At 70.5% G+C, this 51,080-nt stretch carries 50 protein-coding genes, 2 tRNA genes, 1 pseudogene and 2 riboswitches; of the genes and pseudogenes, 16 read left to right on the top strand and 37 right to left on the bottom strand.

The features are described 5' to 3' along the window. Positions 1-197 (bottom strand): annotated as a pseudogene (locus tag FF041_RS03805) (peptidoglycan-binding protein); the annotation flags it as partial. A 176-nt stretch (positions 198-373) separates the two neighbouring features. Here FF041_RS03805 and FF041_RS03810 point away from each other — a divergent pair. The 3 genes from FF041_RS03810 (at position 374) to glxA (ending at position 4,823) form a co-directional block, all read left to right on the top strand. After that, positions 374-447, top strand: a tRNA-Lys gene (locus FF041_RS03810). A 450-nt stretch (positions 448-897) separates the two neighbouring features. Continuing rightward, positions 898-2,874: a glycosyltransferase family 2 protein gene (locus tag FF041_RS03815; RefSeq protein WP_153521022.1), complete on the top strand. Its 1,977-nt coding sequence runs from the start codon at positions 898-900 to the stop codon at positions 2,872-2,874. Continuing rightward, entirely contained in the window at positions 2,871-4,823 is a 1,953-nt protein-coding gene (gene glxA, locus FF041_RS03820; RefSeq protein WP_153521023.1) for a radical copper oxidase GlxA, read from the top strand. Before FF041_RS03815 ends, glxA begins: the two co-directional genes overlap by 4 nt. 155 nt (positions 4,824-4,978) lie before the next feature. Here the strand turns inward: glxA and FF041_RS03825 are convergent, their stop codons facing one another. The 6 genes from FF041_RS03825 to FF041_RS03850 form a co-directional block, all read right to left on the bottom strand. Further along, positions 4,979-5,980 carry a glycoside hydrolase family 6 protein gene (locus tag FF041_RS03825; RefSeq protein WP_153521024.1) on the bottom strand — a complete coding sequence of 334 codons (1,002 nt, stop codon included), beginning with the start codon at positions 5,978-5,980 and terminating at the stop codon, positions 4,979-4,981. A 523-nt stretch (positions 5,981-6,503) separates the two neighbouring features. Further along, positions 6,504-7,190, bottom strand: coding sequence for a class F sortase (locus tag FF041_RS03830; protein WP_153521025.1), 687 nt, complete (start codon positions 7,188-7,190; stop codon positions 6,504-6,506). A 1-nt stretch (position 7,191) separates the two neighbouring features. Further along, positions 7,192-7,926 (bottom strand): hypothetical protein, encoded by a 735-nt coding sequence (locus FF041_RS03835; RefSeq protein ID WP_153521026.1) that lies wholly within the window; start codon positions 7,924-7,926, stop codon positions 7,192-7,194. 156 nt (positions 7,927-8,082) lie between these two features. Continuing rightward, a complete protein-coding gene (locus FF041_RS03840) occupies positions 8,083-8,862 on the bottom strand; it encodes an HAD-IIA family hydrolase (RefSeq protein WP_153485085.1) in 780 nt (259 codons plus the stop codon). 226 nt (positions 8,863-9,088) lie between these two features. Then, positions 9,089-10,120, bottom strand: a complete 1,032-nt coding sequence (locus FF041_RS37705) for a hypothetical protein (protein WP_194291925.1) — start codon at positions 10,118-10,120, stop codon at positions 9,089-9,091. A 124-nt stretch (positions 10,121-10,244) separates the two neighbouring features. Then, a complete protein-coding gene (locus FF041_RS03850) occupies positions 10,245-11,336 on the bottom strand; it encodes an ROK family transcriptional regulator (protein ID WP_407698104.1) in 1,092 nt (363 codons plus the stop codon). 51 nt (positions 11,337-11,387) lie between these two features. On the opposite strand from FF041_RS03850, the gene FF041_RS03855 reads away from it, so the two are divergent. Beyond that, positions 11,388-12,470 (top strand): Gfo/Idh/MocA family oxidoreductase, encoded by a 1,083-nt coding sequence (locus FF041_RS03855; RefSeq protein ID WP_153521027.1) that lies wholly within the window; start codon positions 11,388-11,390, stop codon positions 12,468-12,470. 186 nt (positions 12,471-12,656) lie between these two features. Here FF041_RS03855 and FF041_RS03860 read toward each other — a convergent pair whose 3' ends face one another. The 3 genes from FF041_RS03860 to FF041_RS03870 all read right to left on the bottom strand — a co-directional run bounded on the left by FF041_RS03860 (position 12,657) and on the right by FF041_RS03870 (position 14,785). Continuing rightward, the gene (locus FF041_RS03860; RefSeq protein WP_153521028.1) at positions 12,657-13,517 is read right to left on the bottom strand and encodes a fumarylacetoacetate hydrolase family protein; all 861 of its coding nucleotides are present in this window, start codon (positions 13,515-13,517) and stop codon (positions 12,657-12,659) included. 123 nt (positions 13,518-13,640) lie between these two features. After that, positions 13,641-14,378: a YidC/Oxa1 family membrane protein insertase gene (locus FF041_RS03865; RefSeq protein WP_153521029.1), complete on the bottom strand. Its 738-nt coding sequence runs from the start codon at positions 14,376-14,378 to the stop codon at positions 13,641-13,643. A gap of 86 nt (positions 14,379-14,464) precedes the next feature. Beyond that, on the bottom strand, positions 14,465-14,785 hold the full coding sequence (locus FF041_RS03870) for a DUF6412 domain-containing protein (protein ID WP_153521030.1): 321 nt from the start codon (positions 14,783-14,785) through the stop codon (positions 14,465-14,467). A gap of 355 nt (positions 14,786-15,140) precedes the next feature. Between FF041_RS03870 and FF041_RS03875 the strand changes: the two genes are divergently transcribed. From FF041_RS03875 to FF041_RS03890, 4 genes are all read left to right on the top strand, one after another. Then, positions 15,141-16,163, top strand: coding sequence for an SEC-C domain-containing protein (locus FF041_RS03875; RefSeq protein ID WP_153485078.1), 1,023 nt, complete (start codon positions 15,141-15,143; stop codon positions 16,161-16,163). Between the two features lie 357 nt (positions 16,164-16,520). Then, complete coding sequence (locus tag FF041_RS03880) at positions 16,521-17,273, top strand: HNH endonuclease (RefSeq protein ID WP_153521031.1); 753 nt, start codon at positions 16,521-16,523, stop codon at positions 17,271-17,273. A 73-nt stretch (positions 17,274-17,346) separates the two neighbouring features. Beyond that, complete coding sequence (locus FF041_RS03885; protein ID WP_153521032.1) at positions 17,347-17,562, top strand: DUF397 domain-containing protein; 216 nt, start codon at positions 17,347-17,349, stop codon at positions 17,560-17,562. 390 nt (positions 17,563-17,952) lie between these two features. Next, the gene (locus FF041_RS03890; RefSeq protein ID WP_153521033.1) at positions 17,953-18,924 is read left to right on the top strand and encodes a CHRD domain-containing protein; all 972 of its coding nucleotides are present in this window, start codon (positions 17,953-17,955) and stop codon (positions 18,922-18,924) included. A gap of 198 nt (positions 18,925-19,122) precedes the next feature. Here the strand turns inward: FF041_RS03890 and FF041_RS03895 are convergent, their stop codons facing one another. The 5 genes from FF041_RS03895 to FF041_RS03915 all read right to left on the bottom strand — a co-directional run bounded on the left by FF041_RS03895 (position 19,123) and on the right by FF041_RS03915 (position 24,257). Then, positions 19,123-20,499, bottom strand: coding sequence for a DUF445 domain-containing protein (locus FF041_RS03895; protein WP_153521034.1), 1,377 nt, complete (start codon positions 20,497-20,499; stop codon positions 19,123-19,125). A 248-nt stretch (positions 20,500-20,747) separates the two neighbouring features. Continuing rightward, positions 20,748-21,425: a DUF1707 SHOCT-like domain-containing protein gene (locus FF041_RS03900; protein ID WP_153521049.1), complete on the bottom strand. Its 678-nt coding sequence runs from the start codon at positions 21,423-21,425 to the stop codon at positions 20,748-20,750. Positions 21,426-21,536: 111 nt separating this feature from the next. After that, positions 21,537-22,496, bottom strand: coding sequence for an ABC transporter ATP-binding protein (locus FF041_RS03905; protein WP_153521035.1), 960 nt, complete (start codon positions 22,494-22,496; stop codon positions 21,537-21,539). Positions 22,497-22,498: 2 nt separating this feature from the next. Beyond that, on the bottom strand, positions 22,499-23,302 hold the full coding sequence (locus FF041_RS03910; RefSeq protein WP_153521050.1) for an ABC transporter permease: 804 nt from the start codon (positions 23,300-23,302) through the stop codon (positions 22,499-22,501). A gap of 154 nt (positions 23,303-23,456) precedes the next feature. Next, entirely contained in the window at positions 23,457-24,257 is an 801-nt protein-coding gene (locus FF041_RS03915; RefSeq protein WP_323391145.1) for an ABC transporter permease, read from the bottom strand. 120 nt (positions 24,258-24,377) lie between these two features. Here FF041_RS03915 and FF041_RS03920 point away from each other — a divergent pair, with 120 nt between their 5' ends. Next, positions 24,378-26,798, top strand: a complete 2,421-nt coding sequence (locus FF041_RS03920; RefSeq protein WP_153521036.1) for a transglycosylase domain-containing protein — start codon at positions 24,378-24,380, stop codon at positions 26,796-26,798. A gap of 90 nt (positions 26,799-26,888) precedes the next feature. Here FF041_RS03920 and FF041_RS03925 read toward each other — a convergent pair whose 3' ends face one another. The 3 genes from FF041_RS03925 to FF041_RS03935 form a co-directional block, all read right to left on the bottom strand. After that, positions 26,889-27,209: a DMT family transporter gene (locus FF041_RS03925; RefSeq protein WP_153485068.1), complete on the bottom strand. Its 321-nt coding sequence runs from the start codon at positions 27,207-27,209 to the stop codon at positions 26,889-26,891. 32 nt (positions 27,210-27,241) lie between these two features. Further along, positions 27,242-27,306: riboswitch (guanidine-III (ykkC-III) riboswitch) on the bottom strand. Between the two features lie 51 nt (positions 27,307-27,357). Continuing rightward, positions 27,358-27,714, bottom strand: a complete 357-nt coding sequence (locus FF041_RS03930; RefSeq protein WP_323371953.1) for a GroES family chaperonin — start codon at positions 27,712-27,714, stop codon at positions 27,358-27,360. Between the two features lie 109 nt (positions 27,715-27,823). Further along, positions 27,824-28,144, bottom strand: coding sequence for a DUF3618 domain-containing protein (locus FF041_RS03935; protein ID WP_323391148.1), 321 nt, complete (start codon positions 28,142-28,144; stop codon positions 27,824-27,826). 157 nt (positions 28,145-28,301) lie between these two features. Between FF041_RS03935 and bcp the strand changes: the two genes are divergently transcribed. Beyond that, positions 28,302-28,769, top strand: a complete 468-nt coding sequence (gene bcp / locus FF041_RS03940; RefSeq protein WP_153485066.1) for a thioredoxin-dependent thiol peroxidase — start codon at positions 28,302-28,304, stop codon at positions 28,767-28,769. Between the two features lie 109 nt (positions 28,770-28,878). Further along, positions 28,879-28,965, top strand: a tRNA-Leu gene (locus FF041_RS03945). 69 nt (positions 28,966-29,034) lie between these two features. Here the strand turns inward: FF041_RS03945 and rdgB are convergent. The 4 genes from rdgB to FF041_RS03965 all read right to left on the bottom strand — a co-directional run bounded on the left by rdgB (position 29,035) and on the right by FF041_RS03965 (position 31,338). Further along, complete coding sequence (gene rdgB / locus FF041_RS03950; RefSeq protein WP_153521037.1) at positions 29,035-29,637, bottom strand: RdgB/HAM1 family non-canonical purine NTP pyrophosphatase; 603 nt, start codon at positions 29,635-29,637, stop codon at positions 29,035-29,037. Between the two features lie 56 nt (positions 29,638-29,693). Then, a complete protein-coding gene (locus tag FF041_RS03955; RefSeq protein ID WP_153485063.1) occupies positions 29,694-30,077 on the bottom strand; it encodes a hypothetical protein in 384 nt (127 codons plus the stop codon). Positions 30,078-30,170: 93 nt separating this feature from the next. After that, positions 30,171-30,911, bottom strand: a complete 741-nt coding sequence (gene rph / locus FF041_RS03960; RefSeq protein WP_153521038.1) for a ribonuclease PH — start codon at positions 30,909-30,911, stop codon at positions 30,171-30,173. Positions 30,912-31,071: 160 nt separating this feature from the next. Beyond that, complete coding sequence (locus FF041_RS03965; protein WP_323371956.1) at positions 31,072-31,338, bottom strand: PTS glucose/sucrose transporter subunit IIB; 267 nt, start codon at positions 31,336-31,338, stop codon at positions 31,072-31,074. A 196-nt stretch (positions 31,339-31,534) separates the two neighbouring features. On the opposite strand from FF041_RS03965, the gene FF041_RS03970 reads away from it, so the two are divergent. Together FF041_RS03970 and FF041_RS03975 are read left to right on the top strand one after the other, a co-directional pair. Next, positions 31,535-32,830, top strand: coding sequence for a PTS transporter subunit EIIC (locus FF041_RS03970; RefSeq protein WP_153521052.1), 1,296 nt, complete (start codon positions 31,535-31,537; stop codon positions 32,828-32,830). Positions 32,831-33,073: 243 nt separating this feature from the next. Then, the gene (locus FF041_RS03975) at positions 33,074-34,336 is read left to right on the top strand and encodes a PTS transporter subunit EIIC (protein ID WP_153485058.1); all 1,263 of its coding nucleotides are present in this window, start codon (positions 33,074-33,076) and stop codon (positions 34,334-34,336) included. Between the two features lie 70 nt (positions 34,337-34,406). Here FF041_RS03975 and FF041_RS03980 read toward each other — a convergent pair whose 3' ends face one another. The 11 genes from FF041_RS03980 to clpS form a co-directional block, all read right to left on the bottom strand. Beyond that, positions 34,407-35,159 carry an MBL fold metallo-hydrolase gene (locus FF041_RS03980; protein ID WP_153521039.1) on the bottom strand — a complete coding sequence of 251 codons (753 nt, stop codon included), beginning with the start codon at positions 35,157-35,159 and terminating at the stop codon, positions 34,407-34,409. A 409-nt stretch (positions 35,160-35,568) separates the two neighbouring features. Next, a complete protein-coding gene (locus FF041_RS03985) occupies positions 35,569-36,519 on the bottom strand; it encodes a PLP-dependent cysteine synthase family protein (RefSeq protein ID WP_153485055.1) in 951 nt (316 codons plus the stop codon). Between the two features lie 5 nt (positions 36,520-36,524). Beyond that, positions 36,525-36,803, bottom strand: a complete 279-nt coding sequence (locus tag FF041_RS03990) for a MoaD/ThiS family protein (protein WP_153485054.1) — start codon at positions 36,801-36,803, stop codon at positions 36,525-36,527. Positions 36,804-36,921: 118 nt separating this feature from the next. Then, complete coding sequence (locus tag FF041_RS40265) at positions 36,922-37,032, bottom strand: putative leader peptide (RefSeq protein WP_323371951.1); 111 nt, start codon at positions 37,030-37,032, stop codon at positions 36,922-36,924. A 61-nt stretch (positions 37,033-37,093) separates the two neighbouring features. Next, positions 37,094-37,888 carry an ABC transporter ATP-binding protein gene (locus FF041_RS03995; RefSeq protein ID WP_323391153.1) on the bottom strand — a complete coding sequence of 265 codons (795 nt, stop codon included), beginning with the start codon at positions 37,886-37,888 and terminating at the stop codon, positions 37,094-37,096. Between the two features lie 97 nt (positions 37,889-37,985). Then, complete coding sequence (locus FF041_RS04000; protein WP_153485052.1) at positions 37,986-39,002, bottom strand: FecCD family ABC transporter permease; 1,017 nt, start codon at positions 39,000-39,002, stop codon at positions 37,986-37,988. Positions 39,003-39,007: 5 nt separating this feature from the next. Next, positions 39,008-39,988: an ABC transporter substrate-binding protein gene (locus FF041_RS04005; RefSeq protein WP_153521040.1), complete on the bottom strand. Its 981-nt coding sequence runs from the start codon at positions 39,986-39,988 to the stop codon at positions 39,008-39,010. A 44-nt stretch (positions 39,989-40,032) separates the two neighbouring features. After that, positions 40,033-40,179: riboswitch (cobalamin riboswitch) on the bottom strand. Between the two features lie 3 nt (positions 40,180-40,182). Next, on the bottom strand, positions 40,183-40,605 hold the full coding sequence (locus tag FF041_RS04010; RefSeq protein ID WP_153521041.1) for a Mov34/MPN/PAD-1 family protein: 423 nt from the start codon (positions 40,603-40,605) through the stop codon (positions 40,183-40,185). A gap of 185 nt (positions 40,606-40,790) precedes the next feature. Beyond that, complete coding sequence (locus FF041_RS04015; protein WP_153521042.1) at positions 40,791-42,254, bottom strand: amino acid permease; 1,464 nt, start codon at positions 42,252-42,254, stop codon at positions 40,791-40,793. Positions 42,255-42,652: 398 nt separating this feature from the next. Beyond that, positions 42,653-43,243 carry a DUF2017 domain-containing protein gene (locus tag FF041_RS04020; RefSeq protein WP_153521043.1) on the bottom strand — a complete coding sequence of 197 codons (591 nt, stop codon included), beginning with the start codon at positions 43,241-43,243 and terminating at the stop codon, positions 42,653-42,655. Next, the gene (gene clpS / locus FF041_RS04025) at positions 43,243-43,557 is read right to left on the bottom strand and encodes an ATP-dependent Clp protease adapter ClpS (RefSeq protein ID WP_153485045.1); all 315 of its coding nucleotides are present in this window, start codon (positions 43,555-43,557) and stop codon (positions 43,243-43,245) included. The genes FF041_RS04020 and clpS overlap by 1 nt, the downstream gene beginning before the upstream one ends. 137 nt (positions 43,558-43,694) lie before the next feature. On the opposite strand from clpS, the gene FF041_RS04030 reads away from it, so the two are divergent. Then, a complete protein-coding gene (locus FF041_RS04030) occupies positions 43,695-45,017 on the top strand; it encodes a nicotinate phosphoribosyltransferase (RefSeq protein WP_323391156.1) in 1,323 nt (440 codons plus the stop codon). Positions 45,018-45,150: 133 nt separating this feature from the next. Further along, entirely contained in the window at positions 45,151-45,738 is a 588-nt protein-coding gene (locus FF041_RS04035; protein ID WP_153521045.1) for a nicotinamidase, read from the top strand. Between the two features lie 279 nt (positions 45,739-46,017). Here the strand turns inward: FF041_RS04035 and FF041_RS04040 are convergent, their stop codons facing one another. Together FF041_RS04040 and FF041_RS04045 are read right to left on the bottom strand one after the other, a co-directional pair. Beyond that, positions 46,018-46,377 (bottom strand): hypothetical protein, encoded by a 360-nt coding sequence (locus FF041_RS04040; protein WP_153485042.1) that lies wholly within the window; start codon positions 46,375-46,377, stop codon positions 46,018-46,020. A gap of 123 nt (positions 46,378-46,500) precedes the next feature. Then, positions 46,501-48,918 (bottom strand): immune inhibitor A domain-containing protein, encoded by a 2,418-nt coding sequence (locus tag FF041_RS04045; protein WP_323391158.1) that lies wholly within the window; start codon positions 48,916-48,918, stop codon positions 46,501-46,503. Positions 48,919-49,353: 435 nt separating this feature from the next. Here FF041_RS04045 and FF041_RS04050 point away from each other — a divergent pair, with 435 nt between their 5' ends. Continuing rightward, a complete protein-coding gene (locus FF041_RS04050; RefSeq protein WP_153521046.1) occupies positions 49,354-49,662 on the top strand; it encodes a hypothetical protein in 309 nt (102 codons plus the stop codon). Between the two features lie 34 nt (positions 49,663-49,696). On the opposite strand, the gene FF041_RS04055 is transcribed toward FF041_RS04050, so the two are convergent. Together FF041_RS04055 and FF041_RS04060 are read right to left on the bottom strand one after the other, a co-directional pair. After that, entirely contained in the window at positions 49,697-50,485 is a 789-nt protein-coding gene (locus FF041_RS04055) for an RDD family protein (RefSeq protein WP_153521047.1), read from the bottom strand. 91 nt (positions 50,486-50,576) lie between these two features. Continuing rightward, positions 50,577-51,080, bottom strand: a 504-nt coding sequence (locus tag FF041_RS04060; RefSeq protein ID WP_194291926.1) for an RDD family protein, incomplete at its 5' end; no start/stop codon positions are given.

A 51,080-nucleotide genomic window follows, 5' to 3' on the forward strand; every position in this document is an offset into this window, starting at 1 on the left:
CCGGCCGCAGCCGCGCTCACCTGCCCCGCCGCCGCGCCCCCGAGCACCACTCCGGCCGCCGTGACCAGCGCGAGCGCCCGGCGGCAGCGCTGGTCGGGGGCGGCCGAAGGCGCTCCGTCCATCCCTGGCCGGAGGCCGCACCCGGGGCAGCCGCAGTCGGCGGCGGGCTCGTACTCCTGGAAGACCGGCACTGTCATCGTGTCCCCTCTGTGCTCCGCACGTTCTCTCAGACCGTAGAAAATGCACCTATTCGTTACGTCTCGCACCATATTGGGGTAATCAAGCGACAGAACGACCATCCGACAGGCCGGGCGCGGTCGGATAATGGTCAGGAGCACCCTCTGGCGTCCGGTAGAGTTGTCCAGGTCAGCACGCGCCGCTAGCTCAGTTGGTTAGAGCAGCTGACTCTTAATCAGCGGGTCCGGGGTTCGAGTCCCTGGCGGCGCACGCGAAACAGAGGCCCCCTCGCCATCGGCGAGGGGGCCTCTGTCGTGCGCGCTCACCGCACCGCCGGGTTTCGGCCATCGTCATAGGTTTCCGGCATTTTCATAGGATTCCCCTCAATCGAACTCATGGCCGAATGTAGTTCGTTTGACCCGTGTGATCGTCATAAAGGGCACGGAATCTATCCTGAACCCGGCTGCTTCGGAAGGGCTTGCGTCACCACCGGTCGACAGATCGCGGAACTTTTCGTTCCGTCGTCTGCGCCTGGGCGGGGGCCCCCTGTGCGGCGTGATCGGAGAACAGGCATCATGCAATCGGCGGGTGACTGTCCTCAGTCAATGCGGACAGCGGCCCGCCTTTCATCGGTTCAGGTCAGCGGGTCGAGGGGGCCCAGACCGGAACCCGCCACCTCACACACCACACGCGCCAGCACGCGTGTCGGGGGGATGATTCATGACGTCCAGACCCCATGCCTCCGGGGGGCCGTCCGACCCTGCCCGGACGGCTCAGCTCAGAGTCCCCGCGGAGCTCCGGACGGGCGCGCGGCCACCGCGCCCCAAGAAGGAGCTGCCGCGATACGACTATGAGCACTACAGCCGGTTGGCCGGTCCCCTCACCCAACCAGATCCGGCCAAGCCGTATACGGTGCAGTACCGTTCCCTCCTCTCCCAGGAGCCCCATCGAATACGGGCGGCCCTGCTGCTGGGCGCGGCCCCCCTGGTCTCCCTCGGACTCCTGCTCTGGCTGATGCAGCCCGACCACTGGACCGAGCGCGACCCCAATCTCAAGAACGAGACGCTGCTCGTCCTGGACATCGTCATGCTGGTCTCGATCGGTCTGATCGAGCTCTTCCGCACGATGAACGTCCTGTCCAACGCGCATGCCACGCTGGTGGCGCGCGACCCCGTGCCCGTGGTCCCCGAGAGCGGCACCCGGGTCGCCTTCCTCACCTCCTTCGTACCGGGCAAAGAGCCCCTGGAGATGGTGACGAAGACCCTGGAGGCGGCCGTACGCATCCGCCACCGCGGACTGATGCACGTCTGGCTGCTCGACGAGGGCGACGACCCCGCGGTCAAGGAGGTCTGCGCCCGGCTCGGCGTCCACCACTTCTCCCGCAAGGGCGTGGCGAAGTGGAACCAGGCCAAGGGCCCGCACCGCGCCAAGACCAAGCACGGCAACTACAACGCCTGGCTCCAGGCCCATGGCGACGACTACGACTACTTCGCCTCCGTCGACACCGACCACATCCCGCTGCCGAACTATCTGGAGCGGATGCTCGGCTACTTCCGCGACCCGGACGTGGGCTTCGTCATCGGCCCCCAGGTCTACGGAAACTACGACACGTTCGTCACCAAAGCGGCGGAGTCGCAGCAGTTCCTCTTCCACGCCCTGATCCAGCGCGCGGGCAACCGCTACGGCGCACCCATGTTCGTCGGCACCTCCAACGCCGTACGCATCAAGGCGATCAAGCAGATCGGCGGTCTGTACGACTCGATCACCGAGGACATGGCGACCGGCTTCGAGATGCACCGGGCCAAGAACCCCGCCTCCGGCAACCGCTGGCGCTCGGTCTACACCCCGGACGTGCTGGCCGTGGGGGAGGGCCCGAGCGCCTGGACCGACTTCTTCACCCAGCAGCTGCGCTGGTCGCGCGGTACGTACGAGACGATCCTCACCCAGTACTGGAAGGGCTTCGGCACCATGCCGGCCGGCAAGCTCTTCAACTACACGATGATGATCATCTTCTATCCGATGTCCGCGCTGAACTGGATTCTGGCGGCGCTGAGCTGCGCCCTGTTCCTGGGCATGGGCGCATCGGGCGTGCAGATCGACCCGCTGATCTGGATGATGCTCTACGGCAACGCCTCCGCGCTCCAGATCGGCCTCTACATCTGGAACCGCCGCCACAATGTCTCGCCGCACGAGCCCGAGGGCTCCGGCGGTCTGGCGGGCATGGTGATGTCGGCGCTCTCCGCCCCGATCTACGCGCGCTCGCTGATGGACGCCGTACTCCGCCGCAAGAGCAAGTTCGTCGTGACCCCCAAGGGCGACTCGTCCAGCCCGGACACCCTCTTCGGAACCTTCCGGATCCATCTCTTCTTCATCCTGGTCTTCGGCGCGTCGCTCGGGGCGTCCTTCGTGTTCGGCCACGACCATCCGGCGATGATCACCTGGGCCACGCTCGCCCTGCTGATCACGGCCGCGCCGGTCCTCGTGTGGCGGCACTCCATCCACGAGGAGAAGAAGAAGCGCAAGCGCCGCAGAAAGCGCGGCGGCGGACGGCACGACGCCGCCGCTCCTCCGGCGGGCGCCCCGCTGCCGCCGGAGCCGGGCTCCGGCTCCGCCGCCGGCACCGGCACCGCCGCTGGCCGCACACCGGGGGACCCCGAACAGACCATGCAGATCTCCCTGGGGGGACGTAAGAAATGAGCAGGCAGTCCGTCCGCGCCAACCACCGCAAGCGACGTGCCCGCCGGCTGGCGATCGGCACGGCGGTGGTCGTCGCGGTGGCCGGGATGAACGGGCCCGCGCTCTGGCGCTACGGCACGGCGAAGTACCACGAGTACAAGATCGACCAGCCGGAGTACAAGGCGGCCAACGGCAAGTGGGAGTTCCTCGACGTCCCCTCCGAGTACCGCGTCAACACCATTCACGCGGCGCTGCTGCACACCGGCAAGGTGCTGCTGATCGCCGGTTCCGGCAACAACCAGAAGAACTTCGACGCGAAGAAGTTCGAATCGGTGCTCTGGGATCCGAAGACGAACGTCTTCCAGAAGATCCCCACCCCCGCCGATATGTTCTGCGCCGGACACACCCAGCTGCCCGATGGAAAACTGCTGGTCGCGGGCGGCACCAAGCGGTACGAGAAGCTCCAGGGCGATGTCACCAAGGCGGGCGGTCTGATGATCGTCCACAACGAGGACCCGGACAAGCCCAAGACCCTCCCCGCGGGAACCCGGTTCACCGGCAAGGAGAACGGCAAGACCTTCGTCTCCAAGGACCCCGTCCTGGTGGAGAAGGCCAAGAAGGTCTTCGACCCGGAGACCGGGGAATTCCTGCGGACCGAGGCGGGGCTCGGCCGGATCTATGTCGAGGCGGAGAAGACCGGGAAGAAGTACGAGACCGGCACCGAGGACAACTACCGGGTGCACGGGCTGAGCGGCTCCGACACCCGCAATGTGTACGGCATCGCCCAGAAGCTCGCCCTCGACAAGAAGGACTTCCAGGGCATCAAGGACGCCTACGAGTTCGACCCGGTGGCGGAGAAGTACTTTCCGGTGGACCCGATGAACGAGGCCCGCTGGTACCCCACGCTGACCACGCTGGAGGACGGGAAGGTCCTCGCCCTCTCCGGTCTCGACGACATCGGGGCGATCGTGCCCGGCAAGGACGAGGTCTACGACCCGGAGACCAAGAAGTGGGAGTACACCGGGAAGATCCGGAAGTTCCCCACCTACCCGGCGATCTTCCTGCTGGACGACGGCAAGCTCTTCTACTCCGGCTCCAACGCCGGATACGGGCCCGCCGACGTCGGCCGTGACCCGGGCGTCTGGGATCTGGACACCAACCGCTTCGACAAGATCCCCGGGCTGAGCGACCCCGACCAGATGGAGACCTCGGCCACGGTGATGCTGCCGCCCGCCCAGGACCAGCGGTTCATGGTCATCGGGGGCGGCGGGGTCGGCGAGTCCGAGAAGTCCAGTGAGAAGTCCCGGCTGGTCGACCTCACGGAGGACAAGCCCCGCTTCGAGGACGGCGCGTCGCTGGAGAAGGGCACCCGCTATCCGAGTGCCTCGCTGCTGCCGGACGATTCGGTCCTGGTCACCGGGGGGTCCGAGGACTACCGGGGGCGCGGCGGCTCCAATGTGCTCCAGGCGCGCACCTATGACCCCGAGAGCGGCGAGTACCAGCGGGTCGCCGACCCCCGGGTGGGCCGCAACTACCACTCGGGGTCGGTGCTGCTGCCGGACGGACGGGTCATGATCTTCGGTTCGGACTCGCTCTTCGCCGACAAGGCCAACACCCGGCCGGGCGTCTTCGAGCAGCGGATCGAGATCTATGAGCCGCCGTATCTCTACCGGGACGCCCGGCCCGAGGTGGGCGACGGGCCGAGGCGGATCGAGCGCGGCGCGTCGGGGACGTTCGCGGTCGAGAGCGAGAACCCGGTGGCCACGGCGAAGCTGATGCGGCCCAGCGCGGTCACCCATGTCACCGACGTCGACCAGCGCACGATCGCGCTGGACATGAAGAAGACGGCGGACGGCGTCGAGGTCACGGTGCCGGAGAACCGGGCGCTGGTGCCATCGGGCTGGTACATGCTGTTCCTCACGGACGACCAGGGGACGCCGTCCGAGGCGGTGTGGGTCGAGGTGCCGTAGCGCGGATGCGGCGCGGGGCCCCGAGGGGCCCCGTCCGCGTACCCGTACGCCCTGGTTTCGGCAGGCGGGTCCGCCGATCGATCCGTACGCTCCCGGTCCCGGCAGGCGGGTCCATCTGCCGGACCGATCTGCCGGACCGATCTGCCGGACCGGCGCTACTCGCCGTCCCCGGCGGCGAGGCCGAGGGCGTACTCCGGCCACCAGTCGCCCGCCTTGGGCCCGCCCTTGCAGTCGCCGTCCGACTCCCCCGGCCGCTTGATCCACAGATAGGCGTCCACCTGCGGATCGCCGGTCCTGGTGGTCGGGACCTCACCGAGCGCCCGGCCGGGCGGATTGCACCAGTTCTCCTTCGGGTCGCCGTCCGTGTAAGGGCCGTTCCCATTGCGGCTGGTGTCGATGACGAACGGCTTGCCGCCGACCTTCGCGGAGAGCTTCTTGCCGAACTCCTCGCTCGCGGCGGTCGGATAGAAGTTGGACACATTGACGGAGAACCCGTCGGCCTTGTCGATGCCGGCCCGCCGCAGCGGCTCGTGCAGCGCGTCGGGCTGGGACCAGCCCGCGTTCCCCGCGTCCAGGTAGACCTTGACGGCGGGCAGCCGCTTCAGCCGCTCGACCGCCCCCCACAGCAATTGATAGCGCTCCTCGTGGAACTCCTCGGGGGTGCAGCTGTCCACCAGGTGCAGCACCGCGTCCGGCTCCAGGATCACCGTGGCCCGCCGCTCGCCGATGCCCTTGGCGACCTTGTCGATCCAGTCCCGGTAGGCGTCGGCGCCGGCCGCGCCGCCCTTGGAGAACTGCCCGCAGTCGCGGTGCGGGATGTTGTAGAGCACCAGGAGCGCGTCCCGGTCCGCCGCGGCGGCCTGCTCGGTGATCCTCCGGGTCTCGCCCTCGGGGTCCGCCGTGCCGATCCACTCGGCGACCGGCTGGCTCGCGATCCGCTCGATCAGCCCGGCCTTGCGGGTGTCGCCGTCCTCGCGGTACTCGGCGACCTGCCGGGCCGCCTTCCCGTCCGGGTTGACCCAGTAGGGATCGGTCTCCCTGGGCTGCTGGCTCACCTTCGGCTGATCGCCGTCCTCGTCGGACGAGCACCCGGAGAGCAGCAGCACCGCCGCCCCCACAGCCCCCGCCACGGCACGCCGACTACCGCTCCCGTACATCCATTCCCCCTCCGGCCGTACTGCTCCGAGGCCGTTCATGAACTTCCCGCCCGGGCAGGACCGGTCCAATCCATCCTGGCACACCAGGTCAGCGAGGCAGGAGGCCCCTTGGGGAGCGGACGGGCGCGGGTCCGCGGCGGCTGCGCGCACCGGCCGTCGGACGTACGGCGAACGGGCGGCGGACGGACGGCGGACCGGAACTGTGGGCGGACGGCGGACCGGAACTGTGGGCGACGAGTTCACGACAAGGCGTCATACGGCCCCTAGGCCAAGGCCGTTCGCCGTTCTACAGTGGCGGCATCGGCCCCGGCCCCGGTCCCGGACGTGTCCCCGGATTCCCCACGACCACCGCGAGCCCTCCCGTACGGCGCCGGGCTTCTCCCGCAGCCCGTGCCCCGGCGGTCGAGGACCGACCCGGCCGACGGCTCCGGGGGGAGCGTGTCGTCGGCCGGGTCGGGTCGCGCGGTTCATCCTGGCGTGACAGGCGTTGTTCGGGCTCATCCTGGTGAGGCGTTGTTCGGGCTCATCCTGGCGAGACAGGCGTCGCGCGGCTCATCTTGGTGAGATAGGCGGAGACCACGACATTGGCCGTATAGCTGCCGGCGGCCCGGTCGAAGGTGCCGCCGCAGGTGATCAGCCGTAGCTCCGCCCGCCCGGCGCGGCGCGGGCCGTACGCCTTCCGGGCGTCGAACCGGTCCCGGCCGAAGACCTGGACATCGTCGATGGTGAACTCGGCCACCGAGCCGTCCGTCCTGGTCACCCGGACCTTCTCACCGGGTCTTGCGGCGCTCAGCCCGTAGAAGACCGCCGGCCGGGTCTCGGTGTCCACATGGCCGACCAGCAGGGAGGCGCCCCGTGCGCCCGGCTGTGTGCCGCTGCCGTACCAGCCGACCGTACGCGCCATCGAGTACGGCGGCGGATCGATCGCGCCGGCGGCGTCCAGACCGCGCGGGACGACGACCGCGGCGGCGACCCCCAGCGAGGGGATGTCCACCCGGTCGGGCCTGGCCGGTTCGACGGGGGCGTGGGCGGGCGGCAGCGGCACCCCAGGGGGGCGGCCCACCGCGGCGACGTCGCCGGTGGTGGGGGCGGAGCTGGCGCCGGGACCGCCGGCGGTGCCGCGGCCCCAGAGCCAGAGTCCGAGGAGCAGTACCGCCCAGGCCACCCCGGTGACCAGCCTGCCGGAACCCTGCGAGCCTTCGCCGGACATCTCAGTCGGAGCCGGTACGGCGGCGGCGCGAGGAGCGGAAGGCGACGACGGCGGCGGCGACCCCCGCGAGAACCAGTCCGACGACGGTGTGGGGTGTGCTGGGACCCGCGCTCTCGGCGCTCCCGGTGTCCTTGGCATCCTTGCCGTCCTTGGCGTCCTCAGGCTCTCCGCCATGCCTGGCGTCCTCGGCCTCCCCGCCGTGCCCGGCTTGCTTCCCGGTGGAGAGGACGGCCGTGCCGCCGCCGCCCGCGCGGATCGGGGCGACGGGGGTGGCGCGGTCGTCGGGCCGTGGCCGGCTCTCGGCGATCCGGACGGCGCCGGGGGCAGGGTGGTCGTGGCCGCCGCAGGCGACGGTGATGTCATAAACGCCGGGGGTCGCCTCGGGCGCGAGGACGGTGACGCCGGTGAGCGCGCGGGAACCGTGCCCGTGCCCGGTCCTGCCGGAGCCACGGCCGGCGCCGCTGTCCGAGCCGCCGTCAGATTCCTGGACCGAACCGCTCCGTCCCGCAGAGAGCTCGGAGAGCTCGGCGGCCACGGCGAAGGCCCTGGACCTGGCGGCCCCGGCGGTGGCCTCGCACCCCTGTACCCGGATCTCGACCTCGTCGCCGGGCCGGGCGCCGGCCGGATGGACGGTGACGGTCACGGAGTCATGGGCGTACGCCCCGGCCGCCGCGGGCGCGATGACCAGCGCGGCGGCCACGCCGACCGTACGGAGCGCTGTCGAGCGTGAACGCATCGTGAACCTCCCTGATACGGAAAGGTTCACGCGCCGGGCGGGTTCCCGCATCCCCAGCTGCCGCCGTTCACCATGCCCACCGCTCTGACCTGTGCGTACAGCGAAAGACCGGAGGGCTTGAGGAGTGAACGGCGACCGTCGCGGGGTGCCGGGCCGTCAGATCCGTTCGACCAGATCGGCGATCGAGTCCACGACGGTGGACGGACGGAACGGATAGCGGTCGATATCCGTGGGCGTGGTCACCCCGGTCAGCACGAGGAAGGTCTCCATGCCCGCTTCGAGACCGGCCAGCACATCCGTGTCCATCCGGTCGCCGATCATCGCGCTGGTCTCGGAGTGCGCCCCGATGACATTCAGCCCGGTCCGCATCATCAGCGGATTCGGCTTGCCCGCGAAGTACGGGTCCTTGCCGGTGGCCTTGGTGATCAGCGCGGCGACCGATCCGGCCGCGGGCAGCGGCCCCTCGGTGGACGGCCCGGTCTCGTCGGGGTTGGTGCAGATGAACCTGGCGCCGTCGTTGATCAGCCGGATCGCCTTGGTGAGGGCCTCGAAGCTGTAGGTACGGGTCTCGCCGAGCACCACATAATCGGGGGCGTGGTCGGTGAGGACATAGCCGATGTCGTGGAGGGCGGTGGTCAGCCCGGCCTCGCCGATGACATAGGCCGTGCCGCCGGGCCGCTGGTCGTCGAGGAAGCGCGCGGTGGCGAGCGCGGAGGTCCAGATGTTCTCGACCGGAACGTCGAGGCCCATCCGGGCGAGCCGGGCGTGCAGATCCCGCGCGGTGTAGATGGAGTTGTTGGTCAGTACGAGAAACGGCTTGCCGGTCTCCCGGAGCTTCCTGATGAACGCGTCGGCGCCCGGGATCGGCACGCCTTCGTGGATCAGGACACCGTCCATGTCGGTGAGCCAGGACTCGATCGGCTTGCGTTCTGCCATCAACGGGACTCCTGCCGTGCAGTGGCGTATGGGACGCGATGTGCTGGGACGCCGGAGACACGGCACTGTGGCACCCCGGACACCGACAGCCTAATGGCGTCACTCCATCAGCGCCCTGGTGAGCGGGGGCGGGTTCCCGCCCTGGTGGGCGGGGGCGGCCGGCTCCCGGGGCGCCCTTCCGGCGCGGCGGCGCTTACGGCGGACCGCGTGGCGGCGCGTACCGCCATCAGGCTCCCGGCGGCCGGCCTCGCGGGAAGCGGAGCCGCCGGGCGGCCAGCGCCAGGACTCCGCCGAAGAGCAGCACCGTCCCGAGGGCCGCGCCGAGGCGGAGCAGCGAGGAGTTGCCGGTGGTGGCGAGTTCATCGCGGGTGACGGTGGCGCCGTAGCCGTTGTCGTCGAGGACGGCGAAGCGGTAGTCGCCGGACTCGCCGACCCAGTCGCCGTCGTCGCCCCGGCGCTGGACGATCGCGGCGTTGACCGTGACCTGGTTGGGCGGGGTGTCGGCGGTGAGCGCGAGCCGTACGGGCACGGCGACGGCGGCCCGTCCCGGCACGGTGAGTCCGCCGGCGCCGTCCGCGTCGAGGATCGCCACCACCTCGCCCTCGCTGGTGGTCTCCAGCTCGGCCGGCCACCAGCGGGAGGCGGCGGAATCGTAGAACTCCAGCATCAGCCGGGCGGGGGTCAGCCCCCGGTCACGGGCGGTGAAGACGAGCACGGGGTGGATATTGCGGCAGGGCCGGTCGGTGGTGTTGACGAGTTCGACGGACCACTGTCCGAAGCCGCCGCCGGGGTGGTGGACGGTGGGTCCGCCGTGGAGGCGGGTGCCGATGGGGAACCGCCCGGCGGACGCGGCGCCGCAGCGGGGCTGCCGGGTGTCGGCGACGGGGTGCGCGGCTGGGTGCGCGGCTGGCGCCGCGTCCAGGGGGTGGGCCGATGGTGCCGGTGCCGCGCCCAGGGGTCGTACGGCCGACACCTCGCCTGGGGGGTGTGCGGCTGACGCCGCGAGCAGCAGGTATGCCCCCGGTGCCGCGCCCGGAAGGCGTACCGGTGCTGCCGCGCCCAGGCCGCGTACGGTCTGCGTCGCGCCCGGGGGACGTACCGCCCACACTGCCCCCAGGCGGCCCGCCGTCGTGGCCGTCGTGGCCGTCGCGGGCGGTGGGGATCGGACGACCACCGCGCCGGCGGCGGGCGGTGCGACGGCCGGAAGGGCGAGGGCAGCCGCGATGACGCCGACGGCGAGGACAGTGCGCGGTCGCATGGGTGTGGGTGGCCTTTGCTGATCGTGCTGCGCTGGCGGGGTCGCCGGGAGCCTTCCCCGCGGACCGGGGCGGAGCGGGCGCCGGGTCCGGTACGCCCCCGAACAGCCGTGCAATTCCGCTCTATCAGCGTATTTTCGGACTATAGGGATCGCCTCGGCCGAAGAGAGGCGCGAGGATGAGCTGGGCCGCGCCCCCGGCGATGGGGTGCGCCCCGCCGTCCGCGAGGGCGACGGGCACCCCGGCGGCCTCGGCGACCCGCGCCGTGAAGACATCGGGAGCGGCGGCGACGATCCGGCCGCCGAGGACGATACGGCCGATGTCGAGCAGCGCGACGAGATTGGCCGCGCCCGCGCCGAGAATGCGGGCGGCCCGCTCGGGCTCGCCCCGGCGGACGGCGTCCAGACAGAGGGCCTCGATACAGCCCCGCCGCCCGCAGCGGCACTCGGGCCCGTCGAGCTGGACGGTCTGATGCCCGAACTCCCCGGCCCCGGTCCGCGCCCCCCGGTAGAGCCCGCCGCCGAGCACCAGTCCGGCTCCGAGCCCGGTCCCCAGATGCAGATACGCGAACGAGTCGCTCTCCCCGGCCACGCCGCTCAGGGCGAGCCCGAGGGCGGCGGCGTTGGTGTCCTTGTCCAGGACGACGGGGCAGCCGAGCAGCGCCGCGAGGGTGTCGCGGACGGGGAATCCGTCCCAGTGGGGGAAGCCGGTGACCCGGCGGGCGACGCCGGAGGCATGGTCGAGCGGCCCGGGCATGGCGACCCCGGCCCCGAGGAGACCGGGGGGCCGCTCCCCGCGCAGCAGCAGCCCCACCTCGTCCGCGACCCGGGCGAGCACCGCCGGCGGCTCCCCGCCCGGGTCCAGCGGCGCTTCACGGACCCGGACCCGCTCCCCCGCCAGATCCAGCAGCACCGCCGTCAGCGCGTCGCGGTCCAGCCGCACCCCGACCGCACACCCCGCGGACGGCGCCAGCCGCAGGACCGTACGGGGTTTGCCGCCCGTGGAGGCCCGGTGTCCGGCCTCGGACACCAGCCCCGCCGCCCGCAGCCGGGCGGTGATCTTGCTGACCGCCTGGGGGGTGAGCCCGGTACGCTCCGCCAGCTCCAGCCGGCTGATCCCGTCCCGGCCCGCGGCCCGCAGCAGATCCAGCGCCAGCGCGGCGTTGTGACCGCGGAGGGCCGACAGATTCACACCCGTATCACTCCAGCTCACACCCACTATTGTCGGTATTGCTTGCACTATGGCAACAGCGTTGCTTAAGTGGGGCGTATGACTGATACCGGCGACGCGCTCCGCGTCGGACTCATCGGTTACGGCCTCGCGGGCTCGGTCTTCCACGCCCCGCTGATCGCCGCGGCGCCGGGCCTGGCCCTCGACACGGTGGTCACCGCCGACCCGGAGCGCCGGGAGCGGGCCCTCGCCGCGCTCCCCGGCGTACGCCTCGCCGAACGGCCCGAGGAACTGCTGGAACGCCCGGACCGGCTCGATCTCGTGGTGATCGCGTCCCCCAACAAGACCCATGTCCCGCTCGCGACCGCGGCTCTCACGGCGGGCCTCGCGGTGGTCGTGGACAAGCCGATCGCCGCGACGGCGGCCGAGGCCCGTACCCTGGCGGCGCTCGCGGCCGAACGCGGTCTGCTGCTCTCGGTCTTCCAGAACCGCCGCTGGGACAGTGACTTCCTCACCCTCACCCGCATCATCGCGGACGGCGAGCTCGGCGACGTACAGCGGTTTGAATCACGGTTCGAGCGGTGGCGGCCTCAGCTCAAAGGGGGCTGGCGGGAGTCGGGCGACCCCGAGGAGCTCGGCGGGCTGCTGTACGACCTCGGAAGCCATGTCGTCGACCAGGCGCTGACGCTGTTCGGCCCGGCGGTGCGGGTGTACGCGGAGTCGGATGTACGCCGCCCGGGAGCGGGGGCGGACGACGACACCTTCATCGCGCTCACCCATGCGAACGGGGTCCGCTCCCATCTGTATATGAGCGCCACGGCGGCGCAGCTCGGACCGCGTTTCCGGGTGCTGGGCAGCAGTGCGGGCTATGTGAAGTACGGGCTCGATCCGCAGGAGGCGGCCCTGCGCGCGGGCGAGCGCCCGGCGGCCGGGGCGGGGTGGGGCGTGGAGGAGGAGTCCTTCTGGGGCCGTATCGGGGCCGGGGAGTCTCCGCTGACGGGAGGCGGCCGGCCGTTCGAGACGGTCCCGGGGGACTATCCGGCGTACTACGCGGCGATCGCCCGCGCCCTGCGGGAGGGCGCCGCCCCGCCGGTGACGGCGGAGGAGGCGGCGGCGGCCCTGGACGTGCTGGAGGCGGCGCGCAGATCGGCGCGGGACGGGGGGACGGTGTCGCTGGGCTGAGCCCGGCGGCGCTGCGGAGGGGTGCTGCGGAGGAGCCTCACGCACAAGGGCGTCACAGCCGCATGTCCCGCCTTGGTGAGCAGACGTGTGTACGACGTATCGGTCACGGGCCGGCGCGTTGCCTGGTCCTCGGGCACCGGGCCCCGCTCGCCGTTCGCCGTTCGCCGTTCGCCGGGCCGGCGGTGATCACGCGGGCTTGAACTCCTGCCGCTGCCTCCCCAGCCCCTCCACCTCGGCCTCCACCACATCCCCGGCCCGCAGATAGGGCTTGGGCTCCGGCTGCCCGAGCGCGACCCCGGCGGGCGTACCCGTGTTGATCACATCGCCCGGGTAGAGGGTCATGAACCGGCTCACGTACCGCACCACTTCCGCCACGGTGAAGATCTGGTCGGCGGTGGTGCCGTGCTGCTTCAGCTCGCCGTTCACCCAGAGCCGCAGCCCGAGCGTCTGGGGGTCGGGCACCTCGTCCGAGGTCACCAGCCAGGGCCCCAGCGGGTTGAACGTCTCGCAGTTCTTGCCCTTGTCCCAGGTGCCGCCGCGCTCGATCTGGAACTCGCGCTCGGAGACGTCGTGGGCGACCGCGTACCCGGCGACATAGGAGAGCGGGTCCTCGTCGTCGCCCACATATCGGGCCGTACATCCGATGACCACGGCGAGTTCCACCTCCCAGTCGGTCTTCACGCTGTGGCGCGGCACCAGGACGGTGTCATAGGGGCCGACGACCGTGTCGGCGGCCTTGAGGAAGACGACGGGCTCGGCCGGCGGCTCGGCTCCGGTCTCCGCCGCATGGCCGTGGTAGTTGAGCCCGATGCAGACGACCTTGCCGATCCGGGCGACGGGCGGCCCGATCCGCGCCCCGTCGGCGTCCAGTACGGGCAGCTCACCGGCGTCGGCGGCGGCCCTGATCCGGTTCAGCGCGACGCTGTCGGCGAGGAGGCCGCCGTCGATGTCGGCGACCAGACCGGAGAGGTCGCGCAGGGTGATGCCATCCCGGTCGAGCAGGGCCGGGCGCTCCTCGCCCGGCCTGCCGACACGCAGCAGCTTCATGATCCGACTCCCTCGGTAGTGCCCTCTGGGCTTCGGAGGACGGGGACGATCGCCTAGGGGATCGCCCCAGGGATCGTCCAAGAGATCGGACCACTCCGCAAGACCCGGTGAACCGGTGAACGCTCAGAGCGGGTTCGCCAGGGCCCCGGCGGCCGGCATGTCCCGGCAGAGGACGACTCGTTCGACCGCCGACCAGGTGGTGCTGGTGACGATGTAGAGCGCGGCGGCGAGCGGTACGACGGCGACGGTGATCAGGGTGCCGAAGGAGAGCAGCGGAAGGAAGGAGGTCATGGCCCCCATGCCCGGCGCGGACTCCTGGGGCAGCGGATTCGCCGCCATCTGCCGCTTCGTACGGCGGTAGTTGAAGACGGCGACGGCGGTGACGATCGCGAAGAGCACGAGATAGACCAGGCCGGCGTCGCCGAGGACCCCGCCGTCGCCCAGCGCGTCGGTCCAGCGGTCGCCGAGGGGAGCGGCGAACAGGGTGTGGCTGAGCAGTTCGTTCGGCTCGCCGCCGATGCTGCCGCTGGAGAAGAGGTGGTACAGCAGGAAGAAGGCGGGCAGCTGCAACAGGCTGGGCAGACAGCCGGAGAGGGGAGACGCCTTCTCCTCCGCGTACAGCTCCATGAGCGCGCGCTGGAGGCGCTCGGGGTTGTCGCGGTGCTTCTCGCGTATCCGGGCGACCTTGGGCGAGAGCCGGGCGTTGGCCTTCTGGCCGCGCGCGGCGGCGCGGGAGAGCGGGTGGACGGCGAGCCGTACCAGGGCGGTGAAGAGGATGATCGCGGCGGCGGCGGCCGTGCCGAGGAAGATCGGCTGAAGCAGATCGGCGAGCCGCTCGACCAGACTGGCGAAGACGGACATGCGTGAGCCCTCCGGGGGTCTCGTCGTGCCGGGGTAAGGGAGATGTCGGCATGACGGCCCGCGCGGGGAGCCCCTGAAAGGTTCTTTTACGCGGCCGTCGGGAGGGCGTGCCCGGGTGCCCGGGGCCGGGTGCGGCCACGGGCGTCGGGGTCGCGCTGCGGCAGGAACGCGGTGCGCTGCTCGCGGTCGCGGATGGCGGTGCGCACCCGGGTGCGTGGCACGGCGGGGGCGCAGCGGGCGCTGATGACGGCGCAGACGACGAGCGCGGATCCGGCGGCGGCCGTGGCGGTCGCGGCGAGCGCGACGGCGGCGGAGAGGCTGCTTCCGTCGAGGATCAGGAACTCGACGAGAAGGATGAGACCGAGAACGGCGGGCCGGAGCGGGCGCATGAGCGGCTGAAGCCCCATATCCCCTCCCCGTTCCGGTGATCTCGTGCTCTCTCGTTTATACAGGATCGGGGTGTGGTCGGACCGTGGGACGGGGGCGGGACTCGGCGCGGGGGCGCTTCGGCGGGGCGAGCCTGGGGCGGCCCTCGCACTGGACACCTCGCACGGGGCGCCTCGGGGGGCGGCCCTGGGGGCTCCTGGCTCGGGGCGTCTTTGCGGGGCCGTGCCCTCGGGACGGCTGCGACGCCCGGCCTGCGACGGGCCCGCGCGCGGGGAGTGTGAGGTGGCACGGCGCGCACTCGCCTGAGCCGCACGCCCCCGGGCAGGACGCCTACGCCTTCCCTACCGGGCGCGCGACGGCAGTACGGTGTCCACTATGCGCCCCGACACGCCTGCCGATCACATCGCCGAAGCCGAGCGCCTGCTGCGTACCGCGTCGCAGTTCCCTGAGGACCATGAGCCACTGCTCCTCCAATCCGCGGCCCATCTCGAACTGGCCGGCGACCGCAAGGGCGCTTCCGCCCTCTACGACCGCCTGCTCGCCTCGGGCCCCGAGAACCCGCTGCTGGTGAAGGCCCTCCAGGCGGCGAATCTCTGGGAGTACGGCCATGAGGCGGAGGCCCGCGCCCTGATCGCGGGGATCCGGGCGACGGCCCCGCTGGACCCGGCGCCCTGGGAGATCATCGCGGAGACCCTGGAGTCCCATGACGAGCTGGACGCGTCCCACGACTGCTTCAACTCGGCGCTGACGCTGCTGCTCTCCTCGGCCGACGACGAGATCCCCTATGAGACCCAGTCCCTGGTGATCGGCCGCCACCGGGTCCGCCGCATGCTGGGCCGGGCGCATGACGACTGGGATGTGCTGGCCGACCGGATCCACTCCGCCCAGCCCTCCCGTTCCGCCGTCACCCTGGACGAGCTCCATGACCCGAACCGGCTCTGGGCCCTGGGCTCGGACAACCCGGCGGAGCTCCGCGCGGAGATCGCCCGCCTCCGCTCGGAACTGGGCTCCTACCGCTCGGCCCTCTCCCGCCCCTTCCCGGTCGCGGTCCTCCACTGGCCGGAACCGGAGCTGACGGAGCTGCTCGCGGCATACCCCGAGCTCGAATCGGAGTACCCGACCCACGCGGCCCACCTCACCGACATCGAGGCCTCACTCCGCGACCTCTCCTCCACGGGCACGGGCAATCTGGGCATCGTGACATCGACGGTCCCCTCCTACGAGGCCTTCGCCGCCTCCGAACAGTCCTCCCCGTCCAACGCCGACCTCCTCCCCCAGTACGCCACCATCCTGGCGGCCCGCGGCCGCGCGGCGACATGGCCTCCGGCGCGGGGGGCGGTGTGCTGGTGCGGGTCGGGGAGGGTGTATCGGGACTGTCACGGCGGAGAGAGTTTCTGACCTGTGGTGGCACGCTGACCTCGCCCCGGTTCCGCGCCCGCCCGGGACCGGCGGCAGCAGCACCGCCGCGTACTCCGAACAGGATTTCCTGGCGGGTGGCTTGGAGGAGGTCCGCAACCGGGGCGGCCTTCCCTGGTGGTCCACCAGGCGCCTAGCCGGGAGGAAAGCCCTCCATCACAGCACTGCCCATCTCGTCCGCGGGACCGTTCTCGCCATGCAGGCATCTCCCGTGCACAGCTGGGCGGTTCGACCACGCAGTGCGCACCGGATCTGCGTCGAGCACGCCCACGCCGGGTACAAGCAGTTGCATCCACCCAGCGGCACACGGTCAACATGAATACTCATACGATACGACTCATGCGAAGCCCTGCATGGTCTCGAGATGAACTGGTACTCGCCTGCGCTCTAGTGGTTAAGAATGGTTGGCGCGAGCTACGAGAGGGCGATCAGGCGGTCCAAGAGCTGTCGGAACTTCTGCGCTCGCTTCCGCTGCATGACGGCATTGCGCAGGAGCTGCCCCAGTACCGGTCGGTGGGCAGTGTGAGCCACAAGACAACAGATCTGGCCACAAACCACCCCAGCTACACAGGGAAGCCCACCAAAGGCGGCAGCCTCGACAAGGCAGTGATCGCAGACTTCATCGCCCGGGAAGCCGAGATGCTCGCGGCGGCGCAGGCGATCGAGGAAGGCGTCAGCTCTGGGGAGCTGGTCCGGCTCTCCCCTCAGCCGGACGAGGTGGACGAGGACGGAACCACCGCGTCGGAAGGCCGGCTGCTGGCGCGCTGGGCTCTTTCGCGGGAGCGGGATCCCAAGCTGCGGAGACGCAAACTCGCCCAAGTCCGCAAGAGCGGCACGCCCCTTCAGTGCGAGGTGTGCGCATTCCATTTTGAGCGCACCTACGGAGAGCTGGGCCAAGGCTACATTGAGGTACACCACGTACTCCCCCTTCATATCTCCGGTCCCCGCGAGACCAAGTTGGCGGATCTCGCGCTCCTGTGCGCCAACTGTCACCGCATGTGCCACAAGAGCCACCGCGGCGCATCATGGCGCACGCCAGCTGATGTCCGGGAGGAAATGGCGGACGCGGCGCGGCACGGCAGCTCCCACTAGCCAGTCCAGCGGTGCCGCGCATGCGGAACCGGTCAGGCGGCACTGGCCTCGAACGCATCCGTGAGGAGCTGTGATGTCCCATCGCATCCCTGCCGTACCGGGCGACGCCTGGTTCAAGTCTTCCTACAGCGGGGCCGGCACCAGCGAGTGCATCGAGACAGCACGGTGCGATGGCGGCGCAGCCGTGCGGGACAGCAAGAATCCTCTGGGCTCGCGGCTCGTCTTCTCGGCTGGTGCGTGGGCCGGGTTCGTGGCCGCGGTCGCTGACGAGCGGCTGGGAAGACGCTAGCCACCGGCAGTTGGGGCGACGACGGAGACGGCTGCAAGGAGGAGCCTTGCCCCATTCCCGGCACCCCCCGCCAGCGGGGGACTTCGGCGTCGGGCGCCGGGAATGGGTAGGGCCGCAGCGGCCGGGGGGACAGTTCCAGCCGCTGCGGGCTGTTGGGGACCGGGAGGGGCGGTCCGGGGTGGGGGGCTTCTGAGGGGGTTCCTGTCTGGTGTGGTGGCGAACCGCTTCCCCGGGGGGCCGAGTATCGCGGTCTGCCCCTAAGAACGGAGCCAACTGAACCGCGGTTCAAACAAAGAAACGGAAAAGTTCTACTGAACGGTTCGGCACCCGGCCCCGTACTCCTCATCGACCGGCCCAGACCAGTCGGCCTCAAGGGGAGGACCCGGAACCATGCAGAAGCGACTCGTCTCCGTAGCGGCAAGCGCGATGGTGCTCGGCGCCATGGGTGTCGCGCCCGTCGCCGCGCACGGCGGAAGCCATGGCGGAAGCCACGGGGAAAGCCACAGCGGAAGCCATGGCGAGCACCGCGCAGGCGGCGGGCCGACCGTGTTCAGCGCCGGCGGCGGGCAGCGCGCCTCCTTCAAGGTCGAGCTCTCCGGGGCCAATGAGGTCCCCGTCCCCGGCGGGCCCGCCGCGGGCGACCCCGACGGGAAGGCCGTCGGCCTCGTCGAGGTGAAGGACGACCGGATCACCTTCGCCCTCCGGTGGAAGGGCCTCACCCCCAGCCTCGGCCATATCCATCAAGGCGCCGCCGGGCAGAACGGCGCGCTCAAGGCAGCGCTCTTCGGCAGTGCGATGCCCGACTCCGTCCACTCCGCGGCCGGGCGGATCGCCGTCACCGACGCCGGGCTCGCCCAGGCGATCCGTACCGACCCCGCCGGCTTCTACGTCAATCTGCACAGCGCCGAGTTCCCCGGCGGAGCCGTACGCGGCCAGCTCAAGCCGCTCAAGGGCGGCTTCAACCCGCTGGAGATCGTCCGCGGCGGCGCACTGCGGGCGTTCTCCGACGGCGCCCAGGAAGTCCCCAAGGGCGACGCCTCCAAGGTCGGCGACCCGGACGGGCACGCCGTCACGTTCCTCAGCCCCAAGGGCACGGACGTCGGCTACTCGCTCACCTGGCTCGACATCCAGAGCCCGTCCCTCGGCCATATCCACCGGGGCGAGCTGGGCAAGAACGGCGATGTCGTCTTCAACTTCTTCAACCGGCCCGTCCCCGGCGGCGTCTTCGCCGTCTCCGGCAAGCTGACCGGCCAGAACCGCGCGGCCGTCAAGCGCGTCCGCGCCTACCCGGAGGAGTACTACTCCAACATCCACACCGCCGAGTTCCCGGACGGAGCCGTCCGCGGTCAGCTCTTCGACTAGGTCGTCAAGATCCATCAGACAGGCCCTGAGCCCGACTCCGCGGCAGCAGCCCCGGGAACGGGGCCCGCAGACGGGAGGTGCGGTGCGCCCGCACGGGAAGTGGACAGCGGGTTGCTGAGGGGCCGCTGTCCACGGCGGTGTCACCGCGCGGCGCACCGCACCTCCTCCGCCTGGGCGCGTAACCGCCGGTGAGGCCGGTTACGCGCCCAGCGCATGCGCCACGGTGTAGATCAGCAGACCGGCCAGCGCGCCCACGACCGTGCCGTTGATCCTGATGAACTGGAGATCCCGCCCGATATGCGCCTCGATCTTCCGCGAGGTGTGCTCCGCGTCCCAGCTCGCCACCGTCTCCGAGATCAGCGAGGTGATCTCCCCGCGATAGGTCGTCACCACATACACCGCCGCGTCCTCCACCCAGCCGTCCACCTTCGACTGCAGCCGCTCATCGGTCGCCAGCCGCGCCCCCAGCGACAGCAGCGAGGCACGCGCCCGCAGCCTCAGCTCGCTGCGGTCGTCCTCCGCCGCCGAGATGATCATGGCGCGTACGGAGGACCACGCCGAGGCGATCACGTCCTGCACCTCGGGGCGCGAGACCAGATCCGACTTCAGCCGCTCCACGCGGGCCCTGGTCTCCGTGTCCGACTGGAGATCCGAGGCGAAGTCGTTGAGGAACCGGTCGAGCGCCCCCCGCGCCGGATGGCCGGGCATGTCCCGCACCTCGGTCACGAAGCGCAGCAGCTCCCGGTAGACCCGCTCGCCCACCTTCCGGTCCACGAACCTCGGCGTCCAGCCCGGCGCGCCCCCCTCGACCGCGTCCATCACCGACGCCGCATGGGTGACCAGCCAGTCATGCGCCCGTGAGCAGACCAGATCCACCGCGCGGTGGTGCGCACCGTCGGCTACCACCTTCTCCAGGGTCTTGCCGACCCCCGGCGCGATCTCCACGCTGTTCGCCCGCCTGGTGATCGCCTCGCCCACCACCGCCTGCACATCGGAGTCCCGCAGCACCGTCAGCGCGCCCCGCAGCGCCGTCGACAGCTCGGCCGTGACCCGGTCGGCGTGTGCCGGGTCGGAGAGCCAGGCCCCCAGCCGGGCGCCGATGCCCAGCGCCCGCAGCCGGCCCCGCACCACGTCCCCGGAGAGGAAGTTCTCCCCGACGAATGTGCCGAGCGAGGCCCCGAGCTGGTCCTTCTTGCTCGGAATGATCGCGGTGTGCGGAATCGGGATGCCCAGCGGATGGCGGAAGAGCGCGGTCACGGCGAACCAGTCGGCGAGCGCGCCGACCATGCCCGCCTCGGCCGCCGCCGCCACATACCCCGCCCAGGGGCCCGCCCCGGCGTTCTCCGCCCAGGTGGCCAGGGCGAAGATCAGCGCCACGAAGAGCAGCAGGCCCGTCGCGGTCTGTTTCATCCGCCGTACGCCGCGCTGCTTCTCCGCGTCCGCCTCGGTGTACGCGAAGGACGGCAGGCCGGTACGCCGCTCCCCCGGGGCGGCCGTCCCGGAAGCGGCCCCGGGGGCCGCCTCTGAGATGCCGCCGCCGGCAGCCGCCGGTTCTTCCCGCTCTGTGCGATTCATCCGCTCCACCTGTTCACGCGTACCGCGTACGCATCGTCCCTACCTCAGGTACTCCCAGCGTGCACCTTGAGTTCCCGGACGGGAGGTGGAGGGTGTGGGCCGTCAGGGCCGTGACCGGGAAGTTTCCGGGGGAACCCCCACGGGTGCACCCCCGAGGAACCCACAGAACGAAAGGGATGTACGGGATGCATGAGATGTAAGCGATATATACCTGAAACCGGCTCCGAGCGGTCCCTATCGCCGCCCGCTCACCCCAGCTCCTTGCGGCCCCCGCCGCCCTCTCCCCGCTCCAGACGCTCCCGCTCCCGCTCCGCCTTCAGACGCTGCTTCTCCGCCTTCGTACGCTTCCGCTCCACATCCACCCCGCCCATCATCGCGAAGCCCGTGATCCGCACCCGCGGAGCGGACGGATCGGGGACCGAGTCCCCGCCGCTCTCGCCGAAACCGCCCATGAAGCCGATGCCCGTGACGTCCACCCGCAGCTCCGGCGGTACGACGACACTGATTCCGCCCATGAGCGCGAAGCAGCGGATCTCGACCTCGCCGTCCTCGAAATGCGCCTCGCGCAGATCCAGTTCGCCGCCGCCCATCAGCGCGAAGGCGGTGAACCGCCGGGGCACCGTCCAGGTCCCCTTACGCCCGAAGCCGCCCCACAGCGCGAACGCCGTCCGCGAAGTCGCCGCCCCGCCGACACGGCCCCGCCAGCGGCCCCGTCCGGTCGCCGGCACGGCAGCCGCCCCCGGCGAGCCCGACAGGCCCCCGGGCTCCGGAAGATCCCGCACCAGCGGCTCCAACTCGCCATGGGTACGCGCCCGGTAGGCGGCGTCCAGGCGTTCCTCGAACTCCTCCATCGTGAGCCGGCCTTCGGCCACCGCCTCTCGCAGCAGCTCGGCAATACGCTCACGTTCGCTGTCCGAGGCTCGCATCTCAGGGAGTTCACTCATACCGTCAGGATAATCAGCGAGCCCCCCGCCGACCGATCCCCGCCGCCACGCCGAGGGGAACCGCCCCGACCTGTCCCACCACAGCCGAAGACCCTAAGGCTCCGCCCGCTCCGCGTACATCTTCGCGATCACCGCTTCGATGTCCGGCTCCCGCACGGACAGATCCACCACCGGATACCCGTCCGCCACCGCCGCCACCAGCGGAGCCGCCGACTGGGACGCGGGAAACGCCAGCCACTGGCGCGGGCCCTCGACCCGCACCGTGCGGGCCAGCTCCGTGACCACCGGCGGCAGCTCGCGCGCCAGGTCCACCACCAGGGTCCGTTCGCTCTCCCCCACCTCATGGAGCCCCGCCAGCGCGCCGTCGTACATCAGCCTGCCGTGGTCGATCACCATCACCCGCCGGCACAACTGCTCGATGTCCTGGAGATCGTGCGTGGTCAGCAGCACCGTCGTCCCCTGCTCGGCGTTGAGATCGCGCAGAAACCCGCGGACCTTCGCCTTGGAGACCACATCGAGCCCGATCGTCGGCTCGTCCAGATAGAGCACCTCCGGATCGTGCAGCAGCGCCGCCGCGATATCACCGCGCATCCGCTGTCCCAGCGACAGCTGCCGTACCGGGACGTCCAGCAGCTCCCCCAGATCCAGCAGCTCCACACAGCGGTCCAGATTCTCCCGGAATCGCGCGTCCGGGATGCGGTACATCCGGTGCATCAGCCGGTACGAGTCCTTCAGCGGAAGGTCCCACCAGAGCGTCGTCCGCTGGCCGAAGACCACCCCGATCCGCTGGGCCAGCCGGGTGCGCTCCCGTGCCGGGTCGATGCCCGCCACCCGCAGCCGGCCACCGCTGGGGGTGAGAATCCCGGTCAGCATCTTGATGGTGGTCGACTTCCCCGCGCCGTTCGGGCCGATGTAGCCGACCATCTCCCCGCGCGCCACCCGGAAGCTGATCCCGTCCACCGCCCGCACCCGGCGCTTCTCCCGGCGCACCAGCCCGGCCCTGCGCCGTACGTCGAAGACCTTCTCGACCCCGTCCAGTTCGATCAAGTCCATGCTCAACTCCCCGTGCTCCGGTACGAACGAAGACCCGCCCGCCAGGCCAGCCCCGCCAGCCAGCAGCAGCCGGCCGCGACCAGGGGCGGCGTGAAGGCCGTCCACTGCGGCAGATCGAGCGGATAGGGCCGCCCCAGCACATAGAGCGCGGGCAGCCAGCTGACGAAGGCGAGCGGCACGACGAACGTCACCCCGCGCACCAGATCCCTGGCGAAGACCGTCGGCGGATACTGGAGCAGGGTGCTGCCTCCGTATGTGAACGCGTTCTGCACCTCCGCCGCGTCCTGGGCCCAGAACTGGAAGGCCGCGCCCGCGACGAACACCGCCCCGAAGATCACCGCACCGCTCAGCACCATCAGCGGCACCGTCAGCACCTTCAGCGGCGACCAGTCCACCTCGATCGTCAGCAGGCCATAGCCGAGGACCAGCCCGCCCTGGGTGATCCGGCCCAGCCGGCGCAGCGCGAACCGGTCGGCCGCGATCTGGGCCAGCACCGGGGCGGGGCGCACCAGCAGGGTGTCCAGGGTGCCGTCGCGCACCCGCCGGCCGAGGCGGTCGATCGAGCCCATGGCGAGATCGGTGAGACCGAAGGAGGTGCTGACCGCGCCGTAGAGGAAGGCGATCTCGCCGAGGGTGTAGCCGCCGAGCGCGTCGACATGCGAGAACATCAGCAGAATCGCGATGAAGTCGAAGGCGGTCACCGCGAAGGAGGCGAGGGCGGTCATCACGAAGGAGGCGCGGTAGGTCATCGTGGAGCGGATCCACATCGCGGCGATCAGCCCATAGGCGCGCAGACCGTTCGCCATGGCCCCGCCACGGGCCCGTATCCCGCGCCCGAAGGCAGGAGCGGACGCGGAAGCGGAGTCGGAGTCGTACCCCGGCACCGCGCCCACGGCCCCCACCGCACCCACGGTGCCCACCGCGCCCACCGCACCCACCGCCGGAGATCCCTCGACCGGCTCAGCCACCCTGCACCACCACCCGTCGCGTCGCCATCGTCTGGAGCACCCGTCCCGCCCCGAGCAGCACCACCGCCCAGCCGGCCTGGAAGGCGTACGCCCCCGCCAGCCCCCACCCGGTGTGCTTGCCGAGCAGCACATCCGCCGGGACCTGGAGCAGCGCCGACCACGGCAGCGCCCGCGCGACCTCGCCCAGCGCCCCGGGGAAGATATTGAGCGGCAGCAGCATCCCCGAGAAGAACAGCCCGGCCAGCCAGCTGATCTGGGTCACCCCGGCGCCGTCCATCAGCCAGAACGCCAGCAGCGCCACCAGGAACCGCAGCGCGAAGCTGACCAGCAGACCGAGCGTCACCGCCGCCAGAAAGGCGAGCCAGGTCAGCGAGGCCCCCGGCAGCGCCAGATCGAAGGCGAGCGCACCGAGCCCGAGCGGGATCACCCCCCGGCCCAGCAGATGGAAGAACGCCCGGCCCATGTCGCCGGCCAGCCACCACAGCTGGAGGTCGACGGGGCGGCTGAGGTCGACGGCGATGTCGCCGGAGCGGATCCGTTCGACCAGCTCGTCCTCGAAACCGCCGCCCATCATGGCGCAGGCCATCAGCAGCGCCTGGCCCAGCCAGACATAGGTGACGGCCTGGGAGACGTCGTAGCCGCCGAGCTGGGGGCGCTGGTCCCAGAGGGCGGTATAGGTGTACGCCATGATGAAGCCGAAGACGGTGTTGGTGAACACCCCCGCCGCCGTGGCCACCCGGTAGGTCGCGTACCGGCGGAACGAGCCCGCCGCCACGACCCCGTAGAGCCGCACGTCCGTCTCCCCTCCCCAGGTGCCAAAGCGCCCGAGCTTAGTCCGGCGGCGCAGCGGCCCGCGAGGTATTTTCGGGTGAAGGTCCGGTGGATATCGCACCTAAAAGTGCAGTATGTGCGTATGAGTGAGGAGCCACAGGGACAGGGCTGGCCCCCCAGGGACGCGACCGTGTCCGCTCCGGCGGCGGACGCCCCCTCCGGCGGCGCCCGGCCCCCCGGGCAGGGGAGACGCGGATGGCACCGGTTCGTGCCCGGCTGGCGGCTGGTCCTCGGTGCGCTGGTGCTCATCGCGCTCCTGCTGACCGGCGGTTTCCTCGCCGGTTACGCGCTGGTCCACATCCCGCCGGCCAACGCCACGGCCACCGCCCAGTCCAATGTCTATCTGTACGAGGACGGCACCCTGCTCGCCCGTGACGGCGAGGTCAACCGGGAGAGCGTCCCGCTCGCCCAGGTCCCGCTGACGGTCCGGCAGGCGGTACTGGCCGCCGAGGACCGAGACTTCTACTCCCAGCGGGCGGTCGACCCCAAGGCGATGGTCCGCGCCGCCTGGAACACGCTCACCGGCAAGGGCAAGCAGTCCGGCTCCACCATCACCCAGCAGTACGTCAAGAATTACTACCTCGGCCAGGAGCAGACCCTCTCCCGCAAGTGGAAGGAGTTCTTCATCTCCATCAAGCTCAGCCGTGAGCAGAGCAAGGACGAGATCCTCCAGGGCTATCTCAACACCAGCTACTTCGGCCGGAACGCCTACGGCGTCCAGGCGGCGGCGCAGGCGTACTACGGCAAGGACATCGAGGAGATCGACACCGCCGAGGGCGCTTATCTCGCGACCCTGCTGAACGCCCCGAGCACCTTCGACGTCACCACCCACCCGGAGAACCGGAACGCGGCGCTCGCCCGCTGGAACTACACCCTCGGCGGCATGGTGAAGGAGAAGTGGCTGACCCCCTCCGAGCGGGCCGCCATGACCTTTCCCGATCCCCAGCGCGCCAGGTCCGCCACCGGGCTCTCCGGGCAGCGCGGCTATGTGGTCCAGGCCGTCGAGGAGTATCTGACCGGCGATGCGGAGGGCACGGTGATCCTCGACGAGAAAACCCTCGCGGCGGGCGGCTACCGGATCACCACCACCCTGGAGCGCGCCAAGCAGGATGCCTTCACCGAGGCCGTGACCGACCAGGTGACGTCCCGGCTGGACGGCGAGCGCAAGACCGACCGCAATGTGCGGGTGGGCGGCGCGTCCATCGACCCGGCCACGGGGAGGGTCGTCGCGATGTACGGCGGCGTCGACTACACCCGGCAGTACGTCAACAACGCGACCCGCCGGGACTATCAGGTCGGCTCCGCCTTCAAGCCGTTCGTCTTCGCCTCCGCCGTCGAGAACCACTCCCGTACCCAGGACGGCAGACGGATCACCCCCGAAACGCTCTACGACGGCACCGACCGGCGCAGGGTGGAGGGCTGGAGCGGCAGGCCGTACGCGCCCGAGAACGAGGACGGGATCTCCTACGGCCAGATCACCGTCACCGAGGCCACCGACAAATCCGTGAACGCGGTGTACGCGCAGATGGCCATGGACGTGGGGCCCGCCAGGGTCCGGGAGACCGCGATCGGGCTGGGCATCCCCGCGGACACCCCCGATCTGAGCGCCTCGCCCTCCATCGCGCTCGGCCCCGCGACGCCGAGCGTGCTCGATATGACGGAGGCGTACGCGACCCTCGCCGACCACGGCCGGCACCGCGCCTACACGCTCGTCACCAAGGTCACCAAGGACGGGGTGGCGGTCCGGCTGCCGAAGCGCGCCGCCCGGCAGGCGGTGAGCCGGGAGGCGGCCGACACCACCACCGGGATCCTCCAGAGCGTCGTGGACGGCGGCACCGGTACGGCGGCGCAGTCGGCGGGCCGTCCGGCGGCGGGCAAGACGGGGACGGCGGAGGAGGACCGGGCCGCCTGGTTCGCCGGGTACACGCCGGAGCTGGCGACCGTGGTCGCGGTCATGGGGCAGGACCCCGACACCGGGACGCAGAAGTCGCTGTACGGGGCGATGGGGGTGCCCCGGGTCAACGGCGGCGGGGCCCCGGCCCGGATCTGGGGGCAGTTCACGGGGCTGGCGCTGGCGGACCGGGAGATCGTGGAATTCGAACTGCTGCTGGAGCCGGGGGCCTGGCAGGAGAGCTCGCCCACGGCGTCCTCCAGCCCGTCCGAACCGGGCCGGGGCTCCGGCTCCCCGAGCCGCGCGCCGAGCCGGGCGCCGAGCCGCGGCCCGAGCGTGAGCGGCGGGCCGGGAGAGACGAAGGCTCCGGAGCCGCCGCCCCTCCCGGAGGCGCCGCCGACCGTGGGCGAGGCGCCGCAGGAGGCCGAGGGGCCGGTGACGGAGGGGGTGGGCCGGCCGGAGACGGGCGAGGACGCCCCCTTCGGCGGGGGTTCCGACGGCGGCGCGGGGGACGGGGGCGGGCCGGGCGAGGAGGCGGGGCCGGCAGGTCCGGCGGGTCCGGCCGATCCGGCGGGGAGACCGGACCCGGGTGCGATGACCGGACCCCGATGAGCGGGGCGGGGCCTGGGGGGTGTCTTCAAGGCAGACGGACGACGGGCCGGCCCTGGGAAGCCAGGACCGGCCCGGACGCGCCCGTCAGACTCAGTGCCCCGACGTCGCCTTCAGGCCGACGACCGCGACCAGCAGCAGTGAGACGAAGAAGATCCGCGCGGCCGTCACCGGCTCGTTCAGCGCGACCATGCCGACGATCGCGGCACCCGCCGCGCCGATGCCGACCCAGACGCCGTACGCGGTGCCGATCGGCAGCGTCTTGGTCGCCTGCGCCAGCAGGACCATGCTGGCGACGATGCCCGCGCCGGTGAACACACTGGGCCACAGCTTGGTGAACCCATCGGTGAACTTCATTCCGATCGACCAGCCGACTTCCAGCACACCGGCGATGATCAGCAGAACCCAGGCCATGACGGCACCTCCGAGACGCGACACTTCAACGGGGTGCGTCGTCTTTGCAGAGCCCGGTACGGCGCGTCTCGTCGGGGTGTCTCCACCGTAGCAAAAAGCGACGGGAACAGCTGGTGAGCCCGGTCACCAGCCGCCCCCGGAGCGTGCCCTAGAGATAGAGGCCGGTGGAGTCCTCGGAGCCCTGGAAGCGATCGGCGGCGACCGCGTGCAGATCGCGCTCCCGCATCAGTACGTACGCCACGCCCCGCACCTCGACCTCGGCGCGGTCCTCGGGGTCGTACAGCACCCGGTCGCCCGGCTCCACGGTCCGTACGTTCTGGCCCACGGCGACCACCCCGGCCCAGGCCAGCCGGCGGCCCACGGCGGCCGTCGCCGGAATGACGATGCCTCCGCTGGAGCGCCGCTCGCCCTCCGGGATGTCGGTCCTCACCAGCACCCGGTCGTGCAGCATCCGGATGGGGAGCTTGTCGTGCTGGGTGCTGTGTTCATGACTATTGGCGCTCACGCGTCGAACCTACCTGCCACGGGCGGTGCAGAGGTGTGCGGGTGGTCCCCGGTATCCGTACGGTTACCTTCGCCGGGGCCGGGGGGCCGGCCCGCGCGGGCGCCGTGGATCACGGCTTCTGCTTGCGCGAGGAGACGGCGAGCAGCCCCACCAGGCCCACGACCACCAGGGCGACCGGAACCACCCGGTCCAGGCGGGGTGCGCCATCCTCGGTGACAAACCTCCCCCGGACGCCCGAGACCGTGCGGTGCACCGCCGCGAAGGCCCGTCCGGTGGTCCGGTCCACCGTCTCGGCGACCTTCGCCTTCGCATCGCCGATGACCGTCTTCGGGTGCACGCGCACCCCGATCTCGTCGAGCGTCTCGGCCAGCTGCTCGCGCCTGCGGACGATGTCCGCTTCGATCTGCGCAGGGGTCCTCGCGTCCGACACCGCGCTGCCTCCGTGGTCGTATCGGGTGATTCTTCATCGTCAGTCTGTCAGCTCGGCCGGGCACACACCCCACGGCACCCCTATTACGCTCGACGACGTACACCCGCACGGGGTGCCCCCGTGCGGATCGTCCCGGCCCGCCCCGACGAGGAGAACCATGAGCGAGCGACTCCAGCCCGGCGACACCGCCCCCGCCTTCACCCTGCCCGACGCCGACGGCAACGAGGTGTCGCTCGCGTCGTACCGGGGCCGGAAGGTCATCGTGTACTTCTACCCCGCCGCGCTCACCCCCGGCTGCACCAAGCAGGCCTGCGACTTCACGGACAACCTGGAGCTGCTGGCGGACGCGGGCTATGACGTCATCGGCGTCTCCCCGGACAAGCCGGAGAAGCTGGCGAAGTTCCGCGAGCAGGAGAGCCTCAAGGTCACGCTGGTCGGGGACCCGTCGAAGGCGACGCTGGAGAACTACGGCGCGTTCGGCGAGAAGAAGCTGTACGGGAAGACCGTGACGGGCGTGATCCGGTCGACCGTGGTCGTGGACGAGAACGGCACGGTGGAGCGCGCCCTGTACAACGTGAAGGCCACCGGGCATGTCGCCAAGATCATCAAGGATCTGGGCATCTGACGGACCCGGTGCACCGGCCTCCGCGGCCCGTTCCGCTTCGGCCCGAGGCGGGGCGGGCCGTACCGCCGTACCCGGAGCGCCGCGTATCGAGTACCGTGGCTGGCGGCCGGCGGCCGTGTTGTAACTGGCAGCCAAGCGGCGCTTAGAACGCCGTGGGAGAAATCCCGTGTGGGTTCGAGTCCCACCGGCCGCACCATGCGAAGGGCCACTCGGGAGAGTGGCCCTTCGTCGTACGGGAGCACCGGCTGAGCGGCTGGGAGCGGCGTCAGCCCAGCAGCTCCCGGATCACCGGGATCAGCGCCCGGAACGCCTTCCCCCGGTGGCTGATCGCGTTCTTCTCCGCCGCGCTCAGCTCCGCCGCCGTACGGGAGAAGCCCTCCGGCTGAAGGATCGGGTCGTAGCCGAAGCCGTTGGCGCCGGCCGGGGCGTGGCGCAGGGCGCCCGGCATACGGCCCTCGACCACACGTTCCGTGCCGTCGGGGAGGGCCAGCGCCGCCGCGCAGAAGAAGTGGGCGGCGCGGTGCTCGGCGGCGATGTCCGAGAGCTGGGCGAGCAGCAGATCGAGGTTGGCCCGGTCGTTCCCATGGGCACCGGCCCAGCGGGCGGAGAAGATCCCGGGAGCGCCGCCGAGCACGTCCACACAGAGGCCGGAGTCGTCGGCGATGGCGGGCAGACCGGTGGCCTGGGCCAGGGCATGGGCCTTGAGCAGGGCGTTCTCGGCGAAGGTGACGCCGGTTTCCTTGACGTCGGGGACTTCGGGATATGCCTCCGTGCCGACGAGCTCATACGGGAGCTCGGCGGCGGCGAGGATGGCCCGGAGTTCGGTGATCTTCCCGGGATTGCGAGTGGCGAGGACGATACGGGTCATGCCTCGATTATCCGGCGGATGGATCAAGGCGTCGCCGGTGGGCCCCGGTGGGCGGGTCAGGGGCTGCAGACCTTGCCCAGTTCGGCGGCGGCGTCCGTGACCGGCTTGAGGTCCGGCGTGGGGTCGCCGCCCTCGATCGACTCGCGGACATTGCCGATCCCGGCTTCGAGGTCGTCGACGGCCTTGTTCAGATCGGCGTCGTCCGTCGTGTCGCCGAGGTCCTTCAGCTCCTTGTCGATGGAGTCGAGGGCCTCCCGCACCTGGGTCGGGTCCTCGGCCGCGGTGGCCACCGCCTCGGTGAGCTTCCCGACGCTCGTGGTGACCGCCTCGGCTGTCTGGACGCAGTCGAGGGCCTTGTCGATGGCGCCGCAGCCGGCGGTGACCGGCACGATCAGAGCGGCGGTGGCGATGGCGAGGGCGATACGGCGGCGCGGGGCCATGAGACTGTCCTCCCGAAGGCTGGCCGGGTGCACGGTTCGGCCCGTGCACCCGTACCGGTAACGACGCCGGATGCGGCGTTCTTGGTTGCTTCTTTACTCGGCGGACAGGGTCGCCGCCAGGGCGTCCCGCTGGAGGGCGGCGAGGTCGGCGCAGCCGCCGGAGGCCAGGTCGAGCAGGGCGTTGAGCTCCTTGCGGTCGAAGGGCTCGGCCTCGGCGGTGCCCTGGACCTCGACGAAGCGGCCGTCGCCGGTGCAGACCACGTTCATGTCGGTGTCGGCGCGTACGTCTTCCTCATAGCAGAGGTCGAGGAGCGGAGCGCCGTCGACGATGCCGACCGAGACGGCGGCGACGGTGCCGGTGAGCGGCTTGCGTCCGGCGCGTACCAGCTTCTTGTCCTGCGCCCAGCCGATCGCGTCGGCGAGGGCGACATACGCGCCGGTGATGGCGGCGGTGCGGGTGCCGCCGTCGGCCTGGAGGACGTCGCAGTCGAGCACGATGGTGTTCTCGCCGAGCGCCTTGAAGTCGATCACGGCCCGCAGCGAGCGGCCGATGAGACGGCTGATCTCATGGGTGCGTCCGCCGATCTTGCCGCGGACGGACTCGCGGTCGCCGCGGGTGTTGGTGGAGCGCGGCAGCATCGAGTACTCGGCGGTGACCCATCCCTCGCCGCTGCCCTTGCGCCAGCGCGGCACTCCTTCGGTGACGGAGGCGGTGCAGAAGACCTTGGTGTCGCCGAAGGAGATGAGCACGGAGCCCTCGGCGTGCTTGCTCCATCCGCGTTCGATGGTGACCGGGCGGAGCTGTTCGGGGGTGCGGCCGTCGATTCGAGACATGGCCCTGAGCCTATCGGCTGGGCGGAAGGGCCCCGTTCCGGCGGGAACGGGGCCCTTCGGGAAAGCGGTCCTCCGGGAATGGGGACCCTCGGGAACGGGCCCCTCGGGAACGCGGCCCCCGGGAACGGCCCGGACCGGCTGGATCAGATGGATCGGCCGGTCACATCATGTCTTCGATCTCATTGGCGATCGGGTCGGCGTCCGTGCCGATGACGACCTGGATCGCGGTGCCCATCTTGACGACGCCGTGCGCGCCCGCGGCCTTGAGCGCGGCCTCGTCGACCGCCGCGGGGTTCTCGACCTCGGTGCGAAGGCGGGTGATGCAGCCCTCGATCTCCACGATGTTGTCGATTCCGCCGAGCCCGGCGACGATCTTCTCAGCCTTGGTGGCCATGTCTTCTCCCTGAGTTTCGAGCGGCGCCCGCACCGGGCGCTCAGCGCTGCGTCGGCCCACCACCGGTGCGCTTTGTCACGGTAACGCACGGTTGGCCCATCTTCACGGGCGAGTAACCGTCATCTCCCGAATGATGGCCATCACCAGCGTTCCCGGTTGGGCCCATAACTGGTCTACACCAGTCCGCGACATCCGCCCAAACCGGACGGCCGCCCCGGAAAGGATGCCGATGACGTCGGAGAGTGCCGCCGCGGTGCAGCCGTCTCCCTGGAGCAAGATCTTCCAGGGGCTGCAGAAGATGGGGCGCAGCCTTCAGCTCCCCATCGCCGTGCTCCCCGCGGCGGGCATCCTCAACCGGCTCGGCCAGCCGGACGTCTTCGGCGACGAGGGTCTCGGCTGGACCGATGTGGCCAAGGTGATGGCCGGTGCGGGCGGCGCGCTCCTCGACGCGAACATCGGGCTGCCGCTGCTGTTCTGCGTCGGCGTGGCCATCGGCATGGCGAAGAAGTCCGACGGCTCGACGGCGCTGGCGGCGGTCGCGGGATTTCTCGTCTACTACAACGTGCTTCAGCAGTTCCCCGAGGAATGCGTGGGCGGTGCGAAGGCCGCGGCGACGGGCTGTCAGGCTCCGAACGGATCGGTCGAGTCCTTCGTCTATCAGAACCCCGGTGTGTTCGGCGGCATTGTGATGGGTCTGCTCACCGCCTATTTCTGGCAGCGCTACCACCGCACCAGGCTGGTCGACTGGCTGGGCTTCTTCAATGGCCGCCGGCTGGTCCCGATCATCATGTCCTTTGTCGCGATCGCGTTCGCGGTGATCTCCCTCTGGGTCTGGCCGCCCATCGGACGGGGGCTGGAGAGTTTCAGCGACTGGCTGGTGAGCCTGGGCGCATGGGGTTCTGGAATCTTCGGGGTCACCAATCGGGCACTGCTCGTCATCGGTCTGCATCAGTTTCTCAATGTGCCGATCTGGTTCCAGCTCGGCAGTTACACCGAGCCGAGCGGCAAGGTGGTGCACGGCGACATCACGATGTTCCTGGCGGGCGACCCCGATGCGGGGCAGTTCACCACGGGCTTCTTCCCGATCATGATGTTCGCGCTGCCCGCCGTGGCGCTGGCGATCGCCCACAGCGCGAGGCCGCACCGGCGCAAGGAGGTGGGCGGCATGATGCTGTCGGTCGGTCTGACCTCGTTCGTCACCGGGATCACCGAGCCGATCGAGTATTCGTTCCTCTTCGTCGCGCCCGCGCTCTATGCGATTCACGCGGTGCTCACCGGTGTATCCATGGCGGTGACCTGGGCGCTGGGCGTGAAGGACGGTTTCAGCTTCTCGGCCGGACTGATCGACTATGTGATCAACTGGGGGCTGGCGACAAAGCCCTGGCTGATCATTCCGATCGGGCTCTGTTTCGCCGCGGTGTATTACGCGATCTTCCGGTTCGCGATCATCAAGTTCAATCTTCCGGTACCCGGGCGGGAGCCCGAGGAGATCGGCGATCAGCTGGAGCGGGACAACATCAAGTAGGCGGCTGCCGATCGTATGCCGTCCGGCCTGGAATGATGTGCCGGGCCCGGCGCGACGGAATTCACAACACCCCTGCGTATCTCACCCCTATTCGCAGGTTCCTTATCCATCCCTCACATGTTACAAAGGTCTACACCACTTAGTGGTGTAGACCACGCAGCGCTGCCGCGCTCCCCCCTGAGACGCCGCACTCCCCCCTGTTCTTCCCCCCTCGGCGGCGCCTTGCTCTCCTGGAGGATTCCGATGTCCACGGTCAGCGCCGCCCCCGCGGCTCAGAAGAAGGGCGCGCGGGCGATGGCCGTCATGCAGCGCGTCGGCCGCAGTCTGATGCTGCCGGTCGCGGTGCTGCCGGCCGCCGCCCTCCTGGTCCGGCTCGGCAATGACGACATGCTCGGGCGGGAGTCCTTCCCGGACTTCGTCACCTCGATCGCCGGGTATATGCACGCCGGCGGCAACGCCCTGCTGGAGAACATGGCGCTGCTCTTCGCCGTCGGCATCGCGATCGGCTTCGCGAAGAAGTCGGACGGCTCCACCGCGCTCGCGGCGGTCACCGGCTATCTGGTCTTCGAGAACGTGCTGGGCACGTTCACGGACAAGAATCAGCCGAAGGTCGCCGCGGTCGTCGACGGCAAGATCGTCATGCAGGACGCAGCGGTCTCCGCCGGGGTGCTCGGCGGTGTGGTCATGGGCATCGTGGTGGCGCTGCTCTATCAGCGCTTCTACCGCACCAAGCTGCCCGACTGGGCCGGCTTCTTCGGCGGGCGGCGGCTGGTGCCGATCCTCTCCGCCTTCGCGGGACTGGTCATCGGCATCCTCTTCGGTCTCATCTGGCCGGTGCTCGGCGCGGGTCTGCACAACTTCGGCGAGTGGCTCGTCGGCTCCGGCGCGGTGGGCGCGGGCATCTTCGGCGTCGCCAACCGCGCGCTGATCCCGGTGGGCATGCACCATCTGCTGAACTCGTTCCCCTGGTTCCAGGCCGGTTCGTACGACGGCAAGAACGGCGACATCGCCCGCTTCCTGGCGGGCGACCCGACGGCCGGACAGTTCATGACCGGCTTCTTCCCGATCATGATGTTCGCGCTGCCCGCCGCCTGTCTGGCGATCGTGCACTGCGCCCGGCCGGAGCGGCGCAAGGTCGTCGGCGGGATGATGCTGTCGCTCGCGCTGACCTCGTTCGTGACCGGGGTGACCGAGCCGATCGAGTTCACCTTCATGTTCATCGCGCCGGTGCTGTACGCGGTCCACGCGCTGCTGACCGGTGTGTCCATGGCCCTGACCTGGGCGCTCGGCATGAAGGACGGCTTCGGCTTCTCAGCCGGCGCGCTGGACTTCCTGCTGAATCTGGGCGTCGCGTCCAAGCCGTGGGGGCTGGCGCTGGTGGGGCTCTGCTTCGCGGTGGTGTACTACGCGGTCTTCCGGTTCGCGATCACCCGGTTCAATCTGCCGACACCGGGGCGGGAGTCCGATGAAGAGCTCGCCGAGCTGCTGAAGGCGGAGGCCAAGTAGTCCTCCGGACCCGGCGGGGAGACGCCTCGGCCCCGGTCGCACCGTGCACGGTGCGACCGGGGCCGTACTCCTAAACGTCGTAGATCTGGCCCGCCGCGGCGATCCGGGCGGGGCCCCGGTAGACGGCGCGGGCGTCGTCGAGATTGCGCCGTCCGTCCGTCCACGGCGGGATATGGGTCAGCACCAGCCGCCCGACCCCCGCGCGCTCGGCCAGCAGACCGGCCTCCCGGCCGTTGAGATGGAGATCGGGGATGTCCTCCTTGCCATGGGTGAAGGACGCCTCGCACAGAAACAGATCCGCGCCGTCGGCGAGTTCGCGCAACGGCTCGCAGACTCCGGTGTCACCGGAGTACGCCAGGGTCCGGCCGCCGTGCTCCAGCCGGATGCCGTACGCCTCGACGGGATGGGCGACGCGCTCGGTGCGGACGGAGAACGGGCCGATGTCGAAGCTGCCGGCCTTGAGGGTGTGGAAGTCGAAGACCTCGCTCATGGCGGTGGGGGTCGGGGTGTCCGCGTACGCGGTGATCAGTCGCTGCTCGGTGCCCTCGGGCCCGTAGACGGGAATGGCGTCGCAGCGACCGCCCTCATGGCGGTAGTAGCGGGCGACGAAGTACCCGCACATGTCGATGCAGTGATCCGCGTGCAGATGGCTGAGGAAGATGGCGTCGAGGTCGTAGAGACCGATATGGCGCTGCAGCTCTCCGAGGGCGCCGTTGCCCATGTCGAGGAGCAGCCGGAAGCCGTCGGCCTCTACCAGGTAGCTCGAACAGGCCGATTCCGCGGACGGGAACGACCCCGAGCAGCCGACGACGGTGAGCTTCATGGAGCTTGAACCTCCGTTGACGGGGAGGAGGGCTGGGGGTGGGTCTGGGTCGTGCGGTCCGTTGAGCGTAAAGCGCAAAAGGGGGGCCCGCTCCACCGGGGAGGGGGGGTGTGAAGGAACTCACCTGCGCTGTCACTGAATCGGAGGGCGCGCAGGGGGCCTGTACCGGGGAGCGCGCGCCGGGGGGCGGGTTCCGCCGCCTGCGGCCCGGCCGGCAGAGAAGTACGCCGCCCGGGGCCCGCGCGCGAACGGCGACGGGCTTCCCGGGCGGATCAGCGGTCCGCGATCAGCGGTCCGTGATAAGCGGTCCGTGATAAGCGATCAGCGGCCGGCTACGGGCTACCGGCTGTCGCCGATCGGCGGAGAGGGTCCGGCCGGGACGGATCGGGTCAACCGGCCGTGAAGGGCGCTAAGCCCAGAGCTGGCCCTGGAGGGCCTCGATGGCCGCCTCCGTCGTCGGGGCCGTATAGACGCCGGTCGACAGATACTTCCAGCCGCCGTCCGCCACCATGAAGACGATGTCCGCCGTCTCTCCGGCCTTCACCGCCTTCTTCCCCACACCGATCGCCGCGTGCAGCGCCGCTCCCGTCGACACCCCCGCGAAGATGCCCTCCTGCTGGAGCAGTTCCCTGGTCCGGGCCACCGCGTCCGCCGACCCCACCGAGAACCGGGTGGTCAGCACCGAGGCGTCGTACAGCTCCGGCACAAAGCCCTCGTCCAGATTGCGCAGCCCGTACACCAGATCGTCGTAGCGCGGCTCCGCCGCCACGATGCTGATTCCGGGGATGTGCTCGCGGAGATAGCGGCCCACCCCCATCAGCGTGCCCGTGGTGCCGAGGCCCGCCACGAAGTGGGTGATCGACGGGAGGTCGGCCAGGATCTCGGGGCCGGTGGTGGCGTAGTGCGCGCCCGCGTTGTCCGGGTTGCCGTACTGGTAGAGCATCACCCACGCCGGGTTCTCGGCCGCGAGCTCCTTCGCGACCCGCACCGCGGTGTTGGAACCGCCCGCGGCGGGCGAGGAGATGATCTCCGCGCCCCACATCGCGAGCAGTTGCCTGCGCTCCTCGCTGGTGTTCTCCGGCATCACGCAGACGATGCGGTAGCCCTTGAGCTTCGCCGCCATCGCCAGGGAGATGCCGGTGTTCCCGGAGGTCGGCTCCAGGATGGTGCAGCCGGGCGTCAGCCGGCCGTCCTTCTCCGCCTGCTCGATCATATGGAGCGCCGGGCGGTCCTTGACCGAGCCGGTCGGGTTGCGGTCCTCCAGCTTGGCCCAGATACGGACGGAGTCCGAGGGGGAGAGCCGGGGCAGCCGGACCAGCGGGGTGTTGCCGACCGCGGCGAGCGGGGAGTCGTAACGCATCCGGATCAGCGCATTCCGCCGGCGACCGCCGGAAGGATGGTGACGCTGTCGCCGTCGGACAGCTTGGTGGAGATGCCGTCCAGGAAGCGGACGTCCTCGTCGTTGAGGTAGACGTTCACAAAGCGGCGGAGCTCCGCTCCGTCCACGATGCGGTCCTTGATGCCCGGGTACCGGGTCTCCAGGTCGTCGAGGAGCTCGGCGAGCGTGTCCCCGCTGCCCTGCACGGCCTTCTCACCGGCGGTGTGGGGGCGGAGGATGGTCGGAATGCGGACCTCGATGGCCATGGCGTGGACTCCAGTCGTCAGGACGTAGGGGCGCGAGCCCAGGGGCTCGGACGGCTCGGAAAGCGGCGGTCGCGCGGCTCATGCCCCGCGCGACCGGGGTCGTGCACCGGGTGAGCTCTCAGGCTCGGCGACACATCGCGCTGGCGAGGCGGCACAGGTCGACATGGAGCCGCGCGACGAGCAGCACGGCGCCGCCCTGCGTCTTATCGCTCATGTCGTGGAGAACCATGCGGTCATCGTATCGATTCCCGGTCCGGATTCCGGAATACCTTCTCGCATCCCGGACTACATCAGCTCACTATGCGAGAACCGCTGCCGGCCGGGAGATAGGTGATGACGGGAGCTCCGGTCGCCGGATGGACCGCGATCTCGGCGTCGACCCCATAGATCTCCGCGAGCAGTTCGGGGGTCAGCACCTCCTTGGGCGTGCCGGACGCCGCCACCCGTCCCGCCTTCAGCACATAGAGCCGGTCGCAGTAGTAGGCGGCGAGGTTGAGATCGTGCAGCGCGAGCAGTCCGGTGGTGTCGAGGTCGCGGATCAGGCCGAGGATCTCCAGCTGGTACCGGATGTCGAGATGGTTGGTGGGCTCGTCGAGTATCAGCAGCGAGGGCCGCTGCACCAGGGCGCGGGCGACCAGGGCGCGCTGGCGTTCGCCGCCGGAGAGCGAGGGGAAGGCCCGTTCGGCCAGGTCGGCGATGCCGAGCCGGGCGAGCGCCGCGTCGACGGCGGAGGCGTCCTGCGCGGTGTCGGGCTCCCAGAACCGTTTGTGCGGGGCCCGCCCCATGGCGACGATCTCGCGTACGGTCAGCTCGAATTCACCGGGGTTGTCCTGGGGGACGCTCGCCACCCGGCGGGCGCGGGCCTTGGGTCCCAGCGCGAGCAGATCGCCGCCGTCGAGGCGCAGGCTTCCGGCGGTGGGCCGCAGCGCGCCGTAGACGCAGCGCAGCAGGGTGGTCTTGCCGCTGCCGTTGGGGCCGACCAGGCCGACCGTCTCCCCGGGCCGGGCCTCCAGTGCGACGCCGTGCAGGAGGGTCCGGCCGCCGGTCTCGTAGCCGACGCCGTCCAGGGTGAGAAAGGCGCTCACAGCGCGGCTCCTCGTTCGGTGCTCACGGCGGCTCCTCGTTCGGTGCTCACAGCGGCTTCTCCTCCGGCGCTCACGGCGCGGGCGCCTCCATCAGTGCTCACAGCGCGGCTCCTCGTTCGGTGCGGGCGCGCATCAGCCAGAGGAAGAGGGGTCCGCCGATCAGCGCGGTGAGCACGCCGACCGGGATGTCCTGGGGCGCGGCGAGGGTTCGGGCGGCGAGGTCGGCGACGATCAGGGCGAGCGCGCCGCCGAGCGCGGCGACCGGCAGCAGGGCCCGGTGGGTGGCCCCGACCAGCAGCCGGGCGGCGTGCGGCACCATCAGCCCGATGAAGCCGACCGCGCCGCTGGCGGCGACGAGCACGGCGGTGATCAGCGAGACCAGGACGAAGACGGCGGCGCGGAAGCGGGCGACGTCCAGTCCGAGGACGGTGGCGTCCTCCTCGCCGACCAGCAGCAGATCGAGCGGCCGGGCGAGGGCGAAGAGCAGGGGCCCGGCGGCGCAGACGACCGCGGCGGGCAGCCAGACGCTGTCCCAGCGGGCGCTGCCGAGTCCGCCGAGCGACCAGTAGAGGGCTTCGCGGAAGTGCTCGGGCCGGGCGGAGGAGACCAGGACGAGGGTGGTGAGCGCGGTGAGGATGTACGAGACGGTGACCCCCGCGAGCACCAGTCGCGCCCCGGTCATGGCGCCGCCGCGCCGGGCCAGCGCGTAGACGAGGACCAGCGCGCCCAGGGCCCCGGCGAACGCTCCGGCGGGCATGGCGACGGCGGTGGTGGCGCCGATGCCGAGGGTGAGGACGAGGACCGCGCCGGTGGAGGCTCCGGAGGAGATCCCGAGCAGGAAGGGGTCGGCGAGCCGGTTCCGTACCAGGGACTGGAGGACGGCGCCGACGACGGCGAGGCCCGCGCCGACCGCCGCCCCGAGGATCACCCGGGGCAGCCGTACGTCCACGATGATCGTCCGGAAGGGGCTGGGTTCCGCGCCGGGGAGGAGGGCGTCGACCACCTGCCCCGGCGGGATGGCGACGGAGCCGAGGCCCAGCGCCGCGATCACCGCCGCCGCCAGGGCGGCCAGCAGGGCGGTGACCACGGCTCCGTACCGCAGACGTGAGCGCATCAGGGTCACTGGGCGAGCTGCGGGGCGAGCTTCGCGACGGCGTCGGGCGCGCGCACTCCGACGACCATCTCGGAGAGCGGCAGCACCGCGAACCGCTTGTTCTTGATCGCGGGCACATCGCGCAGCACGGGGTCGTTCAGCAGGCGCCGCTTCTTCTGTTCGACGCTGGTGGCGCCGTAGTCGAGGATGACGACGACCTCCGGGTCGCGGGCGACGACCTGTTCCCAGGTGGCGTCGCCGAACGCCTTGTCGACGTCGGCGAAGACATTGCGCCCGCCGGCCCGGGTGATCAGCTCATTGCCGATGCCCCGGCCGCCCACGGTGAACGCGGTCTTGTCGCCGCTGTCGTAGACGAAGACGGACCGGGGCGCGCGGCCCTTCAGCTCGCGCTCGGTCTCCGCGACCCGGGTACGGGCCTTCGCGATCCACTTCTCCGCGCGGTCGCCGACGCCGAAGGTGCGGCCGGTCTCCTCGATCTCGCGGTACACGTCGTCCAGGGTGGTCCGGCCCTTGGTGCAGTTCTCCCTGTTGAGCCGGGTGTCGATGCCCGACTTCTTCAGCTCGGCGCGGGTGCGTCCGTCCTTGGCGTCGAAGGCGGAGGCGTAACCGCCGTAGACGAAGTCGGGGTCAGCCGCGAGGAGCTTCTCCCGGGAGGGGTACTCCTTGGCGACGACGGGGACGGTGTCGTACGCCTTCTGGTAGCGCGGCAGCACCCGGTCATCGAGGTAGGCGGTGCCGACCAGGGACTTCTCCAGGCCGAGCGCCAGCATGATCTCGGTGACGTGCTGGTTCATGGTGACGGCCCGCTCGGGGGGCCTCTGGTAGGTGGTCTTCACCCCGCAGTTGTCGACGGTGTACGGGAAGGACGCGCCGGGGAGGGCGGCGGCCGGCTTCCCGGAGGGGTCGGCGTCCGTGCCGCAGCCGGCGAGCGGAAGGAGCAGGGCGGCGGCTATGAGAGCACGGTGGGTGGAACGGCGCCTGGGCATGGCGGGGTACGGCCTCCTCCGGGGATTTCCACGTCCCCTGGGTGGTGGGAGAAGGGCGGCAGGTCAGTTCCTGGCTGGCGAGCACCGCTGGGCGGAGCTCGGTCACAGTGGCGGGACCGCGCCGGATTCAGCACCGGCTTCCTGAGTCCGCCGCCCCATTTTCAGACAGCGCCGGGCCAGAGCCCGGTCAGGGTTCAGTATGCATCCACGATCTTGACCTCTTCCTCGCTGACCTCGCCGTCCACGATGCGGAAGGAGCGGAACTGGAAGGGGCCCGCGCCGTCCGTGTCCGCGGTGGAGACCAGCACATAGTGCGCGCCGGGCTCGTTGGCGTAGGAGATGTCGGTACGGGAGGGGTATGCCTCGGTCGCGGTGTGCGAGTGGTAGATGATCACCGGCTCTTCGTCGTTGTCGTCCAGTTCGCGGTAGAGCTTGAGCAGATCCCCGGAGTCGAACTCGTAGAACGTGGGCGAGCGGGCGGCGTTCAGCATGGGGATGAAGCGCTCGGGGCGGCCGGTTCCCTCGGGGCCGGCGACCATTCCGCATGCCTCGTCGGGGTGGTCGGCGCGGGCGTGGGCCACGATCTGGTCGAAGAGAGCCTGCGTCAGAGTCAGCATGCCGATCAGCATAAGCAGAGGGCCGAACGGGTGTCCGGCCGGTTCACGGCGGGCCTGCGGGTCCGGGCCGCGCAGGGCCCGTGAGCGGCTTCGCGGCGGTTCGGGCCGTCGCGCGCCCCCGCAGAACGGCGGGCGGGCCCGTACCGCTGTTCGGCACGGGCCCGCCCGGGGCGGAGAAGGGTCGCTCAGCGCCTGCTGAAAGCGGCCCCCTGCGGATTCCGCTTCTTCAGCACGAGATAGGAGACTCCCAGGATCAGCGCCCACACCGGCGCGCAGTACAGCGAGATCCGGGCGTCCTTGTCGATGCCCATCAGCACGACCACCATGCCGATGAAGGCGAGCGCGAACCAGCTGGTGTACGGGGCTCCGGGGGCCTTGAAGCTGGACTGCGGCACCTCGCCGCGGTCGGCCTTGGCCCGGTAGCGGATCTGGCTGACCAGGATCATGACCCAGGCCCACATGCCGGAGATGGTGGCAAAGGAGACGATCTTGTTGAAGGCGTCACCGGGCCACTGGTAGTTGATCCAGACGCCGATCAGCATCAGCCCGGCCGAGAAGGTGGTCCCGATCAGCGGGGTGCCGTTCCTGGTGAGCTTGGTGAAGAACCTCGGCCCCTGGCTGTTGAGCGCGAGGTCGCGCAGCATCCGGCCGGTGGAGTACATGCCCGAGTTGCAGGAGGAGAGCGCGGCGGTGAGGACGACGAAGTTGACGATGGCCGCGCCGACCTGGAGGCCCATCTCGTCGAAGGCGGCGACGAACGGCGAGATCCCGGGCTTGAAGTTGGTCCAGGAGACCACCGACAGGATCATGATCAGCGCGCCGATGTAGAAGACCGCGATCCGGAGCGGCACGGTGTTGATCGCCTTGGGCAGGGTCTTCTCGGGGTCCTTGGACTCGCCCGCCGTGACGCCGACCAGCTCGACCGCGAGGAAGGCGAACATCACGATCTGGAGCGTCATCAGCGTGCCGCCGATGCCCTTGGGGAAGAAGCCGCCGTCGTCCCAGAGCAGGGTGACGGACGCGGTGTCCCCGGCGTCCGAGAAGCCGAGGGTGAGGATGCCGAGACAGATGAGGATCATGCCGACGATCGCGGTGACCTTCACCATCGAGAACCAGAACTCCAGTTCGCCGAAGAGCTTCACGGAGATCAGATTCGCGGCGTAGAGAATGATCGTGAAGACCAGTGCGGAGATCCACTGCGGGGTGTCGAACCAGTACGTCATATAGCTGGCCGCGGCGGTGACCTCGGTCATTCCGGTGACGACCCAGAAGAGCCAGTAGGTCCAGCCGGTGGCGAAGCCCGCGAACGGGCCGACGAACTCGCGTGCGTACTCGGAGAACGAACCCGAGACCGGGCGGTACATGAGCAGCTCGCCCAGGGCCCGCATGATGAAGAAGATGACCACGCCCGCGATGGCGTAGGCGAGGATGAGGCTCGGTCCCGCCTTGGAGATGCCCTTGCCCGCGCCCAGGAAGAGGCCGGTGCCGATCGCTCCGCCTATCGCGATCATCTGGATCTGCCGCGCGCCCAGCGCCCGGTGGTAGCCCTGGTCCTCGCCCGGGGCCCCGGCGGCGCCCGTGGGGGCGTCGGCTCGCGCGGCGCCCTTGCCGCCGTGCCCGTCATCTTTGCCGACCTGCACTGAGGTCATGGTGCTGCGCCCTTTCTCCATGCAGATCCGCGTCCGCTGCGACTGGGCGAGCGGTTGCGGATCAGGTCCTGATCCCCCCGGATACGGATGGAGTGCCGCCGGCGATCCGCCGGCTCAAGCGCCCCCAGGGGCATGGGTGGCGCCCCTGGCGGTCGTGCAGATCTATCACGCTCGTATCTGAGATCGATCAAGAAGAGTGTGGCCCACCGCACAGATAGAACCGGTTAAATGCCGCTCGACATGACAAATCAGCCCGATCCGGTGACGTGATCGTTATTCGGATTTGAGCGTCCGCTGAGCGTTCACAGGGCGCGCAGACGTCCGCTCCGCGGTCAGCTGACGGCGGAGCGGAAGAGGGGGCGCGCACGGGTACGGAGAAGGAAAGCGGCGAGAGGTGCTCAGGGCAGCAGAGTCTCCACCAGGGTCTCCTGGAGCATGCCGAGCCAGAGATAGGCCATCACCATCGGCTTGCGCGGATCCGAGTCCGGCAGCCGGTAGAGCGCGCCGCCCTCGTCCTCGTCGCTGACCTCAAGGCGGGTGCCGATGGTCAGCCGGAGATCGTTGAGGGCGCGCAGCCAGTGCACGCAGTCGTCGGCGGTCAGCTTGAGCACGGCCCCGCCCGCGCCGGCGGCGAGCGAGTCGAGCGCGCGGACGACCGCGACGGCGTCGTCGCGCTTGTGGGCGCGCAGATCGTTCTCCGTGAACCGCCGGAACTCGGCGGACGCCTCGCGCAGCTCATCGTCCGGGTCCTTGGCCCCGGGGGTCGCGTACGCGTCGGGGAAGAGCCTGGCCAGCGCCGGGTCGGAGGGCGGTTCGCTCGGCCCCTGGGCGAAGAGCGCGGCCAGCGGATCCTCGCCCTCCACCGGCTCGTCGCCCGGCCCGATCAGCTCAAGGAGCTGGACGGCCAGCGAGCGCAGGATGGAGATCTCGACCTCGTCCAGCGCGAGAGCGGCCCCGCCGCCGGGGATCGGCTCGAAGTGTCCCGGCATCAGGTGCGGTCCTGGGAGAGGGTCGCCCACAGTCCGTATCCGTGCATCGCCTGCACATCGCGCTCCATCTCCTCGCGGCTGCCGCTGGAGACGACGGCGCGTCCCTTGTGGTGGACGTCGAGCATCAGTTTGCGCGCCTTGTCCTTGGAGTAACCGAAGTACGCCTGGAAGACGTAGGTCACATAGCTCATCAGATTCACGGGATCGTTGTGGACGAGCGTCACCCACGGCACGTCGGGCTCGGGAACGACGAAGGTCTCCTCCGCCGACTCAGGGCGTTCGATCTCAGTGGGAGCAACACTCACCCGGTCCATGCTGCCACTCACCGGGGCCCGGCGCATAAACGGCCACCCCATCTCGTCACTTTGACGAAATAAGCGGTAGCATCCTGGCCATGGCTGGATCGCCCGGCATTTCGGGCGGCCGAGACGAAAACGTGAGGTTGAGTGTCGTGAACACCGCTGATCTGGGGCTGCCGGTGGACGTCCCCTCAACGGCCCTCTTCACCGATCAGTACGAGTACACGATGGTCCAGGCGGCGCTGCGGGCCGGGACGGCCGGCCGCCGGTCCGTCTTCGAGGTCTTCACCCGCAGGCTCCCCGAGGGACGGCGCTACGGCGTCCTCGCGGGCACCGGCCGGGTGCTGGACGCCGTGGAGAACTTCCGCTTCGACGCGGGTGTGCTGGGCTTTCTGCGCGAACGGGGGATCGTCGACGAGCCGACACTCGAATGGCTCTCCTCCTATCGCTTCAGCGGCGACATCTGGGGCTATCCGGAGGGCGAGGTGTACTTCCCCGGCTCCCCCGTGCTCCGGGTCGAGGGCTCCTTCGCCGAGTGCGTCCTGCTGGAGACGGTGATCCTGTCGATCCTCAACCATGACTCGGCCATCGCCGCCGCGGCCTCCCGGATGTCGTCCGCGGCGGGCGGCCGGCGGCTGATCGAGATGGGCGCGCGGCGCACCCATGAGCTCTCCGCGGTGGCCGCCTCGCGCGCCGCGTATGTCGGCGGCTTCGACTCCACCTCCGATCTGGCGGCCGGTTTCCGCTACGGCATCCCCACCGTGGGAACCAGCGCCCATGCCTTCACCCTGCTGCACGACAGCGAGCGCGACGCCTTCCGGGCGCAGATCGACTCGCTGGGGCGCGGCACCACCCTGCTGGTGGACACCTATGACGTGGCCGAGGCCGTCCGTACGGCGGTGGAGATCGCGGGCCCGGGGCTGGGCGCGGTACGGATCGACTCCGGCGATCTGCTGCTGGTCGCCCACCGGGTGCGCCAGCAGCTGGACGAGCTGGGCGCGCGGGACACAAAGATCACCGTCACCTCCGATCTGGACGAGTACGCCATCGCGTCGCTGGCCGCCGCGCCCGTGGACGGGTACGGGGTCGGCACCCAGCTGGTGACCGGCAGCGGGCATCCCACCTGCTCGATGGTGTACAAACTCGTGGCCCGCGCCACCGCCCCGGACGGTCCGCTGGAGCCGGTGGCGAAGAAGTCGCTGGGCGCGAAGACCTCGGTCGGCGGCCGGAAGTGGGCCGCGCGGCGGCTGGACGCGGACGGGGTCGCGGCGGCGGAGATCGTCGGCGTCGGCCCGGTCCCCCCTGAGCTGGCGGACCGGCAGCTGCTGACAGAGCTGGTCAGGGGCGGTCGGACGGTGGCCCGTGAGCCGCTGGACACGGCGCGTGAGCGGCATATCGCGGCGCGGGCCGCGCTGCCGATGTCGGCCATTCAGCTCTCCAGGGGGGAGCCGGTGCTGCCGACGGAGTATGTGTGAGCCGGGCGCACGGGGGGAGGCTGATCGGTACCCCGGTCAACACTGCCATGCTCATGAAGACACTCCCCTGGGGCGGCCGGAGTCTCTAGGCTCGAAGTCGCACCACCCCTCACATCCCCGAAGGACAGCCGCCATGAACCGCGCATTGATCGTCGTCGATGTTCAGAACGACTTCTGCGAAGGCGGCAGCCTCGCGGTGCCGGGCGGCGCCGAGATCGCCGCCGCGATCACCGATCTGATCGGCCAGTCGGAGCCCTCGGGCTACCGCCATGTGGTCGCCACCCGTGACTGCCACATCGACCCCGGCGACCACTTCTCCGACACCCCGGACTACGAGACCAGCTGGCCGCGCCACTGTGTGGCGGGCACCGAGGGCGTGGGCTTCCACCCGAACTTCGCGCCCGCGGTGGCCTCGGGGGCGATCGACGCCGTCTTCGACAAGGGCGCCTACGCCGCCGCGTACAGCGGCTTCGAGGGCTCGGACGAGAACGGCAAGTCGATGGCGGGGTGGCTGCGGGAGCACGGGATCACCGAGGTGGACGTGGTGGGCGTCGCCACCGACCACTGCGTACGGGCCACGGCGCTGGACGCGGTACGGGAGGGCTTCACCACCCAGGTGCTGCTGGATCTGACCGCCGGGGTCTCCCGGGAGCGCACCGAGCGGGTGCTGGAGGAGCTGCGCGAGGCGGGCGTGGAGCTGACGGGCAAGCCGGTGGTCTGACCCGGCACGGCCGACGGGTCCGGCCTGGGAAGCCCCCGCGGACCCGGCGGCCTCGCGATAGGCAAGGGCCCGGCGGACCCGACAGGCCCGGCCTGGGCAAGGCCCCCGCAGATCCGCCCCCGGGCAAGGCCCCCACAGACCCGGGCGGCCTCGCGGCAAGGGCCCGGCGGACCCAGCGGGCCCGCCCCGGGCAAGGCCCCCTCAGACACAGCGGCCTCGTGATAGGCAAGGGCCCGCCGGGGCCCCTGCCACCGCCCCGATCCCCGGCGGGCCGGATGCTCAGCGGGCCTCGACGGCCGCGACCCCCCGCCCGGAGAGCTCGTCCCCGATCCGGGCGCGCTCGCGCAGCAGGGCCCGGACCGGGCGCCAGAGCTCCGCCCCGGTGTCCGGCTGGGTGCGCCAGAGCAGCCCGTCCGGGTGATGCAGTACGGCGGTGATCTCGTCCGGCGTCGGCGGCTCCGCGTTCCCCCGCAGATACACCGCCCGCAGCCCCAGATTCCGCAGCCGGGTCAGCGCCCGCGCCCGATTGGCCGCGAGCACCAGAAAGCGGGCCGGACGGCCGTCCCCCAGGGGGCTGGGGAGACTGAGCGCGACCACCACACTGCCGTTCGGCAGCTTGCTGAAACCTCCACCGGGCATCAGAACCACTCCCCCGTGAGATGGCGTGTCAATAACGAACTGGTCATGACGCACCTAAACACGATCGGCCGCCGCCCGCTAGGGGGCGACGGCCGATCATGCTATGACCTGCAATGACGCAGATTATTTGGTGGAGGGGCCAACCTTCACCGTGATCGTCTCGCCGCTCTTCGGCTCCTTGACGATCGAGATCTTGGTGTTGGTGTCAGTAACCTTCACGCTCGCCGTGGGGTTCTCGGCGTACCAGTAGACGCCCTTGCGGTCGTCGAAGACGCCGTTGCCGCGCTTCGCCGGGATCGTGGTGGGGACACCGGCCCGGTGCAGCGTGAGCGCGTCGTACGGCCGGGTGCTGAAGGTCGCGTCGAAGGACTGGATCCGGTTGCGGATCACCGTGCCGTCGGACCACTTCAGCGGCGCCGCGTTGGCGTCGATCGGCAGGATCTGGCCCGCGCCCGGGTGCAGACCGACGTTGTTGTCCTGCTGGAAGGTGTCCCAGAGCCAGATCAGCAGACCGTTCTGGTACGGGTAGCGCTCGACCCACTGGTTCTTCGGCGCGGGGAATCCGAAGTTGTACGGGCCGGTCTTCAGCGTCTTGTCGTACGACACGTACTGCCGGTTCTCGGCGATGTAGTACTGCTCGTAGTCCTTGGTGAAGGACTCGCCGATCCGCGAGAAGCCCTTGACGGCCCAGCCCGCGTCATCGCCCTCGGCGCCGTCCGCGAACAGCTCCGCGCCGTCCGCCTTGAGGGTGATCGCGTCGGCCGCGAAGCCCCTCTCGGCCGTGGCGCCGTCGGTCCGGTACTGGAAGCGGACGTCGATCTTGCCGCCCGCGTAGGCGTCCAGCGGGTAGACCAGCTTCTTGTACGCGCCCGAACGGCCGGTCAGGGCCGGCTTGTCGCTCGCGTCACGGGTGATCGGCTTGCCGTCCGCCGTGCCGTCGAGAGCGGTCCAGCTGGCTCCGCCGTCCGTGGACACCTCGGTGTAGAGGTAGTCGTAGCCGTTCTCGATCCGCCACCAGCCCGACAGCTCCAGCGACGCCGTGGACTTGCCGGTGAGGTCGACCGGGCGGGTCAGGGTGTTGCGCAGATCGTCGCCCATGTCGCTCCACCACTGCTTCGAGCCCTCGGCGGGCTTGACGACAGGGGTGGTGCCCGGCTTCTTCGGCAGCTCGACGATCAGCGCCTGCGGACGCTTGGTGTTGTACGCCGACACCCCGAGGGTGTGCTGCGACGCCGTCGCGGCCCGGCCCTTGGTGTAGTTGAGCCAGCCGAGCTGGAGCTTGTCCCAGGCGGTCATGTCGCCGGGCAGCTCGCCGATGGTCTCCTTGCCCCGGTTGAGCCAGGAGCCGGCCGACATCAGGCTCCAGTAGCCGGTGGAGTTCTCGGCCCCGGAGTAGTCGTAGAGGTCGGGCAGACCGAGGTCGTGACCGTACTCATGGGCGAAGACGCCGAGGCCGCCGTTCTCGGGCTGCACGGTGTAGTCGCCGACCCAGATCCCGGTGCTCCCGATCTGGGTGCCGCCGGCCTTGTTCTCCGCCGGGCCGGTCTTCCCCGAGTCGGTGCCGTACGCGTACCAGCGGTGCGCCCAGATGGCGTCGGTGCCCTGCGCGCCGCCGCCCGCCGACTCGTCCTCGCCCGCGTGGACGAACTGGAAGTGGTCGATATAGCCGTCGGGCTCGTTGAAGTCGCCGTCGCCGTCGAAGTCGTAGCGGTCCCAGACGTCGTACTCGGCCAGCGTGGCCTTGATCTCGGCGTCGGTGCGGCCCTGGGCCTTCTGGTCCGCCACCCAGGCGGTGACGCCGTCACGGACCGCGTCCCAGGTGTTGTTGCAGTTGTTCTCGCCGCAGAAGTTGGACCCGTAACGGGCCTCGTTGTACTCGACCTTGACCCAGTCGGAGACCGCGCCGGCCACGGAGTAACGGCCCGAGGACGCCTTCTCGAAGTAGGTCTTCACGGACTGCTTCTGGCGGCCGTTCGCGTCCTTGCCGCTGCCGAAGTAGAGGTCCTCGAAGTGCTTGCGGTTGTAGTCCGCCTGCCAGGCCGTGGTGTTGTTGACCGCGCGGTCCGGCTTGGCGATCTTGTTGTGCTGGGGACCCGGAGTGCCGCCGTACTTCTTGATCGGCTCCTCGGGGCCCTCCGGCCCGTCCGGGTCGTACATGGTGGTGTCGTCGACCTTGTCGCCGAACTCCACCAGGATGGTGAAGATCTTGTCGGTCTTCTCCCGGCCCAGCTCGACGTACTTCCCCTTGTCGAGCTTGACCACCTTGGACGCGCCGCGCCGCTGCACGGTCGCGTCCCCGGATATGACCTCCTGAAGCGCCGTCCGGCGCTGCTGTGCCTGCTTCTTGCTGAACGGACCGTCGAGGTCGTGGTCGACATGGTCCTTCCCCGGCGCCGGATCATGGCGCTCGATCGCCGCCGTGGGGGCCGGGGACGCCTGGTCCCCCGCCTGGGCGGTGCTGAACGCCGAAGCCGCCGCGGTGGTCGCGGCGAGCGCGACGACGACCGCGGACGCTCTGATCGTCCGTCTCCTGGTGGTCACGTGTTGATGTCCTCCCCCGCGCCCCTTCGCAGCGGACCGTGGGTGGAGTGTCCGAGCGAGGTCTGCGCGTCACAAGTGACGGCATTCGACCCCAGCCGGAGAAGAAAAGACAGCCCTTGACTCGGCCATTACAACTGCTCTATGCAGAAGGCGGGTTCCGGTATCCGAACGGCCGTCACGAGCGAATCGGCCGTCCGATCATCGGACAGAGGGTATCGATATCCGGCCAACAACTGATGGAATCGGCCAGTTGGCCGAGGATATGACTCCGTGCGCCCCCTATGCACCGACACCGTGGGTGAGGTCACGCTCACCTCAGGTTCCACCAGGGCATCGAGCCCTCTAAAGTCGTAGGGAGCACGACCGTGTTGAGTGCGACGCCCCGTTGAGAGACCCCCGACCCTCTCCCGACACGCCCCCAGGACGGATACCGCCATGCCGCGTCCGACTGCCGCACAACTCGCCTACGGTTCGGCCACCGTCGTCCTCTCGGCACTGGCCCTGCTGCTGTTCACCCGCACCACCGAGGTCCTCGGCGTGGCCGCGATCGGTGTGGTCTCGCTGGCGCTGGGGCTGCTGGTGGCGACCGTGGTGCCGCTCACCCGGGCGCTGCGGGCGGCGCGGGCGGCGCGTGCTCCGGCCCGCCGGGGAAGGGGCGCGCTCGCCGTCGCGCCGTCGTCCGCCGCCCGGCCCGCGGCGTCCCGGGAGCCCGCCGGGGTCGGCGAGCCCTCGGCGCACGGCTGATCCCAGCGGCTCCGTCCCCCGGCCCTGATCCGGGTCACGCGGGCTCCGGAACCGTCACCACCACGGTCCGGCCCGCCTTGTCGTGCAGCCCCTGCCGATAGGGCTTGTCGGCCACGATCGTGATGACGATGACCAGCCACCAGACACAGAAGCAGCACAGCACCGCGGGCACCCAGAGCACCGCGGCGCGCAGCAGGGACGAGCGGGTGTCGGGGACTGAGCCGTCGTTGAGCATCGCCACCCGGAGCTTCAGCAGCCGCTTGCCCACGGTCTGGCCGTTCTTCTTCACCATCCAGGTGTCGTAGCCGACGTACGCCACCATCGAGATGAGCGACCACGCCCACTGGCGCCCGGTGTTCACATCGTTGGCGATCTCGTCCCAGCTGTCACCGCCGCCGCCGACGCCCCAGCCGCCGAAGATCAGCGAGAGCAGGAAGAGCGGGATGAAGACGATGAGGATGTCGATGACCCGGGCGCCGAGGCGTCTGCCGTAGTCGGCGAGCGGGGGCATTCCGGCCATGGGGTCGGGGCCGCCGCCGTAGGGGCCGCCGTAGCCGCTGGGGTCGTACGGGGGGACTCCGCCGCCGCTGCTGCCGTACGGGCCGCCCTGGCCGCCGCCGTAGGGGCCGCCTTGCCCGCCCTGCCCGCCGGGGCCTTGCTGCCCGCCTTGCCAGCCCGGACCTTCCTGGCCGCCGCCCTGGCCGCCCTGACCGCCCTGGCCTCCATAGGGGGAGCCGGGCGGGGTGGGCTCCTGCGGCTTCTTGAGGAAGGGGTCGTCCTCGGGGCCGCCCGGACCGGGGGGCGGTGGCTGATCGTTGCTCATGAGGGCAGTGCACCCCGAGCCCGGAGCCCCCGCAAAAGCTCGCACGCCGTTCGGGGGACACCGGCCGGGCCGCTCCCGGCCGGGGTCCGGCTCAGCCGCCGGTGACGAAGGTACGCGCGGCCTTGTCGTGCCAGCACTGCCGCCAGGGCCGGTCGAAGAGCGCCCAGAGCAGATTGACCACCCCGACGACCAGCAGGCCCAGCACGCCATGGACCAGCCAGCGGCGCAGGGCCGCCCCGAACGGCGGGGGCTCATGGGACTCGATGCCGACCACCCGGAGACCGCAGAGCTTCTTGCCGAGGGTGCGGCCCCACCGGGCGGTCGGCAGTGCCTCGTACAGCGTGCCGAGGATCAGCAGCGCGGCGACCACGACGCCGAGATGGACGGCGGTGGTGCCGTCGACCAGCCAGACGGTGACGGTGCGGCCCGAGTGTCGGGCCGCCTCGATCTTGGCGTCGATATGGTCCCTGGCCCGGAGCGCCATGGGCACGGCGACGGCGGCGGTGAGCGCCCCCAGTACCAGGGTGTCGATCAGCCGGGCGGCGAACCGTCTGCCGAGCCCGGCGGGCTTGGCGGCGGCCTGCTCCTGGGCGGC

Origin of the sequence: Streptomyces jumonjinensis (genome assembly GCF_009600885.1) — a bacterium.
In the GTDB taxonomy this organism is placed as follows: Bacteria; Actinomycetota; Actinomycetes; order Streptomycetales; family Streptomycetaceae; genus Streptomyces; species Streptomyces jumonjinensis.

What these genes read in the sequence shown, in the direction of transcription:
- FF041_RS03985 (WP_153485055.1), bottom strand. Translation starts at nt 36,519, where the DNA reads ATGCGTTACGACTCCCCGCTCGCCGCGGTCGGCAACACCCCGCTGGTC.
- FF041_RS03840 (WP_153485085.1), bottom strand. Translation starts at nt 8,862, where the DNA reads ATGGCAGAACGCAAGCCGATCGAGTCCTGGCTCACCGACATGGACGGT.
- rph (WP_153521038.1), bottom strand. Translation starts at nt 30,911, where the DNA reads ATGTCTCGAATCGACGGCCGCACCCCCGAACAGCTCCGCCCGGTCACC.
- FF041_RS03865 (WP_153521029.1), bottom strand. Translation starts at nt 14,378, where the DNA reads ATGTCCGTCTTCGCCAGTCTGGTCGAGCGGCTCGCCGATCTGCTTCAG.
- bcp (WP_153485066.1), top strand. Translation starts at nt 28,302, where the DNA reads ATGAGCGAGCGACTCCAGCCCGGCGACACCGCCCCCGCCTTCACCCTG.
- FF041_RS03815 (WP_153521022.1), top strand. Translation starts at nt 898, where the DNA reads ATGACGTCCAGACCCCATGCCTCCGGGGGGCCGTCCGACCCTGCCCGG.
- FF041_RS04005 (WP_153521040.1), bottom strand. Translation starts at nt 39,988, where the DNA reads ATGCCCAGGCGCCGTTCCACCCACCGTGCTCTCATAGCCGCCGCCCTG.
- FF041_RS03895 (WP_153521034.1), bottom strand. Translation starts at nt 20,499, where the DNA reads ATGAATCGCACAGAGCGGGAAGAACCGGCGGCTGCCGGCGGCGGCATC.
- FF041_RS03835 (WP_153521026.1), bottom strand. Translation starts at nt 7,926, where the DNA reads ATGCGTTCACGCTCGACAGCGCTCCGTACGGTCGGCGTGGCCGCCGCG.
- FF041_RS03885 (WP_153521032.1), top strand. Translation starts at nt 17,347, where the DNA reads ATGTCCCATCGCATCCCTGCCGTACCGGGCGACGCCTGGTTCAAGTCT.
- FF041_RS03975 (WP_153485058.1), top strand. Translation starts at nt 33,074, where the DNA reads ATGTCCACGGTCAGCGCCGCCCCCGCGGCTCAGAAGAAGGGCGCGCGG.
- FF041_RS04020 (WP_153521043.1), bottom strand. Translation starts at nt 43,243, where the DNA reads ATGCCGGGACACTTCGAGCCGATCCCCGGCGGCGGGGCCGCTCTCGCG.
- FF041_RS04040 (WP_153485042.1), bottom strand. Translation starts at nt 46,377, where the DNA reads ATGCCCGGTGGAGGTTTCAGCAAGCTGCCGAACGGCAGTGTGGTGGTC.
- FF041_RS03910 (WP_153521050.1), bottom strand. Translation starts at nt 23,302, where the DNA reads ATGGCGAACGGTCTGCGCGCCTATGGGCTGATCGCCGCGATGTGGATC.
- FF041_RS03825 (WP_153521024.1), bottom strand. Translation starts at nt 5,980, where the DNA reads ATGTACGGGAGCGGTAGTCGGCGTGCCGTGGCGGGGGCTGTGGGGGCG.
- FF041_RS37705 (WP_194291925.1), bottom strand. Translation starts at nt 10,120, where the DNA reads ATGCGACCGCGCACTGTCCTCGCCGTCGGCGTCATCGCGGCTGCCCTC.
- FF041_RS04010 (WP_153521041.1), bottom strand. Translation starts at nt 40,605, where the DNA reads ATGCTGACTCTGACGCAGGCTCTCTTCGACCAGATCGTGGCCCACGCC.
- FF041_RS04015 (WP_153521042.1), bottom strand. Translation starts at nt 42,254, where the DNA reads ATGACCTCAGTGCAGGTCGGCAAAGATGACGGGCACGGCGGCAAGGGC.
- glxA (WP_153521023.1), top strand. Translation starts at nt 2,871, where the DNA reads ATGAGCAGGCAGTCCGTCCGCGCCAACCACCGCAAGCGACGTGCCCGC.
- FF041_RS40265 (WP_323371951.1), bottom strand. Translation starts at nt 37,032, where the DNA reads ATGGTTCTCCACGACATGAGCGATAAGACGCAGGGCGGCGCCGTGCTG.
- FF041_RS04035 (WP_153521045.1), top strand. Translation starts at nt 45,151, where the DNA reads ATGAACCGCGCATTGATCGTCGTCGATGTTCAGAACGACTTCTGCGAA.
- FF041_RS03925 (WP_153485068.1), bottom strand. Translation starts at nt 27,209, where the DNA reads ATGGCCTGGGTTCTGCTGATCATCGCCGGTGTGCTGGAAGTCGGCTGG.
- FF041_RS03890 (WP_153521033.1), top strand. Translation starts at nt 17,953, where the DNA reads ATGCAGAAGCGACTCGTCTCCGTAGCGGCAAGCGCGATGGTGCTCGGC.
- FF041_RS03870 (WP_153521030.1), bottom strand. Translation starts at nt 14,785, where the DNA reads ATGGGGCTTCAGCCGCTCATGCGCCCGCTCCGGCCCGCCGTTCTCGGT.
- FF041_RS04055 (WP_153521047.1), bottom strand. Translation starts at nt 50,485, where the DNA reads ATGAGCAACGATCAGCCACCGCCCCCCGGTCCGGGCGGCCCCGAGGAC.
- FF041_RS03830 (WP_153521025.1), bottom strand. Translation starts at nt 7,190, where the DNA reads ATGTCCGGCGAAGGCTCGCAGGGTTCCGGCAGGCTGGTCACCGGGGTG.
- clpS (WP_153485045.1), bottom strand. Translation starts at nt 43,557, where the DNA reads ATGGACCGGGTGAGTGTTGCTCCCACTGAGATCGAACGCCCTGAGTCG.
- FF041_RS03860 (WP_153521028.1), bottom strand. Translation starts at nt 13,517, where the DNA reads ATGAAGCTGCTGCGTGTCGGCAGGCCGGGCGAGGAGCGCCCGGCCCTG.
- FF041_RS03875 (WP_153485078.1), top strand. Translation starts at nt 15,141, where the DNA reads ATGCGCCCCGACACGCCTGCCGATCACATCGCCGAAGCCGAGCGCCTG.
- FF041_RS03990 (WP_153485054.1), bottom strand. Translation starts at nt 36,803, where the DNA reads ATGGCCATCGAGGTCCGCATTCCGACCATCCTCCGCCCCCACACCGCC.
- FF041_RS03980 (WP_153521039.1), bottom strand. Translation starts at nt 35,159, where the DNA reads ATGAAGCTCACCGTCGTCGGCTGCTCGGGGTCGTTCCCGTCCGCGGAA.
- FF041_RS03955 (WP_153485063.1), bottom strand. Translation starts at nt 30,077, where the DNA reads ATGGCCCCGCGCCGCCGTATCGCCCTCGCCATCGCCACCGCCGCTCTG.
- FF041_RS03880 (WP_153521031.1), top strand. Translation starts at nt 16,521, where the DNA reads ATGCGAAGCCCTGCATGGTCTCGAGATGAACTGGTACTCGCCTGCGCT.
- FF041_RS03855 (WP_153521027.1), top strand. Translation starts at nt 11,388, where the DNA reads ATGACTGATACCGGCGACGCGCTCCGCGTCGGACTCATCGGTTACGGC.
- FF041_RS04050 (WP_153521046.1), top strand. Translation starts at nt 49,354, where the DNA reads ATGCCGCGTCCGACTGCCGCACAACTCGCCTACGGTTCGGCCACCGTC.
- FF041_RS03905 (WP_153521035.1), bottom strand. Translation starts at nt 22,496, where the DNA reads ATGGACTTGATCGAACTGGACGGGGTCGAGAAGGTCTTCGACGTACGG.
- rdgB (WP_153521037.1), bottom strand. Translation starts at nt 29,637, where the DNA reads ATGACCCGTATCGTCCTCGCCACTCGCAATCCCGGGAAGATCACCGAA.
- FF041_RS03970 (WP_153521052.1), top strand. Translation starts at nt 31,535, where the DNA reads ATGACGTCGGAGAGTGCCGCCGCGGTGCAGCCGTCTCCCTGGAGCAAG.
- FF041_RS04000 (WP_153485052.1), bottom strand. Translation starts at nt 39,002, where the DNA reads ATGCGCTCACGTCTGCGGTACGGAGCCGTGGTCACCGCCCTGCTGGCC.
- FF041_RS03920 (WP_153521036.1), top strand. Translation starts at nt 24,378, where the DNA reads ATGAGTGAGGAGCCACAGGGACAGGGCTGGCCCCCCAGGGACGCGACC.
- FF041_RS03900 (WP_153521049.1), bottom strand. Translation starts at nt 21,425, where the DNA reads ATGCGAGCCTCGGACAGCGAACGTGAGCGTATTGCCGAGCTGCTGCGA.